At 67.4% G+C, this 52607-nt stretch carries 55 protein-coding genes; 17 read left to right on the forward strand and 38 right to left on the reverse strand.

All coding sequences use genetic code 11. The features are described 5' to 3' along the window. A partial coding sequence (locus tag G9373_RS27900; protein ID WP_167117831.1) for a DUF349 domain-containing protein occupies window positions 1–1226 on the forward strand: 1226 nt, incomplete at its 5' end. A 6-nt stretch (window positions 1227–1232) separates the two neighbouring features. Here G9373_RS27900 and G9373_RS27905 read toward each other — a convergent pair. Together G9373_RS27905 and miaB are read right to left on the reverse strand one after the other, a co-directional pair. Next, window positions 1233–1853, reverse strand: coding sequence for a hypothetical protein (locus G9373_RS27905; RefSeq protein ID WP_005261140.1), 621 nt, complete (start codon window positions 1851–1853; stop codon window positions 1233–1235). Next, window positions 1850–3367 carry a tRNA (N6-isopentenyl adenosine(37)-C2)-methylthiotransferase MiaB gene (miaB, locus tag G9373_RS27910; protein ID WP_065490614.1) on the reverse strand — a complete coding sequence of 506 codons (1518 nt, stop codon included), beginning with the start codon at window positions 3365–3367 and terminating at the stop codon, window positions 1850–1852. Before miaB ends, G9373_RS27905 begins: the two co-directional genes overlap by 4 nt. A 210-nt stretch (window positions 3368–3577) precedes the next feature. Here miaB and G9373_RS27915 point away from each other — a divergent pair, with 210 nt between their 5' ends. The 4 genes from G9373_RS27915 to G9373_RS27930 all read left to right on the forward strand — a co-directional run bounded on the left by G9373_RS27915 (window position 3578) and on the right by G9373_RS27930 (window position 6890). Beyond that, window positions 3578–4306 (forward strand): amino acid ABC transporter ATP-binding protein, encoded by a 729-nt coding sequence (locus G9373_RS27915; protein WP_005261142.1) that lies wholly within the window; start codon window positions 3578–3580, stop codon window positions 4304–4306. Between the two features lie 81 nt (window positions 4307–4387). Continuing rightward, window positions 4388–5221: a glutamate ABC transporter substrate-binding protein gene (locus G9373_RS27920; protein WP_005240753.1), complete on the forward strand. Its 834-nt coding sequence runs from the start codon at window positions 4388–4390 to the stop codon at window positions 5219–5221. A gap of 92 nt (window positions 5222–5313) precedes the next feature. Beyond that, window positions 5314–5994 carry an amino acid ABC transporter permease gene (locus G9373_RS27925; RefSeq protein WP_005261143.1) on the forward strand — a complete coding sequence of 227 codons (681 nt, stop codon included), beginning with the start codon at window positions 5314–5316 and terminating at the stop codon, window positions 5992–5994. Then, window positions 5991–6890: an amino acid ABC transporter permease gene (locus G9373_RS27930; protein WP_005261144.1), complete on the forward strand. Its 900-nt coding sequence runs from the start codon at window positions 5991–5993 to the stop codon at window positions 6888–6890. The genes G9373_RS27925 and G9373_RS27930 overlap by 4 nt, the downstream gene beginning before the upstream one ends. Window positions 6891–7005: 115 nt before the next feature. On the opposite strand, the gene recX is transcribed toward G9373_RS27930, so the two are convergent. The 13 genes from recX to pgsA form a co-directional block, all read right to left on the reverse strand. Continuing rightward, complete coding sequence (recX, locus tag G9373_RS27935) at window positions 7006–7521, reverse strand: recombination regulator RecX (RefSeq protein WP_005563806.1); 516 nt, start codon at window positions 7519–7521, stop codon at window positions 7006–7008. 9 nt (window positions 7522–7530) lie between these two features. Beyond that, window positions 7531–8574 carry a recombinase RecA gene (gene recA / locus G9373_RS27940; protein ID WP_005240749.1) on the reverse strand — a complete coding sequence of 348 codons (1044 nt, stop codon included), beginning with the start codon at window positions 8572–8574 and terminating at the stop codon, window positions 7531–7533. A 145-nt stretch (window positions 8575–8719) separates the two neighbouring features. Continuing rightward, the gene (locus G9373_RS27945) at window positions 8720–8914 is read right to left on the reverse strand and encodes a DUF3046 domain-containing protein (protein WP_005240748.1); all 195 of its coding nucleotides are present in this window, start codon (window positions 8912–8914) and stop codon (window positions 8720–8722) included. Between the two features lie 33 nt (window positions 8915–8947). After that, window positions 8948–10096, reverse strand: a complete 1149-nt coding sequence (locus G9373_RS27950; protein WP_133986571.1) for a nucleotide disphospho-sugar-binding domain-containing protein — start codon at window positions 10094–10096, stop codon at window positions 8948–8950. A 27-nt stretch (window positions 10097–10123) separates the two neighbouring features. Next, window positions 10124–11668 (reverse strand): glycerol-3-phosphate dehydrogenase/oxidase, encoded by a 1545-nt coding sequence (locus G9373_RS27955; protein WP_133986570.1) that lies wholly within the window; start codon window positions 11666–11668, stop codon window positions 10124–10126. After that, complete coding sequence (locus G9373_RS27960) at window positions 11665–12297, reverse strand: TetR/AcrR family transcriptional regulator (RefSeq protein ID WP_133986569.1); 633 nt, start codon at window positions 12295–12297, stop codon at window positions 11665–11667. Before G9373_RS27960 ends, G9373_RS27955 begins: the two co-directional genes overlap by 4 nt. Window positions 12298–12569: 272 nt before the next feature. Further along, window positions 12570–13286 carry a PIG-L deacetylase family protein gene (locus G9373_RS27965; RefSeq protein WP_005563810.1) on the reverse strand — a complete coding sequence of 239 codons (717 nt, stop codon included), beginning with the start codon at window positions 13284–13286 and terminating at the stop codon, window positions 12570–12572. Between the two features lie 16 nt (window positions 13287–13302). Then, the gene (locus G9373_RS27970) at window positions 13303–13479 is read right to left on the reverse strand and encodes a hypothetical protein (protein ID WP_007296377.1); all 177 of its coding nucleotides are present in this window, start codon (window positions 13477–13479) and stop codon (window positions 13303–13305) included. Between the two features lie 191 nt (window positions 13480–13670). After that, window positions 13671–14501: a hypothetical protein gene (locus G9373_RS27975; protein WP_206032698.1), complete on the reverse strand. Its 831-nt coding sequence runs from the start codon at window positions 14499–14501 to the stop codon at window positions 13671–13673. Between the two features lie 18 nt (window positions 14502–14519). Then, a complete protein-coding gene (locus tag G9373_RS27980) occupies window positions 14520–15347 on the reverse strand; it encodes a PspA/IM30 family protein (protein ID WP_005563813.1) in 828 nt (275 codons plus the stop codon). 157 nt (window positions 15348–15504) lie between these two features. Then, entirely contained in the window at window positions 15505–15891 is a 387-nt protein-coding gene (locus G9373_RS27985; RefSeq protein ID WP_007296380.1) for a helix-turn-helix transcriptional regulator, read from the reverse strand. 71 nt (window positions 15892–15962) lie between these two features. Further along, window positions 15963–16463 carry a CinA family protein gene (locus G9373_RS27990; RefSeq protein ID WP_005261153.1) on the reverse strand — a complete coding sequence of 167 codons (501 nt, stop codon included), beginning with the start codon at window positions 16461–16463 and terminating at the stop codon, window positions 15963–15965. After that, on the reverse strand, window positions 16460–17122 hold the full coding sequence (gene pgsA / locus G9373_RS27995) for a CDP-diacylglycerol--glycerol-3-phosphate 3-phosphatidyltransferase (RefSeq protein ID WP_005561141.1): 663 nt from the start codon (window positions 17120–17122) through the stop codon (window positions 16460–16462). The genes G9373_RS27990 and pgsA overlap by 4 nt, the downstream gene beginning before the upstream one ends. Window positions 17123–17239: 117 nt before the next feature. On the opposite strand from pgsA, the gene G9373_RS28000 reads away from it, so the two are divergent. Both G9373_RS28000 and G9373_RS28005 read left to right on the forward strand, forming a co-directional pair. After that, complete coding sequence (locus G9373_RS28000; protein ID WP_005240737.1) at window positions 17240–17764, forward strand: amino-acid N-acetyltransferase; 525 nt, start codon at window positions 17240–17242, stop codon at window positions 17762–17764. Window positions 17765–17837: 73 nt separating this feature from the next. Continuing rightward, window positions 17838–18122 (forward strand): YciI family protein, encoded by a 285-nt coding sequence (locus G9373_RS28005; protein ID WP_005240736.1) that lies wholly within the window; start codon window positions 17838–17840, stop codon window positions 18120–18122. A gap of 43 nt (window positions 18123–18165) precedes the next feature. On the opposite strand, the gene G9373_RS28010 is transcribed toward G9373_RS28005, so the two are convergent. The 6 genes from G9373_RS28010 to thyX all read right to left on the reverse strand — a co-directional run bounded on the left by G9373_RS28010 (window position 18166) and on the right by thyX (window position 26379). Beyond that, window positions 18166–19149 (reverse strand): TerC family protein, encoded by a 984-nt coding sequence (locus tag G9373_RS28010; RefSeq protein ID WP_133986568.1) that lies wholly within the window; start codon window positions 19147–19149, stop codon window positions 18166–18168. 208 nt (window positions 19150–19357) lie between these two features. Then, entirely contained in the window at window positions 19358–21943 is a 2586-nt protein-coding gene (locus G9373_RS28015; RefSeq protein ID WP_120659235.1) for a DNA translocase FtsK, read from the reverse strand. Window positions 21944–22022: 79 nt separating this feature from the next. Then, window positions 22023–22646, reverse strand: coding sequence for a TIGR03085 family metal-binding protein (locus G9373_RS28020; protein ID WP_005261160.1), 624 nt, complete (start codon window positions 22644–22646; stop codon window positions 22023–22025). A 25-nt stretch (window positions 22647–22671) separates the two neighbouring features. After that, complete coding sequence (locus G9373_RS28025; RefSeq protein WP_043787119.1) at window positions 22672–24678, reverse strand: RNase J family beta-CASP ribonuclease; 2007 nt, start codon at window positions 24676–24678, stop codon at window positions 22672–22674. Next, the gene (gene dapA, locus G9373_RS28030; protein ID WP_005261164.1) at window positions 24675–25583 is read right to left on the reverse strand and encodes a 4-hydroxy-tetrahydrodipicolinate synthase; all 909 of its coding nucleotides are present in this window, start codon (window positions 25581–25583) and stop codon (window positions 24675–24677) included. The genes G9373_RS28025 and dapA overlap by 4 nt, the downstream gene beginning before the upstream one ends. A gap of 43 nt (window positions 25584–25626) precedes the next feature. Beyond that, on the reverse strand, window positions 25627–26379 hold the full coding sequence (thyX, locus tag G9373_RS28035; RefSeq protein ID WP_133986567.1) for an FAD-dependent thymidylate synthase: 753 nt from the start codon (window positions 26377–26379) through the stop codon (window positions 25627–25629). A gap of 400 nt (window positions 26380–26779) precedes the next feature. Here thyX and G9373_RS28040 point away from each other — a divergent pair, with 400 nt between their 5' ends. Together G9373_RS28040 and G9373_RS28045 are read left to right on the forward strand one after the other, a co-directional pair. Next, on the forward strand, window positions 26780–27256 hold the full coding sequence (locus tag G9373_RS28040; protein WP_005561148.1) for a toxin-antitoxin system HicB family antitoxin: 477 nt from the start codon (window positions 26780–26782) through the stop codon (window positions 27254–27256). Between the two features lie 102 nt (window positions 27257–27358). After that, window positions 27359–27793, forward strand: a complete 435-nt coding sequence (locus G9373_RS28045; protein ID WP_005261167.1) for an SRPBCC family protein — start codon at window positions 27359–27361, stop codon at window positions 27791–27793. Between the two features lie 4 nt (window positions 27794–27797). On the opposite strand, the gene G9373_RS28050 is transcribed toward G9373_RS28045, so the two are convergent. From G9373_RS28050 to G9373_RS28070, 5 genes are all read right to left on the reverse strand, one after another. Then, window positions 27798–29030: a crosslink repair DNA glycosylase YcaQ family protein gene (locus G9373_RS28050; RefSeq protein WP_054246632.1), complete on the reverse strand. Its 1233-nt coding sequence runs from the start codon at window positions 29028–29030 to the stop codon at window positions 27798–27800. Window positions 29031–29073: 43 nt separating this feature from the next. Further along, window positions 29074–29532 (reverse strand): flavodoxin family protein, encoded by a 459-nt coding sequence (locus G9373_RS28055; protein WP_005261169.1) that lies wholly within the window; start codon window positions 29530–29532, stop codon window positions 29074–29076. Between the two features lie 29 nt (window positions 29533–29561). Further along, window positions 29562–30041 (reverse strand): hypothetical protein, encoded by a 480-nt coding sequence (locus G9373_RS28060; RefSeq protein ID WP_005563881.1) that lies wholly within the window; start codon window positions 30039–30041, stop codon window positions 29562–29564. After that, entirely contained in the window at window positions 30038–30796 is a 759-nt protein-coding gene (gene dapB, locus G9373_RS28065; RefSeq protein WP_005261171.1) for a 4-hydroxy-tetrahydrodipicolinate reductase, read from the reverse strand. The genes G9373_RS28060 and dapB overlap by 4 nt, the downstream gene beginning before the upstream one ends. A gap of 103 nt (window positions 30797–30899) precedes the next feature. After that, window positions 30900–31517, reverse strand: coding sequence for a TIGR03086 family metal-binding protein (locus G9373_RS28070; RefSeq protein WP_120659238.1), 618 nt, complete (start codon window positions 31515–31517; stop codon window positions 30900–30902). A gap of 90 nt (window positions 31518–31607) precedes the next feature. Here G9373_RS28070 and G9373_RS28075 point away from each other — a divergent pair, with 90 nt between their 5' ends. After that, the gene (locus tag G9373_RS28075) at window positions 31608–32093 is read left to right on the forward strand and encodes a MarR family transcriptional regulator (RefSeq protein WP_005563883.1); all 486 of its coding nucleotides are present in this window, start codon (window positions 31608–31610) and stop codon (window positions 32091–32093) included. A 22-nt stretch (window positions 32094–32115) separates the two neighbouring features. On the opposite strand, the gene G9373_RS28080 is transcribed toward G9373_RS28075, so the two are convergent. The 4 genes from G9373_RS28080 to G9373_RS28095 all read right to left on the reverse strand — a co-directional run bounded on the left by G9373_RS28080 (window position 32116) and on the right by G9373_RS28095 (window position 35868). Then, window positions 32116–32433 (reverse strand): YdeI/OmpD-associated family protein, encoded by a 318-nt coding sequence (locus tag G9373_RS28080; RefSeq protein ID WP_133986566.1) that lies wholly within the window; start codon window positions 32431–32433, stop codon window positions 32116–32118. A gap of 33 nt (window positions 32434–32466) precedes the next feature. Next, window positions 32467–33573 carry an alcohol dehydrogenase catalytic domain-containing protein gene (locus tag G9373_RS28085; RefSeq protein WP_133986565.1) on the reverse strand — a complete coding sequence of 369 codons (1107 nt, stop codon included), beginning with the start codon at window positions 33571–33573 and terminating at the stop codon, window positions 32467–32469. 35 nt (window positions 33574–33608) lie between these two features. Next, window positions 33609–34955, reverse strand: a complete 1347-nt coding sequence (locus G9373_RS28090) for a pitrilysin family protein (protein WP_005261176.1) — start codon at window positions 34953–34955, stop codon at window positions 33609–33611. Window positions 34956–35184: 229 nt separating this feature from the next. Continuing rightward, on the reverse strand, window positions 35185–35868 hold the full coding sequence (locus G9373_RS28095; RefSeq protein ID WP_005563890.1) for a HemK2/MTQ2 family protein methyltransferase: 684 nt from the start codon (window positions 35866–35868) through the stop codon (window positions 35185–35187). Between the two features lie 156 nt (window positions 35869–36024). Between G9373_RS28095 and G9373_RS28100 the strand changes: the two genes are divergently transcribed. After that, window positions 36025–36420 carry an SRPBCC family protein gene (locus G9373_RS28100; protein ID WP_120661251.1) on the forward strand — a complete coding sequence of 132 codons (396 nt, stop codon included), beginning with the start codon at window positions 36025–36027 and terminating at the stop codon, window positions 36418–36420. On the opposite strand, the gene G9373_RS28105 is transcribed toward G9373_RS28100, so the two are convergent. The 4 genes from G9373_RS28105 to G9373_RS28120 form a co-directional block, all read right to left on the reverse strand. Beyond that, window positions 36417–37673, reverse strand: coding sequence for a serine hydrolase domain-containing protein (locus G9373_RS28105; RefSeq protein WP_120659239.1), 1257 nt, complete (start codon window positions 37671–37673; stop codon window positions 36417–36419). The genes G9373_RS28100 and G9373_RS28105 overlap by 4 nt on opposite strands. A gap of 65 nt (window positions 37674–37738) precedes the next feature. Then, window positions 37739–38296, reverse strand: a complete 558-nt coding sequence (locus tag G9373_RS28110; protein ID WP_005563894.1) for a DinB family protein — start codon at window positions 38294–38296, stop codon at window positions 37739–37741. 50 nt (window positions 38297–38346) lie between these two features. After that, window positions 38347–38952 carry a YdeI/OmpD-associated family protein gene (locus G9373_RS28115; RefSeq protein WP_120659240.1) on the reverse strand — a complete coding sequence of 202 codons (606 nt, stop codon included), beginning with the start codon at window positions 38950–38952 and terminating at the stop codon, window positions 38347–38349. After that, on the reverse strand, window positions 38952–39368 hold the full coding sequence (locus tag G9373_RS28120) for a VOC family protein (protein WP_005563897.1): 417 nt from the start codon (window positions 39366–39368) through the stop codon (window positions 38952–38954). Before G9373_RS28120 ends, G9373_RS28115 begins: the two co-directional genes overlap by 1 nt. An 89-nt stretch (window positions 39369–39457) precedes the next feature. On the opposite strand from G9373_RS28120, the gene G9373_RS28125 reads away from it, so the two are divergent. Further along, window positions 39458–40420 (forward strand): YafY family protein, encoded by a 963-nt coding sequence (locus tag G9373_RS28125; RefSeq protein WP_054246628.1) that lies wholly within the window; start codon window positions 39458–39460, stop codon window positions 40418–40420. Window positions 40421–40427: 7 nt separating this feature from the next. On the opposite strand, the gene G9373_RS28130 is transcribed toward G9373_RS28125, so the two are convergent. The 3 genes from G9373_RS28130 to G9373_RS28140 all read right to left on the reverse strand — a co-directional run bounded on the left by G9373_RS28130 (window position 40428) and on the right by G9373_RS28140 (window position 43448). Further along, the gene (locus G9373_RS28130) at window positions 40428–40724 is read right to left on the reverse strand and encodes an MTH1187 family thiamine-binding protein (protein ID WP_009479982.1); all 297 of its coding nucleotides are present in this window, start codon (window positions 40722–40724) and stop codon (window positions 40428–40430) included. Window positions 40725–41565: 841 nt separating this feature from the next. Beyond that, window positions 41566–42759, reverse strand: coding sequence for a hemerythrin domain-containing protein (locus G9373_RS28135; RefSeq protein ID WP_043788382.1), 1194 nt, complete (start codon window positions 42757–42759; stop codon window positions 41566–41568). Between the two features lie 29 nt (window positions 42760–42788). Beyond that, window positions 42789–43448 (reverse strand): TetR/AcrR family transcriptional regulator, encoded by a 660-nt coding sequence (locus G9373_RS28140; RefSeq protein ID WP_005563905.1) that lies wholly within the window; start codon window positions 43446–43448, stop codon window positions 42789–42791. A 475-nt stretch (window positions 43449–43923) separates the two neighbouring features. On the opposite strand from G9373_RS28140, the gene G9373_RS28145 reads away from it, so the two are divergent. Beyond that, window positions 43924–44649 (forward strand): class I SAM-dependent methyltransferase, encoded by a 726-nt coding sequence (locus tag G9373_RS28145; RefSeq protein ID WP_005563907.1) that lies wholly within the window; start codon window positions 43924–43926, stop codon window positions 44647–44649. On the opposite strand, the gene G9373_RS28150 is transcribed toward G9373_RS28145, so the two are convergent. Next, window positions 44615–44821, reverse strand: a complete 207-nt coding sequence (locus G9373_RS28150; protein WP_025432377.1) for a hypothetical protein — start codon at window positions 44819–44821, stop codon at window positions 44615–44617. The genes G9373_RS28145 and G9373_RS28150 overlap by 35 nt on opposite strands. A 438-nt stretch (window positions 44822–45259) precedes the next feature. Between G9373_RS28150 and G9373_RS28155 the strand changes: the two genes are divergently transcribed. The 4 genes from G9373_RS28155 to G9373_RS28175 form a co-directional block, all read left to right on the forward strand. Continuing rightward, on the forward strand, window positions 45260–45430 hold the full coding sequence (locus tag G9373_RS28155; RefSeq protein ID WP_155756112.1) for a hypothetical protein: 171 nt from the start codon (window positions 45260–45262) through the stop codon (window positions 45428–45430). Window positions 45431–45514: 84 nt separating this feature from the next. Next, window positions 45515–46522: an anti-sigma-D factor RsdA gene (locus G9373_RS28160; RefSeq protein WP_265147372.1), complete on the forward strand. Its 1008-nt coding sequence runs from the start codon at window positions 45515–45517 to the stop codon at window positions 46520–46522. Window positions 46523–47487: 965 nt separating this feature from the next. After that, window positions 47488–50370: an aminodeoxychorismate synthase component I gene (gene pabB, locus G9373_RS28170; protein WP_167117834.1), complete on the forward strand. Its 2883-nt coding sequence runs from the start codon at window positions 47488–47490 to the stop codon at window positions 50368–50370. Between the two features lies 1 nt (window position 50371). After that, window positions 50372–52607 (forward strand): AMP-binding protein (locus G9373_RS28175; protein ID WP_167117839.1); only part of this gene is annotated, 2236 nt, incomplete at its 3' end.

Below are 52607 nucleotides of genomic sequence, written 5' to 3' on the forward strand. Positions count from 1 at the left end.
CCCCCGCCCACAGTGACCCGAGCAAGTTCGGCCGCGTGGACGACGACGGCACCGCCTGGGTGAAGACCGCGGACGGCGAACGGCAGATCGGGTCGTGGCAGGCCGGGGACGCGGCGGAAGGTCTGGCGCACTTCGGTCGGCGCTTCGACGATCTGGCAACGGAAGTGGCACTCCTCGAGGCCCGGCTCAGTTCCGGCGCGGGCGACGCGAAGAAGACCAAGGCGGCCGCGCTCGCACTCGCCGAATCCCTCCCGACCGCCGCGGTGATCGGTGACATCGATTCTCTCGCGGCGCGGCTCGACGTCATCATCGCCGGATCCGACGAGGCAGCGGCCCTCGCCAAGCACGAGAAGGAACTGTCGCGGCAGGCGCACACCGAACGCAAGGAAGCGCTGGCCGCGGAGGCGGAACAGATCGGTGCCGAATCCACGCAGTGGAAGGCCGCCGGCGACCGGCTGCGCGAGATCCTGGACGAGTGGAAGACCATCCGCGGTATCGACCGGAAGGTCGACGACGCCCTGTGGAAGCGGTATTCGAAGGCGCGGGAGGCGTTCAACCGGCGTCGCGGCGCCCATTTCGCCGAACTCGACCGCGAGCGCGCCGCCGCCAAGACCAAGAAGGAAGAGCTCGTCGAACGGGCCGAGGCACTGTCCGACTCCACCGACTGGGGTCCGACGGCCGGAGCGTTCCGTGATCTGCTCGCCGAGTGGAAGGCCGCGGGCCGCGCACCGCGGGAAGCCGACGACAACCTGTGGAGGCGGTTCAAGGGCGCTCAGGACGTGTTCTTCGCCGCCCGCAACGCCGCGTCCTCCGAACGCGACGCCGAGTTCGAGGAGAACGCGGTCGCCAAGGAAGAGTTGCTGAAGAACGCCGGCCACATCGATCCGGCCAAGGACATCGACGCGGCGAGGGCCGCGCTCCGCGACCTGCAGGAGAAGTGGGACGCCATCGGCAAGGTGCCCCGCGAGCGGATGCACGACCTCGAGGGCAAGCTGCGCGCCATCGAGAAGCGTGTTCGCGACGCCGCCGACGAGGAATGGCGCCGCACCGACCCGGAGGCCCTCGCCCGGGCCGCGCAGTTCCGGGAACGAGTCACGCAGTTCGAGGAGCAGGCCGCCAAGGCGACCGCCGCGGGCAAGACGAAGGACGCCGAGAGCGCCCTCGCGCAGGCCCAGCAGTGGCGCGAATGGGCCGAGGCGGCCGAGGGCGCCGTCAGCGGCCCGTAGGCACGATCAGCCGACGTTCCAGTCGCCGCGTCGCTCCGCTTCGGCGGCAGCGGCGCGGCGTTCTTCTTCGGCGGCCAGCTGCAGGGCGGTGCGGCTCCAGACCACCTTCAACCAGTGGAACGTGAGCACGATGACGGTGAGCCAGCCGATGATCAGACCGATCCCCGGTCCGGCCGCCTCGACGCCGGGCGCCGGGGTCTGCCGCGACCAGATGGCGAGCATGCCGAACACGATGGACACGGCGGTTCCGGCGAGGGCCACCCAGGCGAGCGCCCAGCGGCGGGTGACGAGCGCCAGCATCGACACGACGACCCCGAACACCACCTCGAACCACACGAACAGCCGCGACGGCAGCGCGATCGTCTCCGCGCGGGCGTCGTCCCCGTACACCAGCACCTCCCAGCCGTTGGCGATGCCGGAGTGCGGCAACGTCAGCGAACCGAGGAGTACGACCACCGCGACCGCGACGACGAGGGCACGCGCGCCGGGATCGATCTCGCCGGCCACCTTCTTCTCGGCGGCGTCGAAATCCTTCAGGTAACTCTCGATCGGCTCGCTCTCGGAACCCGAACCGTTGTCGCCGGTCCGGTTTCCGTCGTGCCGCTTGTCGTCGAACGGGGTGGTCATGCGTTGCATCCCATCTGGGCGGGTAGTGGTGCGGGCGCACCGATCTGCGGCAGTCCGAGTCCCACGCCGATCGGCGGGGTCTTCGGGGTGACGCCCTTCTCGAAGGAGTCGCCCGCGCGGGTGCGGCGGTGGGTCAGGACCGGGGTGTCGGCGACGAGGTGGTGGGGGGCGGCGGCACTGACGACGACGGTGACGACGTCGCCGGGCCGGACGTTCCCGTCGAGGTTGCCCGCGGGCCGGAAGTGGACGAGGCGGCCGTCGCGGGCGCGCCCGCTCATCCGGGCGGTCTCCGCGTTCTTGCGGCCCTCCCCGGCGGCGACGAGCAGTTCCACCTCGGCGCCGACGAGCTTCTGGTTCTCCTCGAGGGTGATCTGTTCCTGCAACGCGATGAGACGCTCGTACCGTTCCTGGACGACGGCCTTGGGCAGCTGCTCGTCCATCTCCGCTGCCGGGGTGCCCGGACGCTTGGAGTACTGGAAGGTGTAGGCGCTGGTGAAGCGTGCCTGCCGGACCACGTCGAGGGTGTCCTGGAAGTCTTCCTCGGTCTCACCCGGGAAGCCCACGATGATGTCGGTGGTGATGGCCGCGTGCGGCATCGCGGTGCGGACCTTGTCGATGATCCCCAGGAACCGCGACTTCCGGTAGGAGCGGCGCATCGCCTTCAGCACGCGGTCCGATCCGGACTGCAGCGGCATGTGCAGCTGGGGACACACGTTGGGGGTCTCGGCCATCGCCTCGATGACGTCGTCGGTGAATTCGGCCGGGTGCGGAGACGTGAACCGCACCCGCTCGAGCCCGTCGATCTCTCCGCACGCGCGCAGCAGCGCGGCGAACGCGCCGCGGTCGCGGGGCTGGTCGGGATCGGCGAAGGACACGCCGTACGCGTTGACGTTCTGCCCGAGCAGGGTGACCTCGACGACGCCCTCGTTCACCAGTGCCTGCACCTCGGCCAGGATGTCGCCGGGGCGCCGGTCGACCTCCTTGCCGCGCAGCGCGGGCACGATGCAGAACGTGCAGGTGTTGTTGCATCCCACCGAGATGGACACCCAGCCCGCGTATGCCGACTCCCGCTTGGCGGGCAGCGTCGACGGGAACGCCTCCAACGCGTCGAGGATCTCGACCTCGGCCCGCTGGTTGTGGCGGGCCCGGTCCAGCAATGCCGGGAGCGAACCGATGTTGTGGGTGCCGAACACGACGTCCACCCACGGCGCCTTCTTCACGACGACGTCGCGGTCCTTCTGCGCCAGGCACCCGCCGACCGCGATCTGCATGTCGGGGTTCTGTTCCTTCGCAGGCGCGAGGTGGCTCAGGTTGCCGTACAACTTGTTGTCGGCGTTCTCCCGCACCGCGCAGGTGTTGAAGACGACGAGGTCGGGCGCCTGCCCCGCGGCCGCCTTCGTGTAGCCGGCGTCCTCGAGGAGCCCCGACAGCCGCTCGGAGTCGTGCACGTTCATCTGGCAGCCGTACGTGCGCACCTCGTAGCTGCGGGGAGGGGTCTGGTCGATCGTGTCCACGTATGCCAGGGTACGGCCCGCGCCAGATCGCCTCGTCGCGGCCGGTGTGCGCCCGGACACACGCTCGAAGCCGGACAGTAAAGTTTCCGTGACATCCCGAGGATTCTCGGAGCAAATGGCAGGTGCTCCCGCTCCCAACACATAGGGTCATCGACTATGACGCAAGCCGACGACGCGACGCCGACACCCTCCACGGGCGCGGCCCCGTCCATGATCTCGATGAAATCGGTGAACAAACACTTCGGCGCCCTCCACGTCCTCCGGGAGATCGACCTCGAAGTCCCTCGCGGACAGGTCGTGATCGTCCTCGGACCGTCCGGCTCGGGTAAGTCGACGCTGTGCCGCACCATCAACCGCCTCGAGCCCATCGACTCCGGTGAGATCGCGGTGGACGGGAAGGTACTACCGGCCGAGGGCAAGGCCCTGGCGGCGCTGCGCGCCGACGTGGGCATGGTGTTCCAGTCGTTCAACCTGTTCGCCCACAAGACGATCCTCGAGAACGTGATGCTCGCACCGGTCAAGGTGCGGAAGAAGAGCAGCGCCGACGCGAAGGCGAGGGCCTACGAGCTTCTCGAGCGGGTCGGCATCGCCAACCAGGCGGACAAGTACCCGGCGCAGTTGTCGGGCGGTCAGCAGCAGCGAGTCGCAATCGCACGCGCACTCGCCATGAACCCCAAGGTCATGCTGTTCGACGAGCCGACGTCCGCACTCGACCCGGAAATGGTCAACGAGGTTCTGGACGTCATGACCTCACTCGCCAAGGACGGCATGACCATGCTCGTGGTGACCCACGAGATGGGCTTCGCCCGCAAGGTCGGCCACCGTGTTCTCTTCATGGCCGACGGCCAGATCGTCGAGGACGCCGAGCCCACCACGTTCTTCACCGCTCCCAAATCCGAGCGCGCGAAGGACTTTCTCGGCAAGATTCTCAGCCACTGACCCGAAGGAGCGCCGCTGCGGTGCTCTCTCGGTCGACCGTGCTCCACACGCAACACCCGTCATTTCAATTGGAGGAACTCGATGAGGATCAATCGCTCGATTCGCGTGGGAATCGGCGTCATGGCGCTCGCCGTCGTCGCATCTGCCTGTGGCGGAGGTGAAGAGAAGAGCGCATCCCAGAGCGCGTCGGAGGGCAAGCTCACGGTCGGAATCAAGTACGACCAGCCCGGCCTCGGATTGCGCAACCCCGACGGTTCCTTCAGCGGCTTCGACGTCGAGGTGGCCGAATACGTGGCCGGCAAGCTGGGTGTCGCGCCCGAGAACATCGAGTTCAAGGAGTCCCCGTCGGCTCAGCGCGAGACGTTGATCCAGAACGGTGAGGTCGACTACATCGTCGCCACCTACTCGATCACCGACGCCCGCAAGGAGAAGGTCGACTTCGCCGGGCCGTACTTCATCGCCGGACAGTCGCTCCTGGTGAAGTCCGACAACACCGACATCACCGGCCCCGATTCGCTCAACGGCGGAAAGAAGCTGTGCTCCGTCACCGGGTCCACCCCGGCGCAGAAGGTCAAGGACACGTACGCGCAGGACGTGCAGCTGCAGGAATTCGACACGTACTCGGCGTGCGTCGAGGCACTGCGTAACGGTGCGGTGGACGCCGTCACCACCGACGACATCATCCTCGCCGGCTACGCGGCGCAGTACCCCGGCGAGCTGAAGGTGGTCGGCGCGCCGTTCACCGAAGAGCGCTACGGCATCGGCCTGGCCAAGGGCGACGACGAGACCCGCGCCAAGATCAACGACGCCATCGACGCCATGATCGCGGACGGCTCGTGGGAGCGCGCGTTCAACGAGACCGTCGGCGCGTCGGGTTACCCGATCCCCGCCCCGCCGACCGTCGATCGGTACTGAGCTACTCACTCATCCGGGTCGGACGACTCCCCATTCGCGGAATCGTCCGGCCCGGTTCGACACCAACCACCGGTCACCTGGGGAGACGGTAAGTGGACCTACTGAGCAAATACAGCGATCAGCTGATCGACGCATTCTGGACGACGGTGCAACTCACCGCGTTCTCGGCTGTCGGTGCTCTGATACTCGGCACCATCCTCGCGGCGATGCGGGTGTCACCGATCCCGGTCGCGCGTGGCGTCGGCACGGCGTACGTGACGATCTTCCGCAACACTCCCCTGACGCTCATCATCATCTTCTGCTCCTTCGGGCTCTTCCAGACGATGGGCGTCAAGCTCGCCCCCGAGCAGTCGCCGACGTTCTTCGAGGAGAACAACTTCCGGCTCGCCGTGCTCGGCCTCAGCGTCTACACCGCAGCGTTCGTCTGCGAGTCGCTGCGGTCCGGTATCAACACGGTGCACGTCGGACAGGCGGAGGCGGGCCGGTCGCTCGGCCTCACGTTCTCCCAGAATCTGCGGTTGATCGTGCTGCCGCAGGCTTTCCGCGCGGTCACCGCCCCACTCGGTAGTGTGCTGATCGCCTTGACCAAGAACACGACGATCGCCTCGGTGATCGGCGTGGCGGAGGCGTCGCTCCTGATGAAGGAAATGATCGAGAACGAGGCCGCCATCTTCGTCGTCGGTGGCATCTTCGCGCTCGGCTTCGTGATCCTGACCCTGCCGATGGGGCTTCTCTTCGGATACCTGAGTAAGCGATTCGAGGTTGCACGATGAGCAATGCCGCCACCGTCCTCTACGACGCACCGGGTCCGAAGGCGAAGAACATCTATCGCCTGATCTCGGTCGTGGTCGCTGTCGCGCTACTGGGAATCGGCTACCTCGTCTACGCCGCGCTCGACGACAAAGGTCAGCTGACGGCGGCGAAATGGGATCCGTTCCTCGAATCGACGTCGTGGACGACATATCTGATCCCCGGTATCCGCGGCACCCTCGTGGCAGCCGCCGTATCGATCCTGTTCGCGTTGATCCTCGGCGCGATCCTCGGCATCGGACGCCTGTCGAACCACCGGCCGGTGCGATGGGTCGCCGGCGGGATCGTCGAATTGTTCCGCGCCATCCCGGTACTGATCCTGATGATCTTCTCGTACCAGCTGTTCGCCGAGTACGAGGTCTTCAAATCGAAATACCTTGCGCTCGCCGCGGTCATCGTGGGCCTCACGCTGTACAACGGCTCGGTGATCGCCGAAATCGTCAGGGCAGGCATCAATTCGCTCCCCAAGGGGCAAAGCGAGGCCGCCATGGCGCTGGGTATGCGCAAGGGCCAGGTCATGGGCACCATCCTGCTTCCGCAGGCCGTCACGGCGATGCTCCCGGCGATCATCTCTCAGATGGTGGTGGCCTTGAAGGACTCCGCGCTCGGTTACCTCATCGGCTACGTCGAAGTGGTGCGGTCCGGTCAGCAGCTCGGTGCGTTCTACGGCAACTACCTTCCCGCCCTGATCGTGGTGGCGATCATCATGATCGTCCTCAATTACACGCTCACCGTGGTGGCGACCAAGGTGGAGAAGCGACTCCGGGCCAGCCGCAAGGGCGGAGGCCCCAAGGGGGCCGTTCCCGAGCTTCCGGCGGTGTCGGTTCCGGGTATGGACATCACCGACAAGCGGTTGTGATGTGACATTCGCCCCGAAATAGCACTGCGGTCGGACGGGAACTCTGTTCCGTCCGACCGCAGTGGTGTCGTCTCGTCGGTGTTGTCGACGTCTCGTCAGTGTTGTCGTCGTCTCGTCAGGTCTCGTCGAACAGGCCGTCGGTTTCCGCACCCGCGCGATCGAGTTGTTCCTTGACCACCTCGAACGCCATGCCCTGGGGGAATCCGCGGCGCGCGAGCATCGACACCAGTCGGCGGACCGCCCGGTCCCGATCGTCCGCGGACACCGTCCGCAGTTTCTTCTCGACCAGTTCGGTGGCTCGCGCTCGTTCGTCTTCGCTGTCGATCTGAGCGAGCGCCTCGGTGGCGTCTTCCTGACCGATGCCCTTGCGGCGCAGTTCCAGTGCGAGCGCACGTTTCCCCTTGCCGGAGTACGTGTGCCGCGAATGCACCCATTGCTGGGCGAAGTCGGCGTCGTTGACGAGTCCGACCTCGGTGAGGCGATCCAGCACACGCTCAGCGATCTCGGGCGAGTAGCCCTTCTTCGCCAGACGCTCGGCCAATTCCGCTCGGCTCCGGGCACGGTCCGTCAAGAGACGCAGGCACAAATCCTTGGCCTGCGTCTCCGTCCCACCTTCGCCCGTCGGACGCACGGCGGCGCCCTAGAATTCGACCGGGGCGGCGTCATCCGTAGCAGCAGTGACGTCGGCGCCGATTCCGAGCTTTTCCTTGATCTTCTTCTCGATCTCGTCCCGGATGTCGGTGTTCTCCAACAGGAACTTGCGGGCGTTTTCCTTGCCCTGTCCCAGCTGGTCGCCTTCGTAGGTGTACCAGGAACCCGACTTACGGATGAACCCGTGCTCGACACCCATGTCGATCAGCGAGCCTTCCTTGCTGATTCCCAGGCCGTAGAGAATGTCGAACTCTGCCTGCTTGAACGGCGGCGCAACCTTGTTCTTGACCACCTTGACGCGGGTACGGTTACCCACCGCGTCGGTGCCGTCCTTCAGGGTCTCGATCCGCCTCACGTCGAGGCGCACCGACGAGTAGAACTTCAATGCCTTACCACCGGTGGTGGTTTCGGGGGAACCGAACATGACGCCGATCTTCTCGCGCAGCTGGTTGATGAAGATCGCGGTGGTGCCGGAATTGCTGAGCGCACCGGTCATCTTACGGAGCGCCTGGCTCATCAGACGCGCCTGCAGACCCACGTGGCTGTCGCCCATCTCACCCTCGATCTCGGCGCGCGGGACCAGAGCAGCCACGGAGTCGACCACGAGGATGTCGAGGGCGCCGGAGCGGATCAGCATGTCTGCGATCTCCAGCGCCTGCTCACCGGTGTCGGGCTGCGACACCAGCAGCGCGTCGGTGTCGACGCCGAGCTTCTGGGCGTAGTCGGGGTCGAGCGCGTGCTCGGCGTCGATGAACGCGGCGATGCCGCCGGCCGCCTGGGCGTTGGCGACCGCGTGCAGAGCCACGGTGGTCTTACCCGAGGACTCCGGGCCGTAGATCTCGACGACACGGCCGCGGGGCAGCCCGCCGATGCCGAGGGCGACGTCCAGCGCGATGGAGCCGGTCGGGATGACGGCGATGGGCTGACGGACACCTTCGCCCAGGCGCATCACCGAGCCCTTGCCGAAGTTCTTGTCGATCTGCGCCAGCGCGAGGTCGAGCGCCTTGTCTCGATCGTGTGCCTGTGGTGCCATCGTCGTCCCCATTCCTCGAGTCTCATCAGTGATCTGCGGTCAGGTTAGATCCAGGTACCGACAAGAACCGTGACCACCGAACATCCCCAGCGTAGGGGAACGTGTGTTCGATATCTGCGGTCGGTCCGTTCGACACGCCGGATTTCTACCGGCGCTGCGGCGGGACGTCGAACTCGACGCAGAGTTCACGCCACACCTCGCGGGGTTCCCGGCCGTCCTCGATGGCTTCGGCGGCGGTCTTGCCCCCGAGACTGAGCAGCACGTGGTCGACGAGCAGCGCGTCGCCGCGCATCTGCCCGAACTCTTCGCGGACGAGTTGGTGAAATTCGGTCAGTCGCACACGTCCACGCTAGCCGAACCGCGTGCCGGGCCCTCACCGCAGCGCGGCGCGGCACACCTCCACCGCATCGGTGACATCCGCGATGCTCCGCGCGGCCCGCTGCGCGGCGTCCGCGTGGGCACCGTTCGAGAGCACCTGTTCGACTGCCGCGCGGAGGGCTTCCGCGCTCGGGGGACGCACCACGACGGCGCTCCCCTGCCGCGCGGCCCGGTTCGCGAGTTCCCACTGATCGCCGCCGCCGGGAACCACCACCGCCGGAACCCCTGCGAGCAGGGCCTTGGCCAGCATTCCGTGTCCGCCGCCGCAGACGACGGCCGAGGCCTCGCGCAGCATCGCGTCCTGACGGCCGAGACCAGCTCGCGCCCAGGGCGGAACCGTGGCCGGCGATCCGTCGAGTATCGACGCGATCACACGAACACCTGCCCCGTCGAGCCCCGCGAGCGTCGTCTCGAGCATGCCCTCGGCGCCGGTGAATGCAGTCGACGGAGCCACCATGACCAGAGGATCGGCGCCGTCCGGCGGTTCGAGCACCTCGTTCGTCGGTTCCCACAGCAGCGGCCCGACCACGTGCGCCTCGGCGGGCCAGTCCGGTCGTGGCACCTCGAGCGCGGGGAGTGTCGCGATCAGCCGCCGAACGGGCCCCGGGTCCTTCGCAGGCAGTCCGACGCCGACCCGGGCCTCGGAGCGTTGCCGCTCACCCTGCCGGATCGACCGCGCCGTCGCGGTACGCATGAGCGTGTCGCGGAGCCTGCCCCGAATTCCCACACCCGGGGCCAAACCGCTTCCGATGGGCGGCAACCCCTTGGACGCGGCGTAGAGCGGGTGCGGGGACAGCTCGACCCACGGGATCCCCAGCCGCTCCGCGGCCATGCCCCCGCCGGCGGTGAGGATGTCCGAGACGACGAGGTCGGGTCCCATCGCGCGCAGGTCGGGGAGCAACTCGGTGGAGATGTGCGCGGCGCGGGCGTGAATGCGCGCGCCCGCATCGAGGTCGTCGTCCGTCGGGCGGGGCGCGAGACCTTTCAGCAACTCGGCAGGCACACCGGCCGCCCGTGCGGGCTCGACCCACCGTGTACCTGTGAACAGGACCGGATCGTCTCCGGCCTCGATGAAGGCGAGGCACAACGCAAGGGCAGGGAAGGCATGTCCGGGATCAGGCCCGGCGACCACGGCGACTCGCACGAACCACAGAGTGTCACACGGTCGGCGTCACCGTTTCTCGAACACGGCTTCGGCGGCGGCGAGGGACCGCGCACGGTCGGCGGGGACGAGTCCGATCCGGGTGCGCCGGTCGAGTAGGTCGTCGACGTCGAGTGCCCCCTCGTGAGTCACCGCGAACTCGAGCTCGGCGCGGCTCACGTCCACACCCTCGGCGATCGGCGCCAGCAGTTCGGGGTCGGCGGCGGCGATCAGCGCCGCCTCCGTTCCGTAGCGGGCGAGCAGCGCCGGCGGGGCCGAGACCTTCCGCAGCGCTTCGGGTGTCGCGGCACCGACGAGCGGCAGGGCCCGCGTCCGGCACGGGCCCGCGTCGAGTCCTGCCACCTCGACCGCGGCGTCGACGGCGTCCTCCGCCATCTTGCGATAGGTGGTGAGCTTGCCGCCGACCACGCTGACGAGACCCGTGTCCGAACGCAGGATGGCGTGATTGCGCGAGAGGTCCGCGGTGGATCCGTCCCCGGTGTCGAGCAGAGGTCGCAGCCCGGCGAAGGTCCCGACAACGTCCGAGCGCTGCAACGGAACCTCGAGCGCGGTGTTGACCGTGTCGAGAAGGAAGTCGATCTCCTGCTCCGACGCCACCGGGACGTCCGGAACGGGTCCCGGCGCCGCCTCGTCGGTCAAGCCGAGGTACACGCGGCCGAGCTGTGCGGGCAGCGCGAAGACGAAGCGATTGGTCTCACCGGGGATCGGAACCGTGAGCGCCGCGGTCGGGTTCCCGAGCCGCTCGGCCGGGAGCACCAGATGTGTGCCGCGACTGGGCCGCAGCGTGATCCCGGGATCGATCTCACCCGACCACACGCCCGCCGCGTTGACCACGGCGCGCGCCGTGATCGGCAGTTCCGAGCCGGTCAGCTCGTCGCGCAGGGTCGCGGACGTCCCGGTCACGTCGTACGCGCCCGTCCGGGTGAGCACCTTCGCACCGTGGAGCGCGGCGGTGCGCGCGAGGGACACCACGAGTCTGGCGTCGTCGATGAGCTGGCCGTCGAATGCCATCAGGCCGCCGCGCAGGCCTTCCCGCCGCACCGCGGGGGCGAGTTCGACTACCCGGTCGGCCCGGACCGACCGGGATCGAGGCAGGACCGACGACGGCGTGCGAGCACTTGCACGCAGCAGATCACCTGCCAGGAAGCCCGTGCGGACGAGGGACTTGCCGAACAGCGTCGTCGAATCGAGAACGGGCACGAGCTGCGGGAGCGCCCGGACGAGGTGGGGGGCGGTGCGGGTCATGAGGATTCCGCGTTCGACCGCGCTCTCGCGGGCGATGCCGACGTTGCCCGATGCCAGATACCGCAGCCCGCCGTGGGCGAGTTTCGAACTCCACCGGCTGGTCCCGAACGCGAGATCCCGCTTCTCCACGAGCACGACGTCGAGGCCGCGTGACGCCGCGTCGAGCGCGACGCCGACACCGGTCACTCCGCCGCCGATCACCAGCACGTCGACGACTGCACCGTCCGACAGCCGGTCGAGTTCGCGCGCCCTTCGCGCGGCGTTCAGAGCCGACGAGCGGCTCACGGGCGGCGTGTTCGGGTGGTTCACCGGTCTCCTCGTTCTGTCGGGTGGTTGCCGGCGGCGTCCGGTGCCAGGTAGGCGCCGACAGCGTGCCGGAGTTGCTCCGTCAGGGCGTCGCCGGGAAGTTCCTCGACCACCATCACGGCCGACTGGACCGCGGACTGCGCGATGAGCAGGACCATCGTGGCGATCTGACGGCTGTCCCCGGCGCGGATCGAGCCTTGGTCCTGACCCGTCGACACCGCGAACGCAACCTGGTCGATGATCGCCCGCTGGCTCGTGCCCAGCCGCTCGAGGATGTAGGTGGTGAACAGTTCCTGATCCGAACGCAGGATCTTCACGAACAGCGGATGGTCGCGCACCTCGGTGGACACGTGGACCACGGCGTCGACCAGCTGGCGGTGGACCGATTCCTCGGCGGAGAATTCGGGCATCACGGCAGCGATCTCGCGGGTCATGAGATCGGCGACGACGGCCCTGGTGTCGGACCAGCGCCGGTAGACGGTCGGCCTGCTGACGCCTGCGCGCCGGGCGACCTCCGCCAGTGTGGTGCGGCGCAGTCCGAAATCGAGGATGCACGAGCGTGCGGCGTCGAGAATGGAGTCCTCGACGCTCGCTGAGGTGTCGTCACGCGACGGAGAATTACGGATAGACATTGTGTGTAACACCGTAACGCATGAATCCCCTGCCGGCACCGAACCGGTACTCGAAGCACATCGCCAGGCGCACGATGCCCGCCCCACTCCCCCGACCTCGGGGATGTGAGCAGCGCAGACGCGATCAGAGGGCGAGTCGACAGCAAGATTCCGCGCGTCGGAGAAAAGCAGAGGGCAACCACTCAATTATTCGGATAATTTTTGTATTCCGTCCGGGTCGGATTCTTTTCCATCAGACCGGAGCGTCGCCACGTTCGTTCTCGGTCGCGACCTCAGCCGAAGAAGTAGAGCTCGAATCCCACCGCGCGTTCGGCGTCGAATCCCGGTTGCGGCCCGGTCACCATCTCGACCTGGGCCCTCGCCTGCTGCCCCACCGGGACGTCGCTGAGCGCTTCGAGATAGCGGGTGTGCTCGGCCAGCGAGAGCACCGCCCGATCCACGGTGTGGGTGACATCCACCGCGTGGGTGGGGGTCATCGTGTTGACGGCGACCCAGCGGACACCGCGCCACGGCGGTAGCCCCGACTCCCCCAGCTCGGGAAAGATCCATTCGTTCGCGGCGTCCGCGGTGGCGTCGAGAACGGAACGGCCGAGTGCGCGGTGGTCCGCGCTGTTCAGCTGGCCGGGCCCCCACGTGTCCGCGAAGTTCGCCGTCACCACGAGATCCGGGCGATGACGACGGATCGCCGTCGCAAGGTCGCGGCGGAGCGCGAGACTCTCCACGAGAGTGCCGTCGGGGTACCCGAGGAACTCGACGTCGGTCACTCCCACCATGGCTGCGGAACGCCGCTCCTCCGCCTCCCGGAGCGGGCCCGACTCCGCGGGGTGCAGGCCCGCGATCCCCGCTTCCCCGCTGGTGGCGAGCACGTAGCGGATGTCCTTGCCCTGCTCGGTCCAGCGCGCCACGGCCGCCGCTGCGCCGTATTCGATGTCGTCGGGGTGCGCGACGACGACGAGCCCACGATGCCAGTCCTCGGGTACCGGTTCCATGGGTAGAGCATGCCTGTCAGCTCCGCGTGATGTCCGATTTCTCGCCGGATCCGGACATCGCCTTGATCAACAGGTACACGCCGAACACCACGGCGCTGACCACGAGAATCCAGAACAGACCCTTGACGAGGGCACCGACGACCGCCAATGCGATCCAGATCGCCGCGACCGCCAGAACAATCTTCCAGAACATGATTTCCTCCACTCACGTCTCCCCGATCGATTTCTGCGCCCGACATCTGGTCGACCCCACTTATCGGGTTCGCACACCAGCGTGGCACGGCGGAGCGGGTAAATCACCAGGTCAGCGTAAAGATCAGGGAAAGATCAGGGTTCTCCCCCACACGATGTACCGAAAGTCACCGGACCGGTCGATCGACGACATCAGCGGTAGCGGCGAACGATGTCGTCGATCTCACCGAGAGCCGCCGCGAGGCCGGCGAGCTTTTCCGTCGCAGACACCAGTTCTGCACGTTCGTACGCCAGTTCGCCGACGGCACTCGTGGTTCCGGGAACGGCGACCTCGGCGGCAGCGGCCACCAGTTCTTCGAACTGGTCGACGCCGTCGTCTAGTTGCGCGGCTGCGGAGGTGATCGCCCGGTGGAGCGGTGCGGCCGCGGCACGGCTGCCCTGGGCGGCGTCCTCCATGGACGTGATGTCGAGGGCGACCGCCTGCAGGGCGGCTGCCGCGGAGCGGGCCGTGGCGTGGGTGTCCTCGATGTCCTCACCGCTGATCGTCCCGGACCGGGACAGCACACCGAGGATGCCGTGCAGTGCGCGCTCGCTGTGCACGAGTCGTTCCATCGGCTCGCGGGCGGCCGAGGACGGCGCCGGAAGGACCCGGCGGGCAGGCAGGCCCGGTGGCAACGTCACGGCGTCGAGCTTGCGGTATCGGCTGACGGCCAGCACGGCGGGGACCGCGAACACGACGGCGCCGCCGCCGGCCATCAGCATCGACCACTCCGGCGCGGCCATCAGAGCGAGACCGGCGGCACCGGTGGCAGAGGACCCGGACACGATGCCGTAACGCTTCGCGCGACGCCTGGCCCGCCGCTTTTTCCGCAGCAGACGTTCCCGGGGGTCGCGCCACTTCTGTGCTGCGTCCGCGACGGACTCACCGGCGTCACGCAGCGCGCCCTGGATCCCGGCGAGTCCGGACACGACAGTGGCCGACCGGACTGCGCGTCCAGGTCGGCCACGTCGGGTGGAACTCATGCGAATACTGTTCGGCTACTACGCAGTGCCGGCCTGGCCCGCTGCCGGCGGCTGCTTGTCGAGGTTCGGGTTTGCTGCCGGGGTCGCGGGCGCGTTGGCGGCACCGCCGGACGGCAGGGCGTCGCCCTTCATCGAGGCCCGGATCTGCTCGAGCCTGCTGTGTCCGGCCATCTGGATGCTCGCCTGCTGCACCTCCATCATGCGGCCCGACACCGAGTTCTGTGCCAGCTCGGCGGAACCGAGGGCGTCGGCGTAGCGGCGCTCGATCTTGTCGCGCACGGCATCGAGACTGGGCGTGTTGCCGGGAGCCGAGAGGGTGCTGTCCATGGAGCGCAGCGACTCGCTGACCCGTTCCTGCATCTTGGCCTGCTCGAGCTGGCTGAGCAGCTTGGTGCGCTCCGCGACCTTGGACTGCAGAGCCATCGCGTTCTGCTCCACGGCCTTCTTCGCCTGTGCGGCCGCCTGCAGCGACTGGTCGTGCAGCGCCTTGAGGTCTTCGACGCCCTGCTCGGCGGTGACGAGCTGCGCGGCGAACGCCTCGGCGGCGTTGGTGTACTGGATAGCCTTCTCGGTGTCGCCCGCGGCCTGGGCCTGGTCGGCCAGGTTGACGGCCTGACGGGCGTTGGCGTTGAGCTTCTCCACCTCGTCGAGCTGCCGGCTGAGCTTCATCTCGAGCTGGCGCTGGTTGCCGATGACCGACGCGGCCTGCTGCGACAGAGCCTGGTGCTGGCGCTGCGCATCCTCGATCGCCTGCTGAATCTGAACCTTGGGGTCAGCCTTCTCATCGATCTTGGAATTGAAGAGCGCCATCAGGTACTTCCATCCCTTGACGAAAGGATTAGCCATGGGTTTGATCCTGCCTCCATCTGTTGCGCCGCGCGATGCGCGACCCGATACGCGACCGTCACGCACCGGAACAAGGGCTGCGCCCCGACTGCCTGTCTGCCCCGCCGACAACGAGACCGGCGGTTAACTGAAATCTATCGGTTCGGCACGGGTGTTGCTACGCGGCAGCCAGCGCCTGCGCGGGTGCAGGGATGACCACCCGGGTGTCGCGAGCGATGGTCGTCGAACCCGGTCGTGCGCTCGCGGCGGGAGCCTCGGCGGGCGCGGATTCGACGGCGTGCCGGTCGGTGTCCGCACGCTTGGCCGAAGAACCGTCGGACAGCGATTCGCTGACGTCGACGAGCACATCGGAGAGTGGGACCTCCAGCGCGTCGCAGATCGCCGCCAGGAGCTCACTCGAGGCTTCCTTGCGCCCTCGTTCGACCTCGGACAAGTATCCGAGGCTCACACGAGCACTGTTGGAGACCTCACGCAGGGTCCGGCTCTGCGAAACGCGCGTACGCCGAAGACTGTCACCGATTGCCTCACGCAATAGCAGCGCCATCTCGCTCCTCCTTCATCCGTCACCTGTCTCGCCTATCTCAACGCGCGAACAGGACCGATTGGTTCCCGACCTTAGCCTGCGGATGTTTCCTGCACACGATCGAGGAGTCCCGACACGGCGGCGGAAACCGCAGATTTACGGATCTGCCACCGGTCCCCGGTCAATCCGAGCTCGCGGACGGCCGTTCCGGATGCCCCGGAAATGCTCAGGAACACGGTGCCGACCGGGTGTCCGTCCTGCATGTCGGGGCCGGCGACACCGGTCAGTCCGACGCCCCAGTCGGCGCCGCAGCGGGCGCGGGCCCCGTCCGCGAGTGCGCGTGCCGTGGATGCCGCCACGGGCCCGTCCGCGGCCAGTCGGGTGGGATCGACCCCGGCGAGGGTGGCCTTCAGGTCGGTGGCGTAGACGACGAGCCCGCCGCGGAGCACGTTGCTGGCGCCGGGCACTCCGGCGATGGTCGCGGTGAGCAGTCCCGCGGTGAGCGATTCCGCGGTGGCCACCGTCTCGCCGCGGTCGGTGAGCACGGCAACCAGGTCACCGGCCCGCGTGCCGTCCACCAGTGGGTCAGTCATGCCCCGGTGCCCGCGTTCGCCTCGACCTTGTGCACGCCGGCTCGCAGGCGGACCGCCTGCACGACGTAGTCCAGCCCGGTCACCACCGTCAGCAGCACGGCGGCGCCCATCAGAATCCAGCCGGCGACCTCGAACCCGTCGGGCAGCGGCAGCAGGTAGTAGCCGATCGCGATCGTCTGCACGAGAGTCTTGAGCTTGCCGCCCCGGCCCGCGGGAATGACGGCGTGTCGCAGGACCGCAAATCGGAGCAGCGTGATGCCCAGCTCCCGGACCGCGATCACCACCGTCACCCACCAGGGCAGGTCTCCGAGGATCGACAGCCCCACGAGGGCCGCTCCGATCAGCGCCTTGTCCGCGATGGGATCGGCGAGTTTGCCGAAATCGGTGACGAGGCCGTACTTGCGGGCGAGTTGCCCGTCGATCCGGTCGGTGATGGCCGCGACGGCGAACACGCCGGTGGCGATCAGGCGCCACGTCGTCGAGTGTCCGTCGCCGACGAACAGCACGACCAGGAAGACCGGAACCAGCAGGATCCGGAGAATCGTCAGGATGTTCGCGATGTTCAGAAGAGGTACGGCCGTCTCACTCGCAGGCTCCACCGACGGGTCCGGGGCCGCCGGTTGGCCGGCGGCCGTCCAATCCTCGCGCTGCGTGCTCATCGGAGCACCGCAGCGGAGAACTGCACCCCGGGACGCAGCGGGGAGTGGGGAGGAATCGTAGGTCGTACCGGCACGTGCCTAAGAATATCGGTACGGCCGTTGGCTAATGTTCACGACATGACTTCTCGGACGCCGGACACCGCCGACAATCAGCTGATCGTGCGGCGAGCACGAACCTCCGACGTTCCCGAGATCAAGCGCCTGATCGACATCTACTCCGGCAAGATCCTGCTCGAGAAGAACCTCGTGACCCTGTACGAATCCGTCCAGGAGTTCTGGGTGGCCGAACGCGACGGCAACGTGATCGGTTGTGGCGCAATGCACGTGCTCTGGGCCGACCTCGGCGAGGTACGCACGATCGCGGTCGATCCGTCGGCCAAGGGCCAGGGTGCGGGACACCACGTGGTGGCCAAGTTGATCGAGGTCGCGCGGGAACTCGAACTCGAGCGTCTCTTCGTTCTCACGTTCGAGGTCGACTTCTTCGGCAAGCACGGATTCGTCGAAATCGACGGCACACCCGTGACCGCCGAGGTCTACGCCGAGATGTGCCGCTCGTACGACACCGGTGTCGCCGAATTCCTCGATCTGAGCTACGTCAAGCCGAACACCCTCGGCAATACCCGAATGCTTCTCACCCTCTGAAATCCCAGTGCGTGAGACAGAAGTGCCCTGATCCCATTTTTGTTCGACGAACCCGTCCCGAGAGAGCGAGAACATGTCCCTGTTCGTAGTGGAGTACACGTATTCGGCCGACACCGTCGCAGGACGCGACGAGCATCGCCCCGCCCACCGCGAGTGGCTCGGTGAGCTCGCCGAGCGGAAGACCGTCGTGTCGTCCGGCCCGTTCGCCGACGGCAGCGGCGCATTCATCATCGTCGACGCCGCCGACGCGGAGACCGTGGAACTGCTCTTCACCCACGACCCGTTCGCCCGCAACGGACTCGTGGCGGCCTCGCGGATCGTGGAATGGGTTCCGGTACTCGGCGAATTCAGTTCCTGACTCGCCGAGCACCGGACACCCTCGAGCACGACGTCCGGCGGACCTACTTCACCGGCGTCGTGTTCCGCGTCTTGAGAAGGCTGGCGACGGTGGTCACTGCCAGCACACCGATGATGACGGCGAGCGAGAACATCGTGGACACCTCCGGTACGGCCACGTGCTCGCCGCCGTTGATGAAGCCCAGCGTGTTCTCGTGCAGGGCGTGCAGCACGAGCTTGACACCGATGAACGCGAGAATGATCGACAGGCCGTACGACAGGTACACCAGGCGGTCCAGCAGGCCGCCGATGAGGAAGTACAACTGACGCAGACCCATCAACGCGAACGCGTTGGCCGTGAAGACCAGGTATGGCTCCTGGGTGAGTCCGTAGATCGCGGGAATCGAGTCGAGTGCGAACAGCACGTCGGTGAAGCCGATGGCGACCAGCGCGAGCAGTAGCGGCGTCACGACGCGCTTGCCGTTGATCCGCGTGACGAGCTTGTCGCCGTCGTAGGTGTCCGTGGTGGGGAGGATCTTCTTCGCGACGGCGACGATCTTGCTGTCGCGCTCCTCCTCCACCTCCTTCTCGTGCCCGTGATCACGTACCAGCGTGTACGCGGTGTAGATGAGGAACGCACCGAACAGGTAGAACACCCAGCTGTAGGCGTTGATCGCCGCGGCACCGACCCCGATGAAGATGCCGCGCATCACCAGTGCCATCACGATGCCGATCAGCAGTACCTTCTGCTGGTACTCCCGCGGCACCGCGAATGTTCCCATGATGATGACGAACACGAAGAGGTTGTCGACCGACAACGCCTTCTCGGTGACGTAACCGGCGAAATACTCGCCGCCGTACTGACTTCCCCACAACCACATCACGACCAGGCCGAACAGGATCGCGACACCGATGTAGACCGACGACCAGAACGCCGACTCGCGGAAGGTGGGGGCGTGCGGGGTGCGCACGTGCGCGAAGAAGTCGAAGACGAACAGTCCGAGAATCACCACACAGGTGATGACCCAGACCAGCGGTGACACATGCATGAACACAGACCTCCGGTAGACCTAGCGGGTACCGGAGGTCTCTCCCGCCGCCGGAACCTTGTGTCCGCGCGACTGACAGCACCGGATCGGCAATGGTGCCGATCGTGTTGACGATGCTGTCACAGAGGTGGGGATACTCCCCTCCAATTCGGTGACCATTCAACCACACTGCGCGAGAATCGCCCATTTCGGACACGCGCACCGCGCCCTACTCTTGATCGGACGGCGCCTCGTTCGGGTCGCCGCCGCGGATCGACCACAACAGACCGTCGAGTTCCTCGGGCTTGATGAGCACGTCACGGGCTTTCGAGCCCTCGCTGGGGCCCACCACTCCCCTGGTCTCCATCAGGTCCATCAGGCGGCCGGCCTTGGCGAAACCGACACGCAGTTTGCGCTGCAGCATCGACGTGGACCCGAACTGGCTGGAGACGACGAGTTCCACCGCCTGCAGCAGCACGTCCATGTCGTCGCCGATGTCGGGATCGACGTCCTTCTTCTCCCCGACCTTGGCGGCGGTGACGCCGTCGGTGTACTCCGGCTCCGCCTGGTTCTTGCTGAAATCGACGACCGCGGAGATCTCCTCGTCGGTGATGAACGCACCCTGCAGGCGTGTCGGCTTGCCTGCGCCCATCGGCAGGAACAGCCCGTCACCCATACCGATCAGCTTCTCGGCGCCGGGCTGGTCCAGGATGACCCGGGAGTCGGTCAGCGACGACGTCGCGAAGGCGAGTCGTGACGGCACGTTGGTCTTGATCAGACCGGTCACGACATCCACCGACGGCCTCTGTGTGGCCAGCACGAGGTGGATACCGGCGGCGCGCGCCTTCTGGGTGATCCGCACGATCGCGTCCTCGACGTCGCGCGGCGCGGTCATCATGAGGTCCGCGAGTTCGTCGACGATGGCGAGGATGTACGGGTACGGCCGGTAGACCCGTTCGCTGCCGAGCGGCGCGGTGATCTCACCCGACTTCACCTTGGAGTTGAAGTCGTCGATGTGACGGACCCGGTTGGCCTGCATGTCCTGGTAGCGCTGTTCCATCTCCTCCACCAGCCAGGCCAGCGCGGCTGCGGCCTTCTTCGGCTGGGTGATGATGGGCGTGATGAGGTGCGGTATGCCCTCGTAGGGCGTCAACTCCACCATCTTGGGGTCGATGAGGATCATCCGCACTTCGTCGGGTGTCGCACGGGACAGCAGCGACACCAGCATCGAGTTCACGAAGCTCGACTTACCGGAACCGGTGGAACCGGCCACGAGCAGGTGCGGCATCTTCGCGAGGTTGGCGCTGACGAAGTTGCCCTCGATGTCCTTGCCGAGACCGATCACCAGCGGGTGGTGGTCCTTGCGGGTGCTCGGGGCGGTGAGCACGTCGGCGAGGCGCACCATCTCGCGGTCGGAGTTGGGGACCTCGATGCCGACCGCGGACTTGCCGGGGATGGGCGCGAGCAGGCGGACGTTGTCGGTGGCGACGGCGTACGCGATGTTGCGGGCGAGCGCGGTGATCTTCTCGACCTTCACGCCCGGTCCGAGTTCCACCTCGTAGCGGGTGACGGTCGGGCCGCGGGTGAATCCGGTGACGGCTGCGTCGATCTTGAACTGCTCGAGGACCTCGGTGATGGCCTCGATCATCGCGTCGTTGGCGGAACTGCGCTTCTTCGGCGGATCGCCCTCGATGAGCAGCGACGTCGGGGGCAGCGTGTAGTCGCCCTCGACGACCCGGTCGGTCACGAACTTGTCGACGTCGGGCAGCGGTTCCGGTTCGGGTTCCGGCTTGGGGGCGACGACCGGCTTGGCCTTGGCGCGCGCCGGTTTCGGCGCCGGCGCAGGCGCCGGGACGGGTTCCGTGGCGGGCTCGGTCTCCCACAGACCGAGCACCTCTGTCTTCGCGGTATCGCTGACGTCGTACTCGTCGGTGGGATAGTTGTCGGCCGGAACACCCCGGCCCCCGGTCGTGTAGTCGTCGACCGGGTAGCCGTCGGCGTCGAAGAGGGTGGGGTCGTATTCGCCGTCCTCGTAGTACTCGCTGTCGTAGTCGGCGTAGTGGTCGCGGCCGAACGACGTCCCGAAGTACGACTGCAGCTTGCCGGGCACCTCGCGGACCGTGGTTCCGGTCAGCAACAGGACACCGAACAGTGCCGCCATCAGCAGCAGCGGCGCGGCGAGCCACACGGTCAGGCCGTCCGTCAGTGGACCTCCCGCCGCGTACCCGACGAACCCGGCGCCGCGGGTCCTGCCCTCGGCGTCGGTGGGCGAACCGGTCGCGATGTGCCAGAGACCCAGGGCGGGCAGACCGACCAGCAGCGATCCCAGGACCAGCCTCGGCTGGATCTCGGGTTTCGGCTCGGTCCTTATCAGGATCACCGCGACGGCGACGCCGATCAGGGGCAGGACGCCGGACGCGCCACCGAACAACACACGGACTCCGGTCTCGATCCACTCGCCTACCGGACCGCCCGCGGAGAACCAGATTCCGCCGGCGACCACGACGCTGATCGCGATCAGCCCGAGCGCGATGCCGTCGCGCCGGTGGCCCTGTTCGATCTCGGCTGCCTTGCCGACGGTGCGGGTGGTGGCCCCGACGCCCTTGGCCATGAGCGACCAGCCGGCACCGATTCCCCGACCCACCGACTTCAGGGGGCCGGATGTAGACGATTTCTTTGAGGTGGACTTACGCGGAGTGCTGACCGTCCGGGTCGTACGGGACTTCGGCTTGGACGTGGTCGAGCCGCCTCGCACGCCCGTCCTCGCCGTGGAGGTCGTCGTGCTCGAACCGCGGGCGCTCGCCTTACCTGCCATGGTTCTCAGATTAGTCGCTATGGCACCTTCCGGACCATCCGCAACACCCGTAACACGGCGAGACCTGCGGTGAATGCCCTCAGAACCCCCGGTCGAGGGAGGTCACGGCGTCGATGTCGGCAGCCTCACCGTCGGTCTCGATGCGCACCTGGTCTCGGCCGAACGCGTGCAGGGCGAGTTCCGACGGTTCGCCGCGCAGGATCACCCGGCCGGCACCGGCCTTGCGGACGGTGGCCTGCTCCCCGGACGGCCGCTCGAGCACGACCGTCACCGGGGCGTGCCGGTAGCCGAGCTTTCCGACCTTGCGTGCGAGACCCCACAGCGCGTCCTGGCGCTCGTCGGGCAGGACCCGCGGCTCCCAGCCGTCGTGGGCGCGGCGCACATCCTCGTGGTGGACGAACATCTCCCCCAGGTTCACCTGTGCGTCCACCCAGTACATGGGCGACCACATCGGCGGACCCGACCGGACCTCGTCCAGCAGTCGGCTCCACGGACGCGTCGCCGTGTCGTTCTGGACGCGCTCCGTGTAGCCGGCGAGCCGACCCACGACGATGCCGGGGGCAGCGTCGAGGCGTCGTTCGCGCACGATCAGGTGGGCGGCCAGGTCCCGGTTGGTCCACGTCCCGCAGAGGGTCGGGGCGTCGGGACCGAATTCGGCCATCGAGTCGACGAGGGCGAGGCGTTCATCTCGGGCGAAGGTCACCCGTCCGAATCTACCTGCCGGAGAACTACTTGCCCTCGGCCGACGGTACCGCGATGACGGTCGGGACGATCATCGGCCGGCGACGGTACTTGTCCGCCACCCATTTGCCGACGACGCGCCGGATCGCCTGGGCGATGCGGTGGGCGTCGTTGATGCCCTCGGTGGCCAGGCGCAGGAGTTCCGCCTCGACCAGCTGCGCCGCGTCCTTGAGGGCCGTGGGGTCGTCGGAGAATCCGCGTCCGGACACCTCGGGGGTGCTGACCGCGCGTCCTGTGTGGTCGTCGATGACGACGTTGATGGCGATGAACCCGCCTTCGCCGAGGACCAGCCGGTCCGACAGCGTGGAGTCGCCGACGTCGCCGACGGACAGTCCGTCGACGTAGACGTGTCCGACGGGAACTTGCCCGACGATCTCGGCGAGACCGTCGACCATGTCGACCACCACCCCGTCCTCGGCGAGCACGATCCGGTCCTCCGGCACGCCGGTGGCCTTCGCGAGGGCGGCGTTGGCGCGCAGGTGACGCCATTCGCCGTGGACCGGCATGGCGTTGGTGGGCCGGACCGCGTTGTACAGGTACAGGAGCTCGCCCGCCGATGCGTGGCCGGAGACGTGCACCTTCGCGCTCTGCTGGGTGACGACGGTGGCGCCGCGCTTGGCGAGTCCGTTGACGACGGCGAACACGGAGTTCTCGTTGCCGGGGATCAGCGAGGACGCCAGCACGACGAGGTCGTTGGCCCGGATGTTGATCTGCCGGTGCTCACCGCGGGCCATCCGCGACAACGCCGACAGCGGTTCGCCCTGCGAGCCGGTGGAGATCAGGACGAGCCGGTCGTCGGGCAGGTTGGCCGCGGTGTCGATGTCGACCACCAGGCCGTCCGGCACGCTCAGATATCCGAGATCCTGCGCGATCTGCATGTTGCGGACCATCGACCGGCCCACGAACGCGACCCGCCGGTTGTACCGGTGGGCGACGTCGACCACCTGCTGGATGCGGTGCACGTGGCTGGCGAAGGACGCCACGATCACGCGCTGCTTCGCCTTGCCGATCACGTTGTCGAGCACTCCCCCGATCTCACGTTCGGGGGTGACGAAGCCTGGCACTTCGGCGTTGGTGGAGTCGACGAGGAACAGGTCGACACCCTCGTCGCCGAGACGGGAGAAGCCGGCGAGGTCGGTGAGCCTGCCGTCGAGCGGCAGCTGGTCGAGCTTGATGTCACCGGTGTGCAGCACGACTCCGGCGTCGGTCCGGATCGCGACGGCGATGGCGTCGGGGATCGAGTGGTTGACGGCGAAGTATTCGCACTCGAACGGACCGTGATCGGTGCGCTGCCCCTCGACGACCTCGACGAGGTTGGGGCGCTGGCGGTGCTCACGGCACTTGGCCGCGACGAGTGCGAGCGTGAACCGCGAACCCACCACGGGCAGATCCGGCCGCAGGCGCAGCAGGAACGGGATGGCGCCGATGTGGTCCTCGTGGCCGTGCGTGAGGACCACGGCCTCGACGTCGTCCATCCGGTCCTCGATGTGCCGGAAGTCCGGGAGGATCAGGTCGACACCCGGCTGCTGGTCTTCCGGGAACAGCACACCGCAGTCGACGATGAGCAGCTTGCCCTGGTGCTCGAAGACGGTCATGTTGCGACCGATCTCGCCGATACCGCCGAGCGCCACCACCCGCAGACCCTTGAACGGAGCCTTCGGCGGGGCGCCGAGCCGGGCCGTCGGATCGACCGAAGCCGGCCGGGCGTCCTGACGCTTGTTGCCGCCGCCGCGCCTGCCGGACCGGGACGACGACTTGTTGGCGGCGCCGCCCTTCGTGGAGGAGGTCTTCACGGGCGCGGACTTCGCCTGCGCTGACTTCGGAGCCGACGGCTGGTCTGCGACGACGGGCGCCGACTTCGGCGGCTCGGCGACGACCGGCGCCGACTTCGGCGGCTCGGCGGCCACGGGCGCCGCCTTGGTCGGCTCGCTCGCGGTGGGAGAAGGGGGACCGGCCTGACGGCTGGCGCTGCGACGACGAGGCGGTCGGGTCACGCGAGCACCCCCGCAGCGTGCAGATCGGCGGCCAGGAGGTCGAGTTGATCGTGGGTGGGCGCCACCTGCGGCAACCGGGGTTCGCCGACGTCCAGGCCGATCAGGCGCAGACCCGCCTTCGACGCGCTGACGCCGCCGAGACGCGCCACCGAGCGGATGACCGGGATCAGGCTGAGGTTGATCGCGCGGGCGCGGGCGATGTCACCGGCCGCGAATGCCGTGTGCAGTTCGCGCAACCGGCCGGGCACGAGGTGCCCGATGACGCTGACGAATCCCGTCGCGCCCACCGACAGCCACGGCAGATTGAGCGGATCGTCACCCGAGTAGAACTGGAGGTCTGTGGTGCCGATCAGCTCGGCGCCCGCGTTGAGGTCGCCCTTGGCGTCCTTGACCGCGACGATGCGCGGGTTCTCGGCGAGGCGCCGGATGGTCTCCGTCTCGATGGGGACCACGGAGCGGGGTGGAATGTCGTAGAGCATGACCGGAAGGTCGGTGGCGTTGGCGACGGCGGTGAAATGCGCGAACAGTCCGGCCTGCGGCGGACGCGAGTAGTAGGGGGTGACGACGAGGAGGCCCTGCGCGCCCGCGCGGGCGGCGTCACGGGCGAGTTCGACGCTGTGCGCGGTGTCGTTGCTGCCTGCGCCGGCGATGATCTTCGCGCGGTTGCCCACCGCGTCGATCACTGCCCGGAGCAGCTCGAGCTTCTCGTTCTCGGTGGTCGTCGGCGACTCACCGGTCGTACCGGCGAGGACGAGGGAGTCGCATCCGTTGTCGACGAGGTACGCCGCGAGGCGGACACCGGCGTCGACGTCCAGCTTTCCGTCCGAGGTGAACGGCGTCACCATCGCTGTGGACACGGTGCCGAACGGACGCTCGACGGGAGAAGCGGAATCACCGTAGGTCATGGTCAGAAGGCTACCCGGTGACCCAGGTACTTTTGCACACCAGTCACGCGTCGGCGGAAAACGTGCTCCGCGCCACCTCCGTGCCGTCGCCCCAGTCCAGTACCTCGAAGTCGCCGAAGACATTCGGCGCGGCCGCCTGCAGCTGCCTCAGGCACTCGACCGCGACGCGGCGAATCTCCACGTCGGCGTGCTCGGTGGCCCGCATCGAGACGAAGTGCCGCCACGCCCGGTAATTGCCGGTGACCACCACGCGGGTCTCCGTAGCGTTGGGCAGGACGGCCCTCGCGGCCTGCGTCGCCTGCTTGTTGCGCAGCGGCACGCTGGAGGTGTCCGCCAGTTTCGCTTCGAGGGCCTCGAGGAGTTCGCCGTACGCCGCCCGACTCGCGTCGGTGGCCTTCGCGAAGAGTTCCTCGAGTTCGGGGTCGCCGGCGATCGCGGGCGGAACGACGACATTGCCGTCGTTCTCGCGTACGAAGCGCTGCGACAGCTGCGAGTAGGAGAAGTGGCGGTGCCGGATCAACTCGTGGGTGCAGGACCGGGAGATGCCGGTGATGTAGAAGCTGACGGTGCCGTGTTCGAGGACCGACTCGTGCCCGACCTCGAGCAGATGGCGCAGATATCCGGCGTTGGTTGCGGTGCGGGGGTTGGGCTTGGACCAGCTCTGGTAGCACGCCCGGCCCGCGAACTCCGCCAGCGCTTCGCCGCCGTCGGCGTCGGTCTCCCACGGAATGTCCGCCGGCGGAAAGAACTCCGTCTTCGCGACGAGTTGCACCCTGAGCGGCACGGTCTGCGGCACTGCGCTGTTCCTCCTACCGAACTCCCTGGTCGGGAGTCCCTCCTGAATGCATCGACCCTAGTCGCAGCGGTGATCGGGGTCTCGGCGTGCCCCGTTCCGGCAGCGGCCTGGTTGCCGTGTGTTCACCCGCGCGTGTCAGTCTCGTCTCGCCCACACTTTCGGTGACACCGCAGATTCGTGGGGAGACTTCCTGTGCAGTACCGGACAGGCCGCGCACGCGCCGTCGTGATCGCAGTTCTCGGGACAGCGGTTCTCGGGGCCGCTCCCCCGGCGTTCGCCGGACCGCTCGCAGCGGGACCGTCGGTCGCCGAGAGTCCGGCACAACCCGCGGCAGGGCGACATCGCCCAACTGAAGTCACGCCAACTTGACTGACGTCACCAATGACGCCATGCTGGCGTCATGGACCTCGGCATCTACGTCTCCCGGCTGCGAGACGACCTGAACGCAGCAGCCGCACTCGGCGACGAGCAGACGCGGGCGACGGCAGCGGCGCTCGCCGCCGCGGTCGAACCCGCCGCCCGGCTGCTCCTGCTCTCGGCGCTCACCGATTTTGCAGGTGAGGTGACGTCCGAACTCGGCAATCGCACCGTCGGTGTGCGACTGGACGGCAACGAGGTGGCGGTCGACGTGCATCGCACCCCCACCGCGCCCGGACCGGAGGGGGAAGGAACCACGACAGCCGAGGACCTCGGTGCCGCCTTCGATGACGTCACCGGTGACATCAGCCGCGTCACTCTGCGTCTGATGGATCAGATCAAGTCGAAGGCCGAGGAAGCCGCCTCCCAGAACGGGGTGTCGCTCAATTCCTGGGTGTCGCAGGCGGTCCAGGGCGCACTCAAGGACCAGATGCGCCGCAACGGGAGAGACAATTTCTGAGCACCGGCGCACTCACTCCACGCCTCCGTCGGCGGCGGTGATGTAATTACGTCGCATCAGCCACACGGTGAGAGTCGCCACGGGCTCGAAGGAGCGAAGAACATGGCCGTTTCCGGCGTCAAGGAATTCGAGATCAAGGCCGATCCGGCCACGGTGATGGCCGCGATCGCTGCGGTGGATCGCCTGCCCGAGTGGTCCTCGGCCCACAAGTCGGTCACCATCGAGAGCACACACGACGACGGCCGCCCCCATCGTGTCCGAATGAGCGTCTCCATCCTCGGGATCAACGACGAGCAGGTCGTCGACTACACGTTCGAGGGCGACGACACCGTGTCATGGCACCTCGTCGAGAGCGGCCAGCAGAACGCCCAGGACGGCTCGTACGTCCTCACCGAGTCCGGCGCAGGCACCAAGGTCACGTTCGAGTTGACGGTCGACCCGAAGATTCCGCTGCCCGGGTTCCTCGTGAAGAAGGCTCAGAAGACGGCACTCGAGACGGCGAGCAAGGGCCTGACGAAGTTCGTCGAGAGCCTGTAGTTCCTCACTCTCCTCGCGGCCGCGCCGCCGCGGCCGCGAGGAGGGCACCGAGGTTGCCGCGATCGTCCACCCGGATGTCGTCCAGACCCAACCACGTTGCCATTCTTCGCAGTTCCGGGAGCAACGCCTCCACCACACACCCCGGATTCCGGTCGGGTTCCACGAACGCGGATCGCACCTCGAGCGTTCCCGACGCGCGGTCGGCCTTGAGATCGACCCTCGCGACCAGTTCACCGTTCAGCAGGAACGGAAAGACGTAGTACCCGTGGACACGTTTGTGCGCGGGGGTGTAGATCTCGAGGCGGTACCGGAAGTCGAATATCCGCTCGGTCCGCGGACGGCAGAAGACCAGCGGATCGAACGGGCACAACAGCGCCGCCCCCTCCACCTTCCGGGGAACCCGGACGTCGCGGTGGACGAATGCCGGCGCATCCCAGCCGCGGACCCCCACCCGTTCGAGCACCCCGTCCTCGACGAGTTCCTCGATGGCCGAGGCGGTCTGCGCCGGCGACAGTCGGTAGTAGTCACGAAGATCGGGTTCGGTGGCCACACCGAGGGCCCGCGCGGACCGCTGCACGAGGCCACGGACGGCATCCTCCTCCGAGACTTCCTCGGCGAGTATCGCTTTCGGCAGCACACGTTCGCTCAGGTCGTAGTGACGGGTGAAGGCGACCCGCTTGTCCACCGCCAGCGCGCCGGACGCGAACAGTTGCTCGCACACCACTTTGGTGTCGCTGCGATCCCACCACGGGCCCTTGCGGTCCGGCCGGTCGACCTCGAGGTGTTTCTCCACATCGCTCGCGCTGCACGCACCGACGGCGCCGATCACGTCGAGCACGTCGGCGGCGAGCGTGGGATTGCGGTCGAGTACGCGGGATTCGCCGGACCAGCGACCGTGCCGGTACCGGTGCATCCGCCAGCGCATCAGCGGCCAGTCCTCCACGGGGATGAACGCCGCCTCGTGCGCCCAGTACTCCGCCAGCATCCGGGGTGCGCGGGCCGAATGTGACCACGCCGCCGAATCGACCAGCCCGCGGTCGTAGACGCCGAGGCGGCTGAACAGCGGGACGTAGTGGGCGCGCACGGCCACCGACACCGAGTCGATCTGGAACAGCCGTACCCGGTCGAGAACCGAACGGACGTGCCGGCGCGTCGGCGCCCCGGCCGGTTTCCGGTCGGCGAACCCCTGCGCCCAGAGCGCCGATCTCCGGGCCGCGGCAGCGGTCATCTCACGCATGCCCGCAGCCTGCCATCAACCACCGACACGTTCCACCGCGACGTCAGACGTCCTCGGCCAGCGTCACGGCGACCGTCGCACCGAGTTCGTAGCACCGCTCCCGCGCGCTCGCGTCGAGCGATCCGGTCAGTTCCAGGATCTCGGCCACCTGGGTGAGCGCCAGCCCGGTCACGATCTTCTGCACCGATTTCACGGCCCCGGCGGTGTCGTTGTTGCCGTGCACCCAGAGCCCGTAGGGGCGGCCCGCGACCGCGTCGAGGCACGGGTAGTAGACGGTGTCGAAGAAGTGCTTCAGCGCACCGGACATGTAGCCGAAGTTGGCGGACGTCCCGAACAAGAACCCATCGGCTGCCAGGACGTCGGGCACGGTCGCGCCGAGAGCGGGAATCGACTTCACGTCGACCCCGTCGATGTCGGGGTCCCGCGCGCCTTTCAGCACGGCTTCGAGGCACTCACGGGTCACCGGCGACGGCGTGTGGTGGACGACGAGTAGTGACTTCACAGTCGTCAGCGTACGACCGGGCCCGCTTCCTATCGGCCGGGCTCGCCTTCCCGTTCGACGCGTTCGAGTTCCACGGCCCGTTTCATCGTCTCCCGGGCCCTGCCGCGGTCGCCGGCGTAGTCGTAGGCGCGGGCGAGGCGGTACGAGTTCCGCCAATTGTCCGGTTCTGCTTCCCATTCGGATTTGACCTGCCGGAACAGTGCGTCCGCGGCGTCCCGGTCGATGCGGCCCGAGGGGCGCTTCGGCAGATCGCTGACGTCCAGTTCGAGCCCCTCGTCGGCGATGCGGCGGGACAGATGCTGATGCTGGAATCCGGCACGCAGCGTGGCGTAGACGATCCAGGCGCCCAGGAACGGCAGGATCAGGACGCCGACACCCAGGCCGATCGCGGCCGCTCCGCCGGCCTGGATCAGCTCGATCCCGCGTCGGCCGAGAAGGACGAAGTAGAACACCAGCGCCGCGACCAGCAGTCCGATCGTGACGACGGTCTTGGTCGAGCCGTCCTTCACAGGTCGAGAAGGGGGTCGATACCGACGGTCAGGCCGGGACGGGAGCCGATCTCCCGCACCCCGAGCAGGACGCCGGGGGCGAAGGAATTGCGGTCGATCGAATCGTGCCGGATGGTCAGCGTCTCCCCCTGTGTGCCGAGGATGACCTCCTGATGGGCGACGAGCCCTGCCAGCCGCACGGAATGCACCCGCACGCCGTCCACGTCGGCGCCGCGCGCACCGTCCAGTTCGGTGGTCGTGGCGTCGGGGCTCGGTCCGACGCCCGCCTTGCGGCGTGCCTCCGAGATGAGGGCGGCGGTCCGGTAGGCGGTGCCGGACGGCGCGTCCGCCTTGTTGGGGTGATGCAACTCGATGACCTCGACGGAATCGAAGAATCGTGCTGCCGCCTCGGCGAAGCGCATGGAGAGGACGGCACCGATCGCGAAGTTCGGGGCGATGAGCACACCGACCTCGGGCCGCTCCGACACCCACGACCGCACCGTGTCGAGCCGGGCGTCGTCGAATCCCGTCGTGCCCACGACCGCGTGAATACCGTTGGACACGAGGAACTTCAGGTTGTCCATCACCACGTCCGGGTGAGTGAAGTCGACGACGACCTGCGTGCCGGCCTCGACGAATGTCTCCAGCCGGTCGCCGTGATCGACCTCCGCGACGAGTTCGAGGTCCGGTGCCTGCTCCACCGCCTCGCAGATCGCTCGGCCGACCTTGCCCTTCGCTCCGAGAACCCCGACCTTGATGGGTGCTGCTGCGCTCACTTCTCCACGCTCCGTCCAGTCACAACGATTCGCCCGAAAGCCTACGCAACCGACGGGTGCCGGCCGGTGCGCAGGGGCGGGGCGGGAGACCTACGTCTCGCCGTCAGACGCGGCCGGCCTCGTACTCGGGGTGCCAGTGCGGTGATCGGCCGAGCAGCGACAGCACCGCACCGAAATCGGCGGCGTCGGGGTCGGTCGGCAGGCCGGGCGCGAACGCGGCCCCCTCGCGCAACCGGTCCGCCCCGTCCGGGACGAGTCGTGCGATCGGGAGAACCGCGGCCACCATGCCGGATTCGGGCGCGAAGTCGAGCCCGAGCGACCGGGCGACGTCCCACGAATGGACCACGTAGTCGAGGAAGTGGAACCCGACGGCGATGGCTGCGGGGAACGGGAACTCGGTGCTGATCTCCGGCAACCAGAACTGCCGCTCCCCGACGCCGTCCCGGGCGAAGGCCTCGATGACGGTGTCGGCCGCCGAGCGGTACGCGGCGACGGGATCCGCCGACGCGTGCGGCCGCCAGTTCGACGGGTCGGGACCTCCGCCCGCTGCCGCTGCGGCGAATCCCCGGTGCTGCACGGTCATGTGGTCCAGCAGTTCCCCGAGAGTCCACTGCGCACACGGTGTCGCGCGCTTCAGATCGTCGCGCGTCACCTGCGACACGAACTCCACACTCGATTGCACGGCGCGGATATCCCAGCGCCGGACCTCGTCCACATCCATCGTCGACACCTCGTCACTCGAATCGATTTGATACGCGTTCGCTTATCATCTACCTCGGTAGATGATCGGTCAAGGTGTATTTTCTGCGGTATGCCCAGCCGCGACCCGACGCACGGACAGCACGAACGCACCCGCCCCGATCTCGCGGCGATGACGACCGCCCTGAACCGCTCGCTGGTGGCGGCGGAACTCCCCGTGCTCGCGGAGCACGGGCTGACCATGTGGGGATACGTCGTGCTCCTGGCACTCGACGAGCACCCGCTGCGCACCCAGGCCGCGCTGGCGGAGGCAATCGGCGCCGACAAGACCCGGATCATCGGCGTGCTCGACGACCTGCAGGACCGTGGCCTGATCGACCGTCAGCGCGATCCCGCGGACCGCCGAGCCCGCCTGCTGTCGCTGACCCCGGACGGGCACGACGTGCGCGACTCGGCGCAGGCGGCGATCCGGCAGGGCGAGGAGCGGCTCTTGGCCAGGTTGCCGGAGCGCGACCGCGAGGGTTTCGTGTCCGCCCTGATCGCGCTGTCGGCACTGCCGGTCGAAGACGTCACCGGGCGCCCGGGCGACTCCACCTGACGGAGTTCGCGCCGGCTCCCCTTCAGCCGTGCCGCAGCGCGTCCACGGCCTTACCGATCCGGCGCTGCCGCGTCTCGTCCGTCTTGGCCCCCTCGACCGACAGCAGGTGCCGGCGCTGGTTGCTGTACGACAGTGCGTCGAACGCCTTTCCCGCGTCCGGCTGCCGGCCGAGCGCCTCGGCGAAGTCGGGCGGAACCGTGACGAACCTGGGTTCGGTGTCGAGCTCGACGTCGACGTCCACCTCGTCGCCTGCCGCGACCCCCGCACCTGCCCGGTTCTCGGGGATCCGGAAACCGGTCGCGGTCTTGCCGCCCAGCTCGATGGTGGTGCGGAACCTCATGGGCAGAATTCTGCCCGCGACCGGCCCGCCGGGTCAGTCGAACACGATGATCTGCCGGATCGCCCTGCCGTCGGCGAGTTCGTCCATGCCGCGGTTGATGTCGTCGAGGGTGATGCGGGAGGAGATGAGATTCTCCACGGGAAGCTTCCCGGCGCGCCAGAGGTCCTCGTAGATCGGGATGTCCCGGGACGGCACCGCCGACCCGAGGTAGCTGCCGATGATCGTGCGGGCCTCGGCCACCAGGATGAGCGGGGAGATCGACGACCGCGCGTCGGGCGACGGCAAGCCGACGGTGATCGTCTTGCCACCGGGAGCGGTTGCGCGAACAGCCGATTCGAATGCGCGCGCGTTCCCCGCGGCCTCGATGACGATGGGCGCCCGGACCCCGGCTTCCTCCAGCTCCGCCGGGGTGTAGACGGCCGTCGCGCCGAGTTCGCGTGCGGTCTGCAGTTTCTCGGGTACGGCGTCGACGCCGATCACCTCGCCGGCACCCCGGGAGACCGCCGTCAGGATCGCGGCCATCCCCACTCCACCGAGCCCGACGACCATCACGGCCTGGCCGGGTTGCGGATCGCCCGCGTTGAGGACGGCACCGCCGCCGGTGAGGACCGCGCATCCGAGCACGGCCGCCACATCGGCGGGGACGTCGTCGCCGACGGGAACGACCGAGCGGCGGTTGACCACCGCGTGCGTCGCGAATCCGGACACCCCGAGGTGGTGGTGCACGGCATCGCCGCCGCGGTGCAGTCGCGCTCCCCCGTCGAGCAGGGTGCCGTCGTTGTTCGCACTGGTCCCCGGCACGCACGGCATGCGGCCGTCGGTGGCGCAGCCCTCACACTCACCGCAGCGAGGAAGGAACGTCATGACCACACGCTGTCCGACCGCGACGTCGTCGACCCCGGCTCCGAGCTGGGTGATCCGCCCCGCGGCCTCGTGCCCGAGCAGCATCGGGACCGGGCGCACCCGGTTCCCGTCGACGACGGACAGGTCGGAATGGCACAGGCCCGCCGCTTCGATCCGGACGAGGATCTCGCCCTCGCCGGGCGGGTCGAGGTCGAGTTCGGAGATCGAGATCGGTGCCGACTCGGCGAACGGGCGCGTTCTCCCGATCTCCTCGAGTACCGCTCCACGGATCTTCATCTCGGGCTTCTCCTCTTGTTGTCGGCGAATCCTCGTTACCGGACGATGCCGCGCACCGAGGCCGGCAGGTCACGCTTGCGACGATACGGTCCGACGACGGCGGCACCGAACGGGCGCTGCAGCAGAACTCGCGCGACGTCGCGCACCTCGTCGGTAGTGACCGCGTCGATCTTGCTCAAGGTTTCGGTGATGCTGCGGTGATTGCCGTAGTTGAGCTCGCTGCGACCGATGCGATGCATCCGGGAACCCGAATCCTCCAGTCCCAGAACCAGTCCGCCCCGCAGCGATCCCTTGGCGCGGGCGCACTCGGCGTCGGTGATGCCTTCGGCGGCCACGTTCGACAGCACCTCCCGGATCACCGTGGTGACCTCACCGAGGTTCTCGGGCTGGCACCCGGCGTAGATCGAGAACGCACCCGTGTCGGAGAACGTGTCGATGCCCGAGTACACGGAATACGCGAGGCCCCGGATCTCCCGCACTTCCTGGAAGAGCCGGGAACTGAGTCCGCCACCGACCGCGGCGTTGAGCACCGACAGCGCCCAGCGGTGCGACTCGTGCCGCCCGAACGCGCGCACCCCGAGGGAGAGGTGGACCTGTTCGCTGTCCCTGTTGGTCAGGCTGAGTGTCGGCTCCGTCCGCAGGCGCAGGGTGCCTGCGCGTCGGGGGGCAGGTTCGGACGCCGATTCGAGGTGCCCGGCGAACGCGCGCCGGACCAGCTCGACCGTCGGTTCGTGCTCCACGTTGCCGGCGACGGCCACCACCATGCGCGGCGGCGTGTAGCGCCGCACGTGGAACGAGTGGAGTTGGGTGCGGGTCATCGATTCGATCGATTCGACGCTGCCGATGACGGGCCTGCCGACGGGATGGTCGCCGTACAGCGCGGTCAGGAACGCGTCGCCGAGGAGGTCTTCCGGGTCGTCGTCGCGCATCGAGATCTCTTCGAGGACCACCTGGCGTTCCACGTCGACGTCGGCGGACCGGCAACGACCCCGCAGGACGACGTCGCTGACGAGATCGATGGCGAGGGGCAGGTCGTCGTCGAGCACGTGCGCGTAGAAACAGGTGTGTTCCTTGGACGTGAACGCGTTGAGCTCGCCGCCGACGCCATCCATCACCTGCGCGATGTCGAGGGCGCTGCGCGACGGCGTGGCCTTGAACAGGAGGTGCTCGAGGAAGTGCGCGGCCCCGGCTACCGTGGGCTGCTCGTCGCGTGATCCGACACCCACCCAGACGCCCACGGACGCGGATCGGACACCGGGAACGTATTCGGTGACCACCCGGAGTCCGCCGGGGAGCACGGTGCGCCGGACGCCGGCATCCGGCTCGTGGAGGGTCGGCGCTTGGGTCAGTGCGGCAGTGCGGCTGCGATCGATCTTGGCCATGTAGTGGTTCAGCAGTCCTCGAAAGCTGGGCGTCGTCGAACGGCAAACTTTACACGCGGCATCCAGCCGTCGTTCACCAGCGTCGACGATGTGGTTGCGAACCCGATCAGTCGCTGTTCCCGAGGACGGCCACAGCGCGAACAACATCCTGGGCATCGTGTCCCGGGTTGCGGCGAGGCACTCGAACCACTCACCAGCGCGCCGTGGCGAGAACAGTTCGACGGCGCAGTCAGAGTCCGGGTCGGCGTGGGGCGTCGCCGGACCGGAGGTCGGTCGCCGTCAGCACCGCGATGCGCTCGGTGCGCTGGCCCGGCCGGATCATCTCCCTCGCCTCCAGCATCCTCGCGCGGGACGAGAGGGCGGGACCGAACGGCACGTCCTCCGACGCGACCACGTCCACCCGAAGTCCCCGTTCCTCCAGCATCGCCCGTGTCTTGTCCACCCCGTTGAGCGTCGACTGGACGAGGAGCAGGGTACCGCCGGGAGCGAGAAGGTCGGGGGTTTCGCTGCAGATCCGATCGAGCACGGCCCGCCCGTCGACGCCGGCATCCCAGGCCCGCGCGAGTATCCGGCCCGGCCTGCCGTCGTCCGTCGCCGGCGCGTAGGGCGGATTGGCCACGACCACGTCGAAGCGAAGGGTCCGGACGGAGTCCACCAGGTCGCCCCGCACGACGCGGATCGTCCGGCGGTTCAGTTTGGCGTTGAGCCAGGTACTGATCGCGGCCCGGCGCGACACGTCGACCGCAGTCACCCACCCCGCCCCCGCAGCACACGCTTCGACGCTCAACACCCCTGTGCCACAGCAGATATCGAGCACACGGGTGCCCGGTCCGAGATCTCGGGCCGCCAGCACCTCGGCGAGCAGCCAGGTGTCACGCTGGGGGCGATACACCCCGGGCAGACGAACGAGCATGATCGGCTCCCTCCCTCGCCGTTCCCCACAAGCGTGGCCAGCACCCCGAGTTACATGCAACTCGACACGGGCCAATTCACCCGGTGTTCACGTCCGACCCCTCCCCGAGCCGCGTCTGCGGTGTCTGCCGGGGTCGAAAACGGGTATTCGTTCGCAGTGCCGCATTCCTTCTCAGCTGATTCCGACGCCGCGGTGGGCGTCGCGTGGGCCCTCGTCGCTCGGCCCTCGCGCTGGTCCGAGTGGGCGCCGCACCTGCGCGGCGCGTGGGGTCTCGGGTCCCCCGAGGTTCAGGCCGGCCGGCGTGGAGCGGCGCGACTGCTCTGGATCGTGCCTGTTCCCGCGTCGATCTCGGCCAAGACACCGGGCCGTTCCTGGGCCTGGCGGGTGGGACCGATGACGCTCGATCACGCCGTCGAGGCCCACGGTGCCGGCTCGCGGATCACGATGACCACGTCCTCTCCCGGCCCCCTCGACTCGGTGCTCGCCGCCACCTACGGCCCGGTGGTGCGAACTCTCGTCCGTCGACTCGCCCGCGTCGCGGGCGAACGCTAGCCGACGGCCATCGGCGGCGCGTCGTCCGGAGCGAGTTGAGCGCCGATCTTCCGGAACAGCCTGTCGGCCTCGTTCTTGTAGGCCCCCGTGTCGTCGAAGGCGGCCGGCTCGTAGGTGACGGCGACGGCGACGGCGATCTTCTGCGAGGGCAGATAGGCCTCCACCGCCGCGGATCCGCTGAACAGCGGATTCTGCATCAGCCAGTTGCCCACGATCGGCAGTCCGAGCCCGTAGGTGTAGTCCTCCGATTGCGGAAAGCACGTGGTGCAGCCGGGCAGGGTGGTCGTCTTGCCGCGCAGGTCGGTCGACACCATGGCCTCATAGGACTCGGACGAGAGAAGTTCGCCCGTGCCGATGGCGACGGCCGTGTCGTGGAGGTCGTAGATGTTCGTGGTCTGGATGGCTCCGTGGGTGATGGTCCAGGACGGGTTCCAGTACGTGGATTCCTCGTAGAACGGCGCACCGGGCGGGATCTGCAGGGCCTCGCGCCGCTCGGACGAGAACGCGTGCAGGACGGGTTCGGTGATCGCCGCCGTCCCCGGGTCCGTGGTGTCGTCGAGGCCGAGCGGACCGAGCACCTTGTCCTGCATGAGTTCCGTCATCGGCTGACCGGTGATCTTCTCGAGGGCCAACCCGAGGATGACGTAGTTGGTGTGGGCGTAGTTCCAGTTGGTCCCGGGTTCGTAGAGAAGCGGCTTCGACGTCGCGAACGCCAGGAGTTCCTCAGGCGTCCAGTTGCGGAACGGTGCCGCGTAGAGGGCCTCGGCGAATTCGGTGTTGCCGATGACGTAGTCGACGTAGCCCGAGGTCATCTGGGCGAGCTGACGGAGCGTCACGCGGTCGGCGTGCGGAATGTCGGGCAGCCACTTCGACACCGTGTCGTCGAGGCTCACCTTCTTCTCGTCGACGATCTGGAGCAGCAACGTGGAGACGTAGGAGATGGCGACGGCTCCGTTGCGGAAGTGCATGTCGGTGGTGGCGGGCACCCCGGTCATCGACTCCCCGAGCGCCTGGGTGACGATCTCCTTGCCGTCGACCGTGACACGCACGATCACCGCCTTCAGGTGGCTCTCCGCCATGGTGTCGCGCACGATCTTCATCACCGCATCGGCCTGCGCCGGGTCGGCCGACGAGACGGCAGAACCGTTGCTCGTGTCCGAAGAGGAAGAATCGGAGGACGAGGTGTTCGACGTGCACGCGGCCAGGAGAGCGAGGACGCACGTCAACAGGAGAACCCGCCGGTTCGGTGTCATACCCGAGCTTGGCAGATGCGGGCGGCCACTGGATGTGAAAACCGTGGAGCGGGCCAGGATTCCGGTCAGATTACCGGCCGGCGCAGATAGAGATCGCGGAGCAGCGCCACCTCGGCGCCGTGATGGATGACCTCCCGGTTGATGTGCAACACCAGCGCCGCCATCGGATAATCCGCGAACGGTCCCTCGCTGGGGCCGCACGGCCGGGCGAACCCCTCGACTCCGAGGTTCCGGACACCCGCAGACCAGGCCGCATAGTTCTCGTCGAGTTGCGCGAGCGCCTCGGCCGCGGTGCCGGCGTACTCGAACGTCTGATAGTCGACGGGCAGCCCGCCGAAGTGACTGGCGATGCGCACACCGAAGACGCCGACGATCACATGCCCGAGCCGCCACGCGATGGTGGTGACCGGTGGCGGGTCCGGTTCGGGGAAGGCGAAGTCGATGGTGAACGCGCCACTCCCGGCCTGGACCGGCGCCTGCGACTCGCCGCGCGGGCGCACACTCCAGCCATCGGTCGCGGGTTCCCAGAAATACTCCTCGTCGGTCAACCCCTCCAGCCGGGGACGCAACTGATGCTGCCAGTGCCAGCTGAGCTGATCGGCAAGTTCGTGCGGCCAGTCCATGTCCTGACTCCCCTCTCCTTGTCGCCGATCGGACGTCGATCTCGAGACGGCTACCGCACACCGTCCGGGACCCGGACCCCCGGATGATTTGCCCGGAGGTTCATCGCCGCCAGCGCGACCGTCCGCTCGATCCGCCGCTGCCTCGTGTCCGGCTTCCTGGCTGACGCTATCCATTCCAGGATCAGCCGTGTCGAAGACGGCGGAAACTTGTCGAAGTTCGCGCGTGCAGCGTCGTTTCGCCCGAACGCTGCCCGCAGATCGCCGGGGACGACCGAGCTGTCCCCGTTCGCCGTGTTCTCCCAGGTCCCCTTGGCCTTGGCCAGATCGATGGCGGCGTAACCGTGCTCGGTCATCAGTCCCTGCTCGATCATGTCCGCCACGCGCCGCCGGTTCACCCGGCTCCAGGTGCTGCGCGGGGTGCGCGGCGTGAAGCGCAGTTGAGAACTGTCGGCGTCCCGTCTGCGGTGCAGGCCGTCGATCCACCCGAAGCACAGGGCCTGCTCGATCGCCTCGTGGTAGCGCACGCTCGGCGTTCCGCTGTTCTTGTGGTGGATGATCAGCCAGACCTCTGTCTCGGTCCGGCAGTTCTCCGAAAGCCAGGCACGCCATTGCGCGGTCGTGCGAGCGACGACGGTGTTCACGTCGTGGGTGTCCATCACGCGCCTGCCTTCGCAGCCAGAATGTCCAGGTAGTGCTGGTTGAACATGACGCCGAGGATGTTCCCGAACGGGTCGGCCACGGATGCGGTGACGAATCCCGGCCCGTGTTCGATCGGCTCTCCGTGCAGGGTGGCGCCCAGGGACAGCAGCCGCTCGACGGTCGCCTCCAGATCGTCGACGTGCCAGTAGGTCATCGTGTTCTCGGCTTCGCGTGACCGGTCGGGCGTCGCGAATCGGCTGTCGATGATGCCGAGTTCGTGCTGGTAGTAGCCGATCCGGAATTCGATGTAGGCGGGTGCCCCCGCCACCGAGCGCACGAAATACGGCTCGATTCCGAGCAGTTCGGTGTACCAGGCCTGGGCGGCGGTGAGGTCGTCGGCGTAGAAGTTGACGGTGGTGAGTCCTCGCAACATGGGTGGTTCCCTTCCTCGGTCGGTGACAACATTCATCCTCCGACTCAAAGTGCTCACCAATTGAGCACTTTTCGAGGGAAACTGAGGACATGCGCGCTGACCGACTCGTCGCCACCCTTCTGCTGATGCAGTCCCGGGGTCGAGTGACCGCCGCCGAGGTGGCGGACGAACTCGAGGTGTCCGTCGCGACCGCTCGCCGCGACCTGGAAGCGTTGTCCGCTGCGGGGATCCCGGTATACCCACAGTCCGGGCGCGGCGGCGGGTGGTCGCTGGTGGGCGGCGCCCGCACCGACCTCAGCGGGTTGTCCGCGACGGAGGCGCAGGCGCTGTTCCTTCTGGTCGGCCCGGCGGCCGCCGTCTCGGGCGAGGCCAAGGCCGCGCTGCGCAAACTGGTGCGGGCGCTGCCGCAGACCTTCCGGGCCGACGCCGAGGCCGCCGCCAGTGCCACCATGATCGATCCCACCCGGTGGGGCGAACGCGATCGCCGCAGGCCCGAGATGGTCGACCTGCTGCAGGCCGCCGTGATTCGGCGCCGGAAAGTGCGCCTGACGTACACGAACAGCGCCCGGCAACGGTCCGAGCGACTGGTCGACCCGTGGGGTCTCGTCGACAAGGACGACAGCTGGTATCTCCTGGCCGGGACCGAACGGGGACAGCGGACCTTCCGGGTCGACCGGATCGTCCACGCCGAATCGACGGAGCAGCCCGCCGAGCGCCCCGACGACTTCACACTCGCCGCGGCGTGGGACGAAGTGGTCGGCGAGGTGGAACAGCGGCGCTCGACGACGTGGGCGACCGTGCTCATCGACGCCAGGTTCGTGCCGATCCTGCGCGATCACTTCGGGCGGCACTGCCACCCCGACGGTGCGGACGACGACGGTCGCGCCCGGATCCGTCTCGCCGCACCGACCCCGTTGGACATCGCCCGGAACCTCGCCGGCTGGGGGTCGATGGTCGAGGTGCTCGAACCTCGATCGGTCCGGGCCGAGCTCGCCCGGATCGGCACGGAACTCGCCCACCACTATGCCGGCGAACATGGTGCGGGCGGATGACCGAGCGTCAGTCGGTCAGGTAGCGCTCGACCGTCTCGACCTTCGCTCGCAGCTGATCGCTCCGCCCCGGCCGGATATCCGCTTTGAGAACCAGACTGACCCGCGGAAACTGTTCCAGCAGAACGTCCGTTGCACGCTTCACGACGGCCATCACCTCGTCCCACTCACCCTCGACGGTGGTGAACATCGACGTGGTCTCGTTGGACAGCCCGGATTCGCGGACCACCCGCACGGCCGCGGCGACCGCGGCACCGACGCTGTCGGAATCCCCGCCCATCGGGCTGACGCTGAATGCCACCAGCATGTGCTCTCCTTCTCTGGGCATCGAAGACCACCATCGAAGCATCTCGTCCGGGTCTCCGCTGCACCCCGATCGCCCGCCTGAACAGGTTCCATCCACCGGCCCTCTGAGCGAGGAGGTTCCCGGACGTTCCACAGACACACGTCGGACGGCGCCCCTGATCAAGGGGACGCCGCCCGCGAGCACGAACGTCTGGTTACCAAGCTGCATGGTTGCGCGGGGTGAAATGTGGCCTCGGCGTCGGACATCCCCCCGTCTGACGCAAGCCCGCCGCGCTGAGCCCAGTTAGTGGGCTGTGCTTTCTGCGTGGGTGCCTACAACTCGTGCTGGGTGCCACGACCGAGAGGTGGAATCTTCTCTTCCGGTTCGACCTTGGTCTGTCGTGGATCCGTACCTCAGGTCTACCCCGCATATCCGGATATGGCAACGAACCCGAGCTCGAGCGCGCCGGCCGCTACGTCCAATTCGCCCAATCGCCGAGCTGCAAGGTCACCGACCCGGTCCGCTGGGCACGACAGAACTCACTGCCGAGGCGTACAAAGGAAAGACACCCGGGAGGCTCGGCAGTGGCGCGACAAGCCGCCACCCGCGCGATCTACGTGACAGGAAGAGCGATCTCCTCCAGCCACACGCACAGAGAGGACTTCGCATGGGAGTTCCGTGGGCACCACGGGCACGATCGGATGCGTATTGGGAGCACCAGGTTTCCGCCGAAGCGCGAGGCTGCGACAGTAGCGAAGCCAGAGAATCCGCACCCGCCGACAAGCGCCCGACCCTGGCCGACCACAGCATGACTCACCGCAACACTGACGCCCCACCTGCAGATAACAGCGAGTAATGGGCACTAGGCCGTTCGGGGCAGGGACGACCCTCTAGGCGTGCAGGCGCGCGCCTGCCGCCGCAGCGCCTTGAGATTCTGCTGCATCTGCGGCCGCATGTCCCGGTGCTGCGGCTGCAGGCGTGAGTAGAGCGAGAGCAGCGGGCCGTACGGCAGTACGTCGATCCGATACGCGTGCGTCACCCGGGTCCCGTCGCCGTCCGCTCTGAATGTGTATGACCAGGTGGTCGAGTCGTGGTACAGCGGGTTGCGCCGATCCGACACCGTGTGGAACTCGAACTTCCTCCCCGGATCGGCGGCGGTCACCTCGCAGACCCGGGACCAGCGCATGTGATGTGCGCGGTTGTGCCCCCGGAATCGGGCGCCCACGGTCCCCGGCGACCGTCCCGGTAGCCACGCGCAGCTGCGGCACTCGGGGCTCCGTTCGCTGATGCGGGTGACGTCGGCGACCGCGTCGTACAGCTGCCGGGCCGGGATGTCGATCCACAGTTCTGCCGAGCCCTCGGTGCGGAGTGGCTGGTGGAGCCGGGGGCTCACGTCGAGGTCGGCGCCCCACCGGGCGGCGCAAGCCCGCCGATATGGTCGTTTGAACGTATGGAGCAGCATGAACCGGGTGGCGGGATCGACTTTGCGAACGGTGACGTCGTAGTCTTCCCGATCGACACCGTCGACGATCCAGTGAGCTTCGATCCCCAGCTCCCGCTTGGTCTTCGAGGCGATGAACACCTGCTGCTCTACGTCGTCCCACTGACGACAGGTCAGGGTGCGGGCGACGACCGGCATCATCTCGTCCTCTTCGCGCTGCAGGTGCGGCAGCAGAACCTGTTCGAGAGCGGCGAGGGAGCGCGACAGTTCTTCTCGGGCCGCCGGATGCGCACGGTATTCGGTTGCCGCAGCGGTGACCCGCTCCATCTCGGGGCCGATTCGCGTGTGGTCGGCGTCCATCGCGTCGAGCAGCGCTCCGGCGGCCGGGTTCAACTCGCGGACCAGCGGCCACAGTCCACGGTCCTCGCCGCTGTGGTGCAGGTGCAGGAAATGCATCATCCACGCGAGATGATCGGCGAGGGCGACCCGCTGAGTCTGCGCGGGCGGAGGTGTTGTGCGCAGCACCTGCGCGGCGCGCGCAATATCGCGGCGCAGCGCGCTGTGGACGATGCGCATGATGCGAGTGTCGGCGGGAGGCCGAGTTTCGGTTGTCATGACCTACTCCAGACAATGGTGCCCGTATGTCACACCGGGCGGTCGAAGATTTCTGCGATGCGGTCGATCAGCCATGACTCGTAGCGGAGGCGACTCCAACCGCATTCGTCCACGAGCAGGGCATAGACCTGATCGTGGGTTTGGACCCACAGTTCGTCGACCTGACCAGGATCGGCGTGGTGGCCCATTATCAAATTTGCGACGTCGGCGACCGAGCGCCTGCGCTGCCCCTCCAGGTCGGCGGCCACCGCTGCGAGCGTGGCATCCGCCGTCGCACCCTGGCGGATTGCCATGGCCAGGCGGTAGATGCGCTCGTTGATCATGGCGATCATGCGCGCACCCATCTCGATGCGGTCGCTGGTCGTGCGCCCCGTACCGATCGCCGTGTAGACGGGCCTGTCGGCCAACGGCACCTGTGCGTCATCGCCGACTATGGCGACCTCCAGCGCCAACTTCAACAGGTCCGCCTTGGATCCGAACGTCGTGTAGACGGTTTCGACGGAAACCGCCGCGGCCCGCGCGACATCCCTCATACCGGTGGCGACCCAGCCGTGCTCGGCGAACAACCGGGTAGCGGCCTCCAGTACGACCGCCCGCGTCTGGGCTGCCTGCATCCGACGCAGCGGCGAGCGGTACCGGCGGGTCCCAGATCCGCCCGGCTCCGCAGTGTCGTACTCGACCGTCGCCATACCCCAATTTTAGAACGCACAAGTTTTCAATACAACACTGTTCAAGCGATTTCCGGGCGGGCCCGTCCGCACGCTTCGCTCCTCCGAAGCGGCCATCCGTGCATGCCACGATGCGCGCGTCGAAGTGCATTCGTTGCCGATGGCCACCCCGATGACGGCATGGATGGCACGGCGGCGGCATTCGTGGCCGGCGATCGCCGCTCGCGTTCGTCGTGCTGTTCCTGCCGCTCTGGCTCGGCCTGCTCTCCGGCGACGGCCTGATGCTCGCCGGCCATGTGCTGATGCCCCGCAATGGCAGCGGCCATGCTGCACCGCAGGGAGGAATACGTCGGGGCGCATTGACTCCCCCACCGGGGCGCTCTGCCAATCGGCACCGGGTGGTGAGTCCGGTCGAATTGCAGGATGACCCGGGCGGCACCAGGGCTGCCGCGGCGGTCGGGGCACGACGGTAGCGCCGATCCGCAATGATCACACCGTGGCAACGTTCAACGACTACGACACGTACGCGTCGGCGTATGACGCCGACACCGAGAACAACGTGTACAACGCGTTGTACGAGCGACCTGCGACCTTGGCGCTGGTCGGCGACGTCGCAGGCCGGAAAGTGCTGGATGCGGGCTGCGGCAGCGGTGCGCTGTCGCGTGCACTCCTCGCCGCCGGTGCCGCCGTCACCGGCGTCGATCTCAGCAACGGTCTGCTCGCGATCGCCCGAACGCGCCTGGGTCCCGACGTGTCGTTGATCCGGGCGGATCTCAACCAGCAGTTACCCATCCGGTCATCGATCTTCGATGTCGTCGTCGCGTCGTTGGTGATGCACTACGTCCACGATTGGTCGAGACCGTTGACCGAGTTCCGCCGGGTACTCGCGCCAGGCGGGTACGTAGTCATCTCGACCCATCACCCGTTCGTGGACTTCAGGCTTGCCGGGCAGGGCGATTATCTCGGAACGTACGAGTTCACCGAGGAATGGGTGAAGTCCGGCGAGACGTTCCACATGAAGTTCTGGCACAGGCCGTTGCACGCCATGTTCGACGCATTCACCGCAGCGGGATTCACCGTCGAACGTATTTCGGAGCCGCGGCCCGGTGCGGCGGTGCACGATCGCTCCCCAGAACACTTCGAGCGGCTCAGCCGTGAGGCACCGTTCATCTTCTTCACACTGCGCGTCAGGGAAGATGCATCAGCTTCCTGGCGAGGGTGAAGAGGCGGCGTGCCAGCCTCACCACGGGGAGGCCCAGAGGAAGCAGGATGACTGTTACGCAGAGCACCCCGCCGACAAGCCATACCACCGCCGCGACGATGCCCAGCACCGTGCCGAGAATGGCCGTGAGGATGCCCAGCACCACGTCGAGCAGGCCCCGTAGTAATCGCATGACGACCTCCTGACCTCCTGGTTCCAGTTTGCGCGCCGACGGGCCGAAGCGCACCACTGAAAGCTGCCCATCGGGGAAGGAATACCGCTGCCCCGCGAACCGTTGACACACTCGACGGTGTTCGACCCAATGCCCCGGGTACCACATTGAAAATTGTCGCTTCGAGCGACCACTTGCCGAGAGGCGCACTGGCGGGCACCGTCACCACCCGCCCGGGTCAGACCTACATTGCGTAGCGTGCCTGGGAAGGAAGCGAAGCCGCTGACACCGTGAGGTGCCGGCGGCTTCTTGCGTGCGCAGACGAATGTGGGCACCACTCGCGTGACTGCATGGCGCTCATCGGGATCGAACGGCTGCGCCAGACCACCCGCTCCAGCGCGCGCACGTCGGCATCGAGCTTCCGGTACGTCGGCGCAACCCGCGAAGAACGACGATGTCGTGCGCAGTCGTGAGGCACCACCGCTCGACGCACTGATCGATTGCATCGCGGTAGCTCGCAAGGCCGGTGTCGACGAACTGGCCACGCTGGACGACGCGACCGCGCTTGCGGAAGCGCATGAGGTGTGGCAACTGCTGAGCCTCGCCGAGTACCTGGCGCTGGTGGGATAATCCACCTAGGAGGATCTTCCACCCCGAAGAAGCAATGCCCTCGCAAGAACGTCGACCCCGGCCCAGGGCCTCAGGACCGCCCGAGTGCGCCGCGACGACGCTTTGATCGACGCGATCGCCGGTGGCGGTCCTGTCGCGACGGATTCGCCGGAGCAGTACGAGCTCGCGCTTCTGCTGACCAATTGGCGCGCCGACATCGTGGCGACGCCGATGCCGACCGGGCCGCTGCTCGACGACGTGATCGCGGCGATCGACGCCTCGGACGCCCGTTCCGCACGCAGCGCTGCCCGCGGCAAGCTCCGCTTGTTGCGACCCATCGCCGGCGCTGCCGCCGCGATCGCGGTCGTCATAGGTGGCGTCACCATCTTCTCGTACAACGCCGCACCCGGCGATCCGCTGTGGAGCGTCAAGTCGGTCGTATTCAGCCAGCAGGCCGATTCGACCGTCGCGCAGATCGACACCACGTCGCAGCTGCAGGAGGCCGAGCGGCTGATCGCCGCGGGCGACGCGGAGGCGGCGAAGAACCTGCTCGAGGGCGCCGCAGACCGTTCCGGCGGGGTACGTGACGCCGACCTGCGCAACGAACTCGACGTGTGGCGTGCGAAGCTCGCCGCGGAGGTCGAGAAGATCGCTCCCACCACGCCGCCCGCGGCGACGACGCCCGGTACCACCACCACCGACGCGCCGACACAGACCACCGAACTGCCGGCCACGGTGCCGGGGACACCCGGTTCCACGACCGCGCCGGGCGTCGAGCAGTTGCCGGGAACCCTGCCCACGGATCTGCAGATTCCCGGACTGCCGCCCACTTCACTGCCGCCGCTACCCACGACGACGCTGACGTGCCAGCCGCAGCCCATGTTCTGCTCGACGAGCTCACCGTCTGGGGCACACCCGACACCGCTCGAGACCAGCTCCAGCACTGGTACACGGCAGGCGCCGAGATGCCCATCCTCACCCTCCCACCCCACCGCACCATCGCCGAACTCGACTACATGCTCGAAACCATGCGCCCACACCCCTGACATTCCCGCCTGCTCGCGCAACACCGAGAACGGAAGCTGTTGGGACAGTTCGCGTTCAGATAGGTAGTTGACGTACCAATTGTTATCGGCAAATTGTGGGAGACTCGACATCTCGCCTCTCAACGGTCCCGAGGGTTGCGCGGTCTCTTCGCTCACTTCCGCCTCGACGACGTGGCTGTTGCGGATCTCGCCCGACCTCCGCCTGGTGCCCGCAACCTCGCCCACTCCCCCACCAGGTCCTCGCCGCTCGACTGGAGCGGGCGAAGACCGCGTGCACCGTCCCGGCCGGGGGAACTCGATCGGCATTGCCGCCAGGCGATACCACCGCGCACGAGGTACAGAAAGCTTCATGCCGATGCAATCCCCGGCTGCGCCGTCCCCAACTGGCGAAACGGGGAAACGCGCCCGCCATCGTCGCGGTCGGCCGTTCCATCCTCGTGATCATTACAGCAGACACATCACCCCTGAGGTCAAGAGACGCAATCACTTTCGTGCGCCGGAGGCCCTAGTCACACCGTCACCCTCCGCGAATGGAACCGACCATTTGCTCTGTGGATTACCCGGATGGGTGCCCTTGTATCCACAGACTTTCGTGACTTAAGGTGGAGTGCGCGCCTCGCGCGGCGTGTCGGGGTCTGGGCGGGTTGCGTTGATAGACAGGCTAAATAGCCCTCCTAAGGATTGATCATGTCCATCAGGCCCACCGTATCGACGGTACAAGGACCCAGTTGTCCCCCGGCCGGTTCGTCCCCAAAAATGCACGAGCGGGCATCGCCGGCACTCAGGCGCAGCCGGTCAGTTTTCCTCAGGTCGGCGGAGCCTCCTAACGGGGCCGACACGTCGAGAGGTCTTGGTGGCAACGCCCCCAGTCAATGAATCACACGAGCTTTCCCCGTGCTGGAGGAGGGCGCCACGGGTGGTGCGCGCTCAGACGAAAGCTCCTGCAATAAGTCGAGGGACCTCTTCACGTCGGTGCACCGGCGAGTGACACCGCAGTGTCGCATCCCTCACACGCCGAGAACCGGGCGAACGATGTTTACCAAGACGTTGTTGATCGACAACTACGACTCCTTCACATACAACCTCTACAGCTTTCTCAGCGAGGTCAACGGGTGCCCGCCGACGGTGGTGCGCAACGACGTCGACTGGCGTGCGATCGAACTGACCGAGTTCGACAATATCGTGATCTCTCCGGGGCCCGGTCGTCCAGCAAGCGAACGCGACTTCGGCATCAGCTCGCGGGCCATTCTGCAGGGTGGGCTTCCAACGCTAGGAGTGTGCCTCGGCCATCAGGGTTTATGCCAACTGTTCGGTGCGCATGTCGTCTTGGCACCAGAGCCGAGGCACGGTCGCAACTCAGAGGTATTCCACGACGGAAGAGAATTGTTCGCGGGCCTCCCCTCGCCCCTGTCGGTCGTCCGGTACCACTCTCTCTCCGTCGAAAATCTCCCTGATGAGCTGGAGCCAACCGCGTGGACATCCGACGGGATCCTCATGGGAGTAAGGCACCGCCGGCGCCCGCTGTGGGGGGTGCAATTTCATCCGGAATCGATCTGTACCGATCATGGACATGAACTCCTCGCCAACTTCCGTGACCTCACCCCGACCCGCCGGAAGGGATCCGCCCCGAAGCCTCGACGTCGGCCGCGGACCTTATCGCCATACGTGGTGGAAACACGGCGGATAGATCGGCGAGTCGACCCGCAGACGGTGTATGAGCGCCTGTTCGCAGACGGCCCCAACAGTTTTTGGCTCGACGGCAGCTCCACAGTGGAGTCGGACGCCCGCTTCACCATCATGGGCGACGCATCTGGCCCACGCGCCGAGTACATCACGTACGACGTTGCGGACGGCACCGTCCTGGTGCACCGTTCCGGCGTTCCGGCCGGCAAACGACCCGTGCGATTCTTCGACTATCTCGACGAACAGTTGCGGGCCCGCGCTGTGCCGCCATCGCCGGACCTGCCGTTCTCGTTCAATCTGGGTTACGTGGGCTACCTGGGCTACGAGTTGAAGGCCGAAGCCGACGGCAATGCGCAACACTCCGCGGACACACCGGACGCTGCCATGGTCTTCGCCGACCGCGCAGTCGTGATCGACCACGTCGACGGCAGCTGCTACCTCCTGGCGCTCAGCGAGCAGGCCAACGAACCCGAAACCCGCGACTGGATGCGCCGTACGGCCCAGGTAATCAACCGGTTGCCCGTCACGACCGACGATGCGCTTCCCGCGCGGCCGCTCATCAGGTCGGCGGCAGACCCGCGCATGACGCTGCGCCACAACCGTGAAACCTACCTCGACAAGATCCGTACCTGTTTGGAGAACATTCGCGTCGGCGAAACGTACGAAGTGTGCTTGACGAACCACGCCCAGATCGATGTCGAGATAGACCCCGTCGAAACCTTCGCCTACCTCCGATCGATCACTCCAGTGCCCTACGCAGCACTCCTGAGGTTCGAGGCAGCGGACATACTCAGCGCCTCCCCCGAGAGGTTTCTGCGCGTGGACGCCGACCGGGTAGTGGAGTCCAAGCCGATCAAGGGCACCCGGCCGCGGGGAGCAACCGCTGCGACGGACGACGCGCTCCGCCAGGACCTGCTGACGAGCGAGAAGGACCGGGCCGAGAACCTCATGATCGTCGACCTCGTGCGTAACGATCTCTCACGGGTCTGCACTCCCGGTTCTGTGCACGTACCGCGATTGTTCGACGTCGAAACCTACGCACCGGTCCACCAACTCGTGTCGACGGTGCGGGGGACGCTGCGCAGCGACGCGACTGCAGTCGGGTGTGTGCGCGCCTGCTTCCCGGGTGGCTCGATGACCGGAGCACCGAAGATACGCACCATGGAAATCATCGATCGGCTGGAGGAGGGGCCGCGAGGCGTGTACTCGGGCGCCCTCGGCTGGCTGTCCATCAACGGCACCGCCGACCTCAGCATCGTCATCCGAACCATGGTGTCCCGGCACGGGACAGTGAGCTTCGGGATCGGGGGCGCCATCGTCGCATTATCCGACCCCGACGAAGAGTTCACCGAGACCCTGGTCAAGGCGGCCGCCATGCGCAGGGCCCTCACGATCAGCGCCGGCAGATCCCCCGCCCTCGCACACAGCGTTGGTCCGCAGACCTCGAGTGACGCCATCGATCGAGCTATGCGACGACTCTCGCGGGCCGAACTGGGCGGTGTAGAAGTGTGGGTCTGCCCCGGTGTGCCGGCACCCAGGGCCAACACCGAACTTGTACTTGCCGAGGCCCTCGCCGTTATTTCACATGTCACGACTCCAGTGGTCGTGGATCTGTGCACCGGTTCGGGAGCAATCGCCCTGGCAATCGCGCATGCCCGAGCCGACGCCGGTGTACATGCCGTGGATGCGGATCCGACAGCCCTGAACGTGGCGCGACGCAACATCGAACGTCAGATCCGCCTCGGCGAGAGCCCGATCGTGCTTCACGAAAGCGCCGTCACCACGCCCAATCTACTGTCCGGCCTTGCCGGAACGGCCGATCTGGTCCTCGCCCGTCCACCGTGCATTCCCGACGACGAAGACCTTCCCTCACAGTGCGGCGAGTACCGCCGACGGGCCTTGGTCAGCGGCACAGATGGGCTGAAGCTCGCCCGGCAAACGATTGTTGCGGCGGCACGGCTCCTGCACGCGGGCGGCAGCCTCGTCGTCGAGCACCGTCCCGACCGCTACACGACAGTGCTCGCACTACTCGACGAGAACAAGTTATTCGCCAACGTGGCAACACATTTCGATCAGGCGGGAGAAGCGGCCTACACCACGTGCGCGCGGACATCCATGCAACTCCAGCACGCCGAGGTCGGGCCCGAGCCCAACCCTTGCACGCCTCCTGGTGCGAAGAGCAGATCGGAGAAGAGTCGTGGACGCCGTCCCGCCACCGATTCCAGGAATTGAAATGTGCTCGGGAGCCCTTCCGTCCGAGGCATGCCGTTTATCGGCCGCGCAAAAGGGAATCTGGTTCGCCCAGCAACTGGCCGGCGAGCTCCCGATCACGATCGCGCAGTACGTCGAGGTCTTCGGCGAGTTGGATATCGATTTGCTCGAGGCGACCAGTCGCGTCGCGGCCAGGGAGTTCGGTTCCGGGTTCTTACGCCTGGTCGATCACGACGGTGAGCTGTATCAACTGGTCGACGACTCTTCCGACAGCGGGGTCCGGCGAATCGACTTTCGCGCGGAGGACGACCCGAGCGTCGTCGCGCAGCAGTGGATGCGCAGCGAGTTCAGCGCCCCGATAGACCTCCTCCACGATGCGCTCGCAGTCTCGGCGATCCTCCGAGTCGGCGACCGGCACTGCTACTGGTACTCACGCGTTCACCACATCGCCCTCGACGGCTACGGCGCCATGACGCTGATGCAGCGTATTGCCGAGTTGTATACGGCCGCAGTTGCCGGTGTCGAGGCCCCGCCGCTCCGCGTGCTGGACCTCGCACAGATCGTTGAAATCGATGCTGCCTACCGGAACTCGGATCGCTTCGAGGCGGATCGGCGGTACTGGGCGGAACGGACCTCGGGACTGCCGGAACCTGCGAGCCTGGCCGGGCGGTCGGCGCCCGTCGAGGCGCATCCGCGAGTGGCCAGCGCGGCCTTGTCACACGACGTAGCCTCATTGCTCGATTCGGTCGCAACGAAGCACAACTCGAGTGCAGCAACGGTCTTGGTCGCTGCTCTTGCCGGCTTCCTGTGCCGGATGACAGGCAGATCGGACATCGTACTCAGTCTGCCGGTTTCGGCCCGAACGACCGCACCGCTGCGACGCTCAGGTGGGATGGTGGCCAATGTCGTGCCGCTGCAGCTCGACGTGGGCGCGGACGTGACGATCGGGACACTGATCCACTCCGCCCAGCTCGAGTTGACCGGGGCGCTGCGGCGGCAGCGGTACCGCCGTGAGGACATCTGCCGTGATCTCGGCACGGACATCAGCCGCAATCGCTCGTTCGGTCCGACTCTCAACATCATGCCGGCCGACCGAGAGATCCGGCTGGGCCCGCACCTCGGCCGACTGCACGTGTTGACCTCCGGGCTCGTCGACGATCTTTTCGTCAACATCTACCCGAGCGTGGGCGGCACCACGACGCACATCGACTTCCAAGCCAACCCGAGCCTGTACGACGACGACGTTCTCAAATGTCATCACGACCGCTTGTTGTCCTTTCTCGACCGCTTCCTTTCTGCCGATGCGGGGAGTCGGGTCGGTGACCTCGACCTCCTCGACGCCGACGAACGACGGAACCTGCTCGACCGCACCGGCGGCCCCGAACACCCCGCAACGACACTGCCACAACTGCTCACCACCGCCGCAGCACACAACCGCACCGCACCGGCGGTGACATACGAAGACCACCACCTGTCCTACGAACAACTCGACACCGCATCCTCCCAACTGGCACGGATCCTGATCGCCGAAGGCATCGGCACCGAAGACACCGTCGCCATCGCACTCCCCCGCTCCCCCGAAGCGATCCTCGCAGTCTGGGCGACCACCAAAACCGGCGCCGCGTTCCTCCCAATCGACCCGAACTACCCGAAAGACCGCATCACCCACATGCTCTCGGACTCCCGAGCCGCACTCGGAGTGACCACCACCGAGCACGCCACCACCCTGCCCGAACCACTGCCCTGGCTCGTCATCGACACCCCCGACCTCGAAACCCGCTGCAACACCATGGATTCAGGTCCGATCACCGACACCGACCGACTCCGACCCCTGCACACCACCAACACCGCCTACCTGCTCTACACCTCCGGCTCCACCGGCACCCCCAAAGGCGTCGTCGTCACCCACCAAGGGCTGGCCAACCTCGCCGCCGAACAACGCGAACGATTCACCATCACCCCCGACTCCCGCACCCTGGCCGTGGCATCCCCGAGCTTCGACGCCTCGGTCTTCGAACTGCTCCTCGCCACCGGAGCCGGCGCCACCATGGTCATCGCCCCACCCACCGTCTTCGGCGGCGACGAACTCACCCACCTCCTCCACACCACCCACGTCACCCACGCCGTGATCACACCGGCCGCACTGGCCACCATCGACCCCACCGACCTCCACACCCTGCACACCGTCCTCTCGGCCGGCGAGGCCTGCACCCCCGACCTGCTCACCCGCTGGGCCACACCCACCGACACCTCCCCCA

The sequence above is a fragment of the Rhodococcus sp. A14 genome (assembly GCF_011603105.1).
GTDB lineage: Bacteria > Actinomycetota > Actinomycetes > Mycobacteriales > Mycobacteriaceae > Rhodococcus_F > Rhodococcus_F opacus.

Bases quoted from the DNA above. Each gene is read 5' to 3' on its own strand.
- G9373_RS28040 (WP_005561148.1), top strand. From the start codon at position 26,780: ATGGACCTCGGCATCTACGTCTCCCGGCTGCGAGACGACCTGAACGCA.
- G9373_RS28000 (WP_005240737.1), top strand. From the start codon at position 17,240: ATGACTTCTCGGACGCCGGACACCGCCGACAATCAGCTGATCGTGCGG.
- G9373_RS27975 (WP_206032698.1), bottom strand. From the start codon at position 14,501: ATGAGTTCCACCCGACGTGGCCGACCTGGACGCGCAGTCCGGTCGGCC.
- G9373_RS27985 (WP_007296380.1), bottom strand. From the start codon at position 15,891: ATGGCGCTGCTATTGCGTGAGGCAATCGGTGACAGTCTTCGGCGTACG.
- G9373_RS28085 (WP_133986565.1), bottom strand. From the start codon at position 33,573: ATGAAGATCCGTGGAGCGGTACTCGAGGAGATCGGGAGAACGCGCCCG.
- G9373_RS28135 (WP_043788382.1), bottom strand. From the start codon at position 42,759: ATGACAACCGAAACTCGGCCTCCCGCCGACACTCGCATCATGCGCATC.
- G9373_RS27930 (WP_005261144.1), top strand. From the start codon at position 5,991: ATGAGCAATGCCGCCACCGTCCTCTACGACGCACCGGGTCCGAAGGCG.
- G9373_RS28140 (WP_005563905.1), bottom strand. From the start codon at position 43,448: ATGGCGACGGTCGAGTACGACACTGCGGAGCCGGGCGGATCTGGGACC.
- G9373_RS28105 (WP_120659239.1), bottom strand. From the start codon at position 37,673: ATGACACCGAACCGGCGGGTTCTCCTGTTGACGTGCGTCCTCGCTCTC.
- G9373_RS28090 (WP_005261176.1), bottom strand. From the start codon at position 34,955: ATGGCCAAGATCGATCGCAGCCGCACTGCCGCACTGACCCAAGCGCCG.
- G9373_RS28115 (WP_120659240.1), bottom strand. From the start codon at position 38,952: ATGGACACCCACGACGTGAACACCGTCGTCGCTCGCACGACCGCGCAA.
- G9373_RS28095 (WP_005563890.1), bottom strand. From the start codon at position 35,868: ATGCTCGTTCGTCTGCCCGGGGTGTATCGCCCCCAGCGTGACACCTGG.
- G9373_RS28080 (WP_133986566.1), bottom strand. From the start codon at position 32,433: ATGAGGTTCCGCACCACCATCGAGCTGGGCGGCAAGACCGCGACCGGT.
- G9373_RS28070 (WP_120659238.1), bottom strand. From the start codon at position 31,517: ATGGATGTGGACGAGGTCCGGCGCTGGGATATCCGCGCCGTGCAATCG.
- G9373_RS28120 (WP_005563897.1), bottom strand. From the start codon at position 39,368: ATGTTGCGAGGACTCACCACCGTCAACTTCTACGCCGACGACCTCACC.
- G9373_RS28150 (WP_025432377.1), bottom strand. From the start codon at position 44,821: ATGCGATTACTACGGGGCCTGCTCGACGTGGTGCTGGGCATCCTCACG.
- recA (WP_005240749.1), bottom strand. From the start codon at position 8,574: ATGGCACCACAGGCACACGATCGAGACAAGGCGCTCGACCTCGCGCTG.
- G9373_RS28050 (WP_054246632.1), bottom strand. From the start codon at position 29,030: ATGCGTGAGATGACCGCTGCCGCGGCCCGGAGATCGGCGCTCTGGGCG.
- G9373_RS28075 (WP_005563883.1), top strand. From the start codon at position 31,608: ATGCCCAGCCGCGACCCGACGCACGGACAGCACGAACGCACCCGCCCC.
- pabB (WP_167117834.1), top strand. From the start codon at position 47,488: ATGTTTACCAAGACGTTGTTGATCGACAACTACGACTCCTTCACATAC.
- G9373_RS28045 (WP_005261167.1), top strand. From the start codon at position 27,359: ATGGCCGTTTCCGGCGTCAAGGAATTCGAGATCAAGGCCGATCCGGCC.
- G9373_RS27915 (WP_005261142.1), top strand. From the start codon at position 3,578: ATGATCTCGATGAAATCGGTGAACAAACACTTCGGCGCCCTCCACGTC.
- G9373_RS28130 (WP_009479982.1), bottom strand. From the start codon at position 40,724: ATGCTGGTGGCATTCAGCGTCAGCCCGATGGGCGGGGATTCCGACAGC.
- pgsA (WP_005561141.1), bottom strand. From the start codon at position 17,122: ATGAGCACGCAGCGCGAGGATTGGACGGCCGCCGGCCAACCGGCGGCC.
- G9373_RS28005 (WP_005240736.1), top strand. From the start codon at position 17,838: ATGTCCCTGTTCGTAGTGGAGTACACGTATTCGGCCGACACCGTCGCA.
- G9373_RS28015 (WP_120659235.1), bottom strand. From the start codon at position 21,943: ATGGCAGGTAAGGCGAGCGCCCGCGGTTCGAGCACGACGACCTCCACG.
- G9373_RS27990 (WP_005261153.1), bottom strand. From the start codon at position 16,463: ATGACTGACCCACTGGTGGACGGCACGCGGGCCGGTGACCTGGTTGCC.
- dapA (WP_005261164.1), bottom strand. From the start codon at position 25,583: ATGACCTACGGTGATTCCGCTTCTCCCGTCGAGCGTCCGTTCGGCACC.
- G9373_RS28125 (WP_054246628.1), top strand. From the start codon at position 39,458: ATGCGCGCTGACCGACTCGTCGCCACCCTTCTGCTGATGCAGTCCCGG.
- G9373_RS27980 (WP_005563813.1), bottom strand. From the start codon at position 15,347: ATGGCTAATCCTTTCGTCAAGGGATGGAAGTACCTGATGGCGCTCTTC.
- G9373_RS28010 (WP_133986568.1), bottom strand. From the start codon at position 19,149: ATGCATGTGTCACCGCTGGTCTGGGTCATCACCTGTGTGGTGATTCTC.
- G9373_RS28110 (WP_005563894.1), bottom strand. From the start codon at position 38,296: ATGGACTGGCCGCACGAACTTGCCGATCAGCTCAGCTGGCACTGGCAG.
- G9373_RS27920 (WP_005240753.1), top strand. From the start codon at position 4,388: ATGAGGATCAATCGCTCGATTCGCGTGGGAATCGGCGTCATGGCGCTC.
- G9373_RS27965 (WP_005563810.1), bottom strand. From the start codon at position 13,286: ATGGAACCGGTACCCGAGGACTGGCATCGTGGGCTCGTCGTCGTCGCG.
- G9373_RS27960 (WP_133986569.1), bottom strand. From the start codon at position 12,297: ATGTCTATCCGTAATTCTCCGTCGCGTGACGACACCTCAGCGAGCGTC.
- G9373_RS27970 (WP_007296377.1), bottom strand. From the start codon at position 13,479: ATGTTCTGGAAGATTGTTCTGGCGGTCGCGGCGATCTGGATCGCATTG.
- G9373_RS27905 (WP_005261140.1), bottom strand. From the start codon at position 1,853: ATGACCACCCCGTTCGACGACAAGCGGCACGACGGAAACCGGACCGGC.